This is a genomic window from Pedobacter sp. 01N310 (genome assembly GCF_056399805.1).
This window is the reverse complement of the sequence record NZ_JBFTSB010000016.1, coordinates 1-45,812: the sequence shown is the minus strand read 5'-3', so window position 1 is coordinate 45,812 and position 45,812 is coordinate 1. Positions and strand designations below refer to the sequence as shown.

Genomic DNA, 45,812 nt, shown 5'->3' with positions numbered 1-45,812 from the left:
ACTGATTTTAAGGATGTTCTCACTTGTTAAGAGAGGAGAAATGTATGTCGAGAATTATAGGAGAGCGTCATAAAAGCTAAGAAAAACTCCCAAAAAAAGAGTTTTTCTTAAAATAAATTTGCAATTGTGGTAAACCTAGAATACGACCGTAGCGGAGAGATCTATCAAGATCATTTTCTATAGATTTCTCCATTTCGCTGCACTTCAGTCGAAATGACGATCTTATGGTGGGGACACAGACACGGCACTATTTATTTTTTAATAATTGATAAATATCGTATTGAGACTCGACAGGAGCCCCACTACTTTTAACAGGAATATTGTTCATGTTTTCATCTATACAAACCGCCTGTACGTTATCTTGTTTTTGGATTTCGATAATATCTATCATTTCTTGCTTAATCTGCTCGTTATGAATCGGAAAGCAAACTTCAATTCTCCGATAAATATTACGGTTCATCCAATCGGCAGAGCCGAGGTATACATCGTTTTTGCCTAAATTGTGAAAAATAAAGATACGTCCGTGCTCTAAATAACGATCTACAATGCGGGTAACCTTAATATTTTCGCTCATTCCTGCTACACCTGGAATTAAGCGACAAATGCTCCGTACAATCAGTTCGATCTTTACCCCTGCCTGCGAAGCCTCGTAAAGTTTGTTGATCAATACTTTTTCTTCGAGATTATTCATTTTAATGGTAATACCCGATGGTTTACCTTGTTTGGCATGTTCAATTTCGCGATCTATCAAATCAAGAAAAACCTGCTGTAAATTAAACTGTGCGACCAATAAATGATTAAATTTAATCAGATCGGCAGAAGTAGGTTTAACCCTTTTGGCCAGAAAAATAAAAAGCAGCTCTACTTCGCGCAGCATTTCTTTATTGGCCGTCATTAATATATGATCGGTATAAAAAGCAGCCGTGCTTTCGTTAAAGTTTCCGGTAGAAAACAAACCAGAATAACGCATGCGGTCACCTGTCTGGCGTTTTACCAAGGCTACTTTGGCATGAACTTTTAAAGCAGTTACACTGTAAATAATATCAACGCCAACTTCCTTCATTTTCTTGGCCCATTTGATGTTGTTGGCCTCATCAAAACGGGCTTTAAGCTCTACCAAAACGGTTACTTTTTTACCATTTTTTGCAGCGCTGATTAAAGCGTTAACAATTTTCGAATCGCTGGCTACACGATAAAGCGTAACATAGATTTCCCGAACCTCAGCATCAATTGCCGCTTCGTTAAAAAAACGCAATACACTATCATAACTCTGGTAAGGCGTGTGTACAATGATGTCGTTTTTATAAATGGCCTCGGTTAAAGATCCATCTATGAGGTCGGTATTGCAGATTTTTGGCCAGTTTTGGTTGGATAATTTTGGCGAATTAACCGGAAAACCCATAAAATCTTTCAGGTTATGATATTGCCCGCCCTCTATCCTATTCGCCTTTTTAAGGTTAAAAAGCTTTTTGAGCAATTCGAAAACGTTGGCCGGTATGCCTGGCTGGTGAAGAAAACGTGTAGCCAAACCCGAATCGCGTTTGAGCAACTGCTTCTCCAATTGTTCGGATAAACTGCCCGAATATTCGTCTTTCAGGTCAATTTCGGCATCTCTGGTAATTTTGAAGCTATAACATCCGGTAACTTCAGCTTCAGGAAAAATACGGTCTAAATGAAAACGCACTATATCATCCAGAAAAACAATAAAGGTCTCGTCACCCGATTCTACCTTATAAAAACGGGGTAACTGGTTGGAAGGAATATTTAAAATAACAACTTCAGCATCTTCTTTCTTTTTTAGCGTAATCAGAAAGTACAGTTCATTATTTGAGGGAAAGAAGTTGGTATCCGCATTAATGTAAACAGGCTGCAGAAAGGCCATTACCTGACTCAAAAAATATCGGGTTGTATTTTTCTGAATTTCTGCAGGGAATGGTTGTCCATAAATTAAGTTTATCTTATTCTCTTTAAGCAAGGGAATAAGGTCTGATTTAAGCACCTTACCGTAACGCTGCTGCTGTTCCGAAATAAGCAAATTGGCCGTATTGAGCAAATTATCGTCAATCTGGATATCGTTGTCTTCCTTATTGCTCAATTTCTCTAAAGCGAGTAAGACCGGCATCCTTACGCGATAAAACTCGTCGAGGTTGGAAGAGAATATCGACAAAAACTTAATGCGTTCTAAAAGTGGAACGGTACTTCGCTCGGCTTCCATTAAAATACGCTCGTTAAACTTTAACCAGCTTAAATCTCTATTAAAAAAAGAGGTTTCTACTATCTGTTCCATTAAAGTTTACCGTAAGCTGCGTAAGCAATTACAAATGCAAATACTGCTGCAATTAAACCAAACATGAAAATATTGTAAGCCAGGCGGATCAGTTTATACTTTCTGCCCAAAACTACGCCTTGCGAGTATACGTCGGTGATTAAGGTACCATATAAAAAGTCTTTATCGTTCATCACTTTAATCATACCATCGGTATAACTGGGTAAGCTCATTTTATAAAAGTTACCAAAAAATAATAAGTTTACTTTTTTCTTATCCATATCTTCCTGCGTAAACTCTCCCTTGGGGATAGACGGGCGTGTTGATAAAATAGAAACCACCACACAGGTTAAACTCACTATTAACAAAATAAATGTGGGGATAATCAAGTTGCCATGGTCTTCCAATCGCCTAAGCAACAAACTCACGATCAAGGAAAGCATGATCGAATTTACGGTGATCAGGATATGCGCTTTATTATCGGCCATATCACTCAGGCGCTGGTTGTTGGCTGAGGTAATCCTAAACATCGTTTCGATCCCTTTATCGGGACGATCGTCTTTGTCTTTCTTTTTTTTATCCTTCTCTTTCACAATGACAGGGGCAAAGTTTAGGGGCTCTGCCAATTCGGCACTAATTTCCTCCTGCGATGTTAGTTTACTTTTCAGTTTGCTGATATTCTTCTGTTTCTGATCGCTCAACAACAGATTGGCATAATCGGTATGGTAATGATGTGATTCCATAAACTGGATATCTTTTTTACGCCAATCTAATTTACTGATATCTTTTTTATAGATCAGTTCATTTTCCTTGTGCATCAATTTCCCTTTTGCGCGGAAATCGGGCAAACCTAAATGGAACAGATCTGCATCGCAAATGATTTTATCAATTTCATTTTTAGGGTTCTGAGGAATTTTAGTGGCCAATATTGCGCTTTTAACATGGTCACGGATTTCTTGATTGACCTGATGTTTCGCTAAAAAATTATCAGCCAGTTCTGCTCCTTTTGCTTCGTGGTTTAGTGCATCTTCGAAATATCCCGTATCGTGAAAATAGGCCGCAACGGTTACAGAGAAAAAATCCTGTTCATTAAGCTGATAATGATTGGCAATTTGCTGCGCAGCATTTACCACTTCTTGTGTATGTTCCAGGTTATGATAAACCAGGCGAGGATCGTTATGGGTATGGAAGTAATCGCCAACGTGCTTTTCTACATCTTCCTGCAATTTTTTATAGTTCATGAGTGTATTCGGGGTTGCGGTAATTTAATATGACGATGGAAATGCATTTCTTGAAAATGTTTAAAGCTGAAAATTGTATTATTTTTTTATGATTATAAAATTACGCTAATTTTTTAAAAACAATGCTGATCTCCCCTTAACAATAATAATGCCTTGTTTATTTTACAATTAGATTTAGAAATGATTGAGTTTAGCACTATAATCTCCTGCGACTAGGTTATTTCTTGTTAAAAAAAGATTATAATCTGATATAAATAGGACATTCATTAGCTTCAGAAAATTCTAATTTGCACTTATTAGCTTGTAGTTGATAAGCAATAGTATTTTGAGTTGGCATTAATAACCTAAACCTGAATGATAGCAATTATGGTATTTATAATTGTTAATGCATTTTAACGCTTACAAGTTGGTTTGCTTATTCTAAAAACTGGCCTCGAATTTTACAAAACCAAATATAAAAGATACAAAACACTATACACTACCCAAAATTTCCCGAATAAATAATGAAAAGAAAAACTACTTTTTTTTTACTCTCAATGGCAATCGGCTTAAACAGCTTAGCGCAGAAAACGATAGAAATTGCTACAAAAAACAATGTACTGATCTTAGAAACAGATCGTGATAACACTTTATTATCGACATACCTGGGCAAAAAATTAGATAATGCGGGCGAATACCCAAGTATACAAGCATTAGATAAATACAAACCCGGCTCTGATGACCTTTTAAATAAACGCGAAGCTTACATTGCTTCCGGCTCGCTTAATTTATTAGAACCGGCATTAACCGTAACCCATGCTGATGGGAACAAATCTACTGTATTAACATTTTCGGATGTAAAAATCGAACAGCTGGATCAGAACAGAAAATTAACCAGTATTATTCTTAAAGATTTAAAATACAACTTTCAGGTTACTTTAAAATACCTGGCTTATTTTAATGAAAATGTAATTGAGCAATGGGCCGAAATTGAACATAGAGAAAAAGGCACGGTAGTATTAAACAAATATGCTTCGGCAAATCTTACCCTGAGTGGAAAAAAATTCTTCCTTAAAAACCAATATAGTGGTGCTACACGCGAAATGCGATCAGAAGAACAGCAATTGTTGCATGGCATAAAAACCATCGATTCGAAACTAGGAACCAGAACAAACCTCCTTCATTCTTCTTCGTTTATGGTTTCGATAGATCAGCCTGCGACTGAGGATACGGGCGAAGTAATTGCCGGATCATTAGCATGGACAGGAAACTTTAAGCTGGATTTTGAAACTTTCGACGAATATTACCTCCGCGTAACTGCCGGGATTAATAATTTTTCGTCGAACTATACTTTAAAGGCTGGCGAAAACTTCATTACACCCCGCTTTATTTATACTTATTCATCGGCAGGAAAAGGTTTAGCCAGTAGAAATTTGCATGACTGGGCCAGAAACTATCAAATATTAGATGGAAAGGGTGAAAGATCTACCATACTAAACAACTGGGAAACCACTTATTTCGATTTTAATGACGAAAAACTAAACGAATTAACAAAAGATACCAAAAAGTTAGGGGTTGATGTTTTTTTATTGGACGATGGCTGGTTTGGAAATAAATATCCACGCAATGGATCTACTTCTGGCCTGGGAGATTGGCAGTATAACAAGCAAAAGCTAAAAAATGGAATCAGTTCATTAGGCAAAGAGGCCACAGCAAGCGGTGTAAAATTTGGTATTTGGATAGAGCCCGAAATGGTGAATCCTAAAAGTGAGTTATACGAAAACCATCCCGATTGGATTATCAGACAGCCTGAAAGAAAAGAATATTACATGCGTAACCAGTTGGTGCTGGATCTAACCAACCCTAAGGTTCAGGATTTTATATATAAAACAGTAGATGATCTTTTTAAGGAAGTGCCAGAAATAGCCTTCATTAAATGGGATTGTAACTCCTTAATATACAATGCAAATTCTCCTACCTTAAAAAATCAGGATCATTTTTATCTTGAATATATCAGGGGATTAAACGGCGTATTGGAGCGGATTAGAAAAAAATACTCTAAAACACCAATGATGCTGTGTGCCGGAGGTGGTTCGAGAGTAGATTATGCCGCATTACAACATTTCACCGAATTTTGGCCTAGCGATAATACCAATCCCTACGACCGCATCTTTATTCAGTGGGAATATTCGTATTATTTCCCTTCTATTGCTGTAGATAACCACATTACCGATATGGGTAAACAGCCTATTAAATTTAAAACAGATGTGGCCATGATGGGAAAACTCGGTTATGATGTACGTGTAAATGAGTTAAGTAAAAATGATTTACTTTTTAGTCAGAATGCCGTTAAAACCTATAATGGCTTTAAAGATATTATCTGGCATGGTCAGCAATACCGCTTACAGGATCCTTACGAAAATAAAATAGCTTCAATTGCTTATGTAAACGAAGCAAAAGATCAGGCTATTGTTTTTAACTATCATGTGGCCACCCTTTTTACTAATGGTGTGATATTACCAATTAAACTTAAAGGATTAGACCCTGTTAAAAGATATAAAATTGAAGAAATTAATCTATACCCTGGTGCTAAATCGCCAATTGACAGTACTAAAGTTTACTCTGGCGACTTTTTAATGAAGGTAGGCTTTAATCCAGAAGCAAATGCTTACAGAACCAGCGTGGTTTTAAAGGTCCAGGCGATATAAACTGTTTAAAAACATAAGCTCTAGATATTAAGGGTGGCTTATCGCCTCCCTTTTTTTGATTAAAAATCGATTTCAACTCACATGCTGTCATGTTGAGCCTGTCGAAACACCTTCAAGAGTATTTAAACGGGTCCTTCGACAGGCTCAGGATGACAAATCTATATTTATGATACAACCTCTTTTTTAAAATTAAATACTTTTTGTTCTTGCTTATTTACCGCAAGAGATTCAGATTCAAATCAGTACTATTCTTTTTCTGATGAACTATTTTACTGCATAATCAAAAGCCTTAAACTTTTGAAAAACATTTGCTGCACAGCCCAGTAAACCTGCTTTATTGCCCAACTTAGCAGCAACTACCAATTCATTACCAGGTGCAATAGGCACTGCTAAAGTTTTAATTCTTCTTTCAATCTCGCGAACATAGAAGGCACCAGATTCGCTTATGCCTCCACCAATTACAATTTTTTGCGGACTAAATACATTTATAAAACTAATAATGCCAGTAGCTAGGTAATCGAAATGCGATTCCATAGCTTCAACGGCATATTCTTCTCTCGCAAGATATTTCTCTACCATATATTTACCATCAATCTCTTCTGGTGAATTAGGGTGGATAGACTGATAATGGTTAAGCAGGGCGGATACCGACGCATAAGCTTCTAAACAACCGCGACCTCCGCAGGCACAGGCAACCCCACGGTGTTGTACAACAATATGCCCTAACTCTGTACCTCTATTTCTAAATCCTCCGTAAAGCTTGTTATCAATCATCACAGCACCACCTATTCCAGTTCCTACGGTAAGGAAAACCACATCACTACAATCTTTGGCCGCACCGTAAGTCATCTCTCCTAGCCCCATTAAATTGGCATCATTATCCATTACAATATTATAACGTGTTACTTCTTGCAGGATTTCGCCTAAAGCCAATTGTTTAAAGCCAGGTAAATTATCAGCACCGGCAATAATCTTATTGTTGTAAATAATCCCCGGAAAACCTATGCCTACCCCCAGAATAGGGTTTTTAATTTTTTTAGCACAGGAATTGATCGCTTCTACAATGAGCGCAATAATTGCACCTTGTGTTTTCGCATTTTTTAGCGATACAATAATGGAATATAAAATTTCGCCATTTTGGTTTACTACTCCACATTTGAGTGAAGATCCACCCACATCAATTCCGATAGCATACGATTGTTCCATATTGAAATTATTTAAAGTAATCATATACCAAACCTAGTTTAAATCTCATTTGCATTGCTTTATTGGACATGTTTTTCAATAACATTTTATTATTCGAATCTAATATAGACTAAAAATGGAATTCGATAAACTCTACCCGTTAGATTTCAGTCCAAAACCTTTAAATATTGATTAAAAAGAGAAATAAACACTTAACAGTAATCATTTTTAGGCAACACAGCCATAAACGTAATGCTTTTAAGTGTGAGGAGTGCAGCTCGGCCCTTATGCAGTTTGGGGCACGCAGCTACTAAATTCTTCATCACTAAGCAGTTTTCTACCTACTGTATTACCTATTGCTTAAAAACAACCCAACAAGCTAGCTATATAGCAGTCTCCTTTTTTAGAAAAACTACAAATATCTTTTTCTCCAAACCTGCATCATATATACATTTATTTCCCATTGATCGGCAACTGGAAGGTTGGTAAACGGAATGGTTGGCATATAACTGGGCGGGCCAAATTCAGTTAACATGGTCAGGATTTTACCTTGTTGTTTTTTTATGGCAACAACCTTGTCCCACCAGGCAAAATGAGCTTCAACCGCTTGTTTCCATTCCGGCGCTCTCGGATCGCTTACCTGTGGTCCTTCTGCATGGCCAACCCTGGAGTGAACATGATCGGTACGTGAAATGGCAAGTGCCACGGTTTCTGGTTGGTCTTCGAGTAAACTTTCGCTCACATTACACCAATGAGAAATATCGAGGGTTAGCCTTAAATCAGGGTTTTGCTGTAAATATTGTAATGATGCCGGAGCTGAATAAAGCATACGAGACCGATGAGTTTCATGATAAATTGGAACTCCTGTTTCTTTGGCATACTGAACAGTAAAATCAATGAATTTTTTGTTGTCCTGGTATTGAAAAAAATCTTTTCCCGAGTGAACATTTATATACAATGGTTTTTGATATTGATGTTCAACAGCTTCGCTAAGTACTTTTTTAAAAGTTGCAAAGTGCGGTGCTGGAAGGGCTTCATCTCCACGGCAAAGAAAACCAACTTCTAATTGATATTTTTTTAACGCTTTAAATAACTCTTCTGCAATTTCTGGCGACCATAAGATTTCTATTCCATCATAACCCGAATCTTTTGCCTTTTTGCAAAAATCAGTTACCGAGCCATTAAAGCCCCAATAAGGCGCCATGACTTTTAAGGCGAAACCATTTGTCCATTTTTCAGATCCTAAAGAAGGTGCACTAAATGTTTCCATTGGTTTTAAAAATAAAGCTGATGTGAGTGCCATGCTACCGCCTATAAAATTGCGTCGGTTATATTTCATTTGATATATATTACGGATTCAAGTTACACATTTTTAGTTTTTAAAGAATTTAGTTCATATTAAAAGGTGATTTCATTAATAACCAATCAATCAGCAAGCATAACCATTATGGAACAAAAAAGCCCTTCAGAATACGCTGAAGGGCTGTGTTAATAACAGGATGTTTTTCCAATGATTTCTACCATAGCTCGCTTAATTACGAACTTAAAACATCTATTATCGAATCCGGTAAACGACCTGATGTGCCTCCCACTGTGCGGGTACTTCGAGTTTGTTCGCCAATTTATTAAGTATTCCCGCAGGTACAATAGCTGTTCTATTTTTATTCTGAAGATGCAAATGTTGGTAAGGCACTTCGATATAGACAATACTTATTTTTGCCTTGTAAATACTAAACAGATCAATTAACTGCGTGCGCATCTGGCTCGTAGTATTAGTAGCATTCCAAACAAATGCCTGCTGTTTACGCAAATAAACCCTGGCTTGCTCTTTTGCTTCTTGTATTACCCTCCCATTACCTGCTTTATCCGTTGGAGATATTCCCTTTTCCTTACGGATACCGTCTAAAGAGATTATCGGCCAATCTGCGTAATGTGTTTTAATATAGGTGTCTTTTCCGGCACCAGGCAAACCGCTCATTAAAATAACTTCCGTTACTGGTTCATCAAATGGGATGTAATCTAAATAAGCATCTTCATGTTGCATAAAATACATTTGCGCAGCATTTGATTTAAACCGATAGGAGTTTCCCCAGCATTCGTTTTCCTTACAAAATTCTTCGAAGCAAGCTATACGATATAACATCTCTTCTTGATCATCACAGATACGTCCAAGCATATCTACTTTTGCCAATAAACATAACCATTGCAGATTAACTTCCATGCTTGCTTTAACTAAAACTTTCACAGGATCAGTTTTTTCAAATAACCAAATTGGCAAACCATGGTGCCTTACCAGCCCTACAATTTGTTCACGAATGGCAAAAGGCGCTGGTTCATCCTGATATAGTAATTGCCTTGCAAATTGAGCTCCTTTACGCGCATGTCCTTTTGAGGTAATGCTTCCATCTGTTTCAAAAACAGTTGTACTGTACTTTTCAACATCGTGCAATAAAGAAGCTGCCCATAAAATTTCCTGATCCTGTTCAGATAATGATTTAAAAGCAGGTTCATTTTGTAAAGCGGTTAGCACCATTTGCGTATGTATGGCCACATTACCTTCTGCATGATAGCGTGAATCTTGTTGAACGCCTGCCATGCGTTTTACCCAATCAAAGCGAATTTCAAGATCCGCCCACTGTTTATTTTCACTTAAGGCCCACATGCTTACCTCCTTCATTTAGCAGTGATGCACGTTTCCAGCTTCTGGTCCAATGCTCGTCAGTTTTAACATGCCCCTTGCGTACGTATTTGAACACGTTTTGGGCAAAATCATCAACGGTATACCCATCGGCATTCCTGCTAACAATTCCCTCCATAGTAACCTGGGTTTTATCGTAAACATCATAGGTATCAAATTTACCTGTCCCCTTTACCAACTCGAGTATTTCTTTTTCGAACTGTTGTTGATTTTCCGGTTTTTGTTCTATTTTAATTACAGGAACAGTTGGCAGATCTAACATATTTGCATAAAACTGCGTTTCTTCCCAACTTAACCAATGGTCGAATTCGCGGATACCGAATACATAAAAATGATGTTCGAGCTTGCGATATTCAATAGAATGAATAGCATATAAGTTCTCTACGAAGATTTCTAAGTCTCCTAAATCATGTTTCGCAAGTTGCCAAAAACGTCTAAGACTTTCTGTCCATGGTGATGTAGTTGGAGCCGCGTGCGAGCGAGCAAACACGCCGTGTTTAGACAGGCAATTATTCTCGCCATCGAGTTTTTCGGTGTGTATAAGTGTAGGAATTTTTTGTAAATATTCCCAATAGTCGTGCTGTATCCTGTCATCGCTAGTTGTTCCCGGCGAAAACGGGTAGTGATAAGTACGACCATATTTTTTTGAAATAGCCATATTGTAATAAGTAAAGTAAAAAATAAATAGTAATTACTCCCTCCCCAGGTGGGAAAGGTCATTCAACATTTATATGCAAATGATATTACATGACACAAGACTTAAATAGTTCGTTTGGCAACAAAAGTAATAAAACTAATTTAGTTTCTTTTAACTAAAGAAATGTTATTTAAGAAGTTAACAAAAAAAATCCATTTTTCTTTAGCGAAAAATGGATTTATGTTCTTCCAATATTTAAACTGATGAACTAGAGGAATAAAGAAGTTTAGAAGTCTTAAAACAATTTAAATCCGACAGATAGATTAAACAAACCGCTTTTTTCATTCAGGCCTTTATTAATTTTTGTAAGGCCACTGCTGTATCTGGCATCAATACTGATGTTGCCAATATCTACCCCGGCATTGATCACTCCACCGAAAGTAAGCTTTTTATAATCAAAGCCAACCGGCCCTTTTGCTTCGTTAAGGGTATAATTAACATCGGGCCCCACAGAAACCCTGAAATTTAAGGCTTCGGTATCAATCAGTTTGTAGCCCACCATAAGGGGCAAATTAAGTTGGTTAAATTTTGGGGTATAAGTGCTAGCTGCATAAACATATGAACTCTTAAAGCTAACATAGTTCAATTCTGGTTGAAAATATAATGATTTACCAACCCGGGCAAATACTCCAAAATTATAACCCACCTTTCCTTTTTTATCTGTTATGGCATTTAAACTTGTTGGCAATGTTCCATAGTTTACACCAGCTTTTACACCAAATACAACATCAGCATCTTGTGCTTTTGCCACTCCTGCTGTAATAACGATAACAGCAACTAATAAATAAAACTTGTTGATTTTCATACTTTTTTGTTTTTAAATAATTGAATATTTATTGTGTTTTGAAAGTATGACAACAACGTTTGTATTTACCCCTATGCCCAATGTCATTTATTTTTATGGAGAAAACAAATAACATTTGTCCTTCGACAGGATGCAGCTGAAAACTATAATACAAAATGAATAAATTTTCAGCCGGCATTTTTTGTTTTTTCATAGGCCTTTATGTTTTCAACGGCATTCAAGCTAGCTATGCTGGTCTTTTTGATGCCAAAAAGAAAGAGCCCTTCGGCGGCGGCGAGCTGAGGCAAGCCCTTGGTGTATCGAAAAGAAACAATTATACGTCACTCATATTGATTTTTATAAGATAAATTATCCCTCAGGATGACAATGTTTTTTCGTTTTCGACCATAGAAAGGTCTTCGACAAGCTCAGACTGACAACGGCATAGTACTTAACTTAATCACATTGCCCTACGCCATTAAAAAAATAAAATAAACTTACGATGAAAAAAGCTAGATGTAGTTAGGCTCTTTTAAATTTAACTGAGCTTCCTGGTTTTACCCAAACTGCTTTCTTCACAATGGTTTTTCCCTTATCATCTAAAAATTTAGGCTGCCAGAGAATTTTCTTTTGGCCATTATTGGTTAGCGTTGTAGCAATATTACCATCATGTTTTACTGTAATGGAAGTCATTAATACAGGTAAATCTTTTAATTCGGAACTTGTTGTTTTTTTACCACGGTACAATGTTGTGATCTGATCAAACCGTGCATCGGCTTCTATTCCCATTAATCCTTCTGTAAAACCTTTAATAACACCGAAAGAAACTTCAGGGTACTCCCTCCTGGCTGTTGCAGGATCGGTTAAGTGCAACAAATAACCGTAGGCTTTTTCTGATTGCCCGTTCTGGTACATAATTAAGGGAAAATACGACAGGTTTTCTACATTCCAGTTTTTCGATAATAGATGTTGAATGGTTTTTTCTTTGCGTTCACCAGCTTTTAAGGCATCGAACCAAAGTAAAAAAGTTTCCCCTTCATCCATACCGAATTTATGGTCGTTCGAATAAAAAGTATGGTATTGCGAAGCGCTGTCGTTCCACCACAAAGCATCGATACTTTTCTGATAAGCTTCAGCCTTTTCTTTAAACTGTTTTGCTTTATTGTGCTGCCCTTTTAGGTCGAGCATTGCTGCATACGACATTAAACCCCTATAGATTGCACCAACAAGGTCTACCCCCATTTTAATATTGGGTACCCCCTCCGAATAAGAAGGTAAACCACGGCACCGATGAAAAGAATCATTATTATTGAAAGGCACAGGAGCATTTGGATGCGTTGGCCTTTTCAGCAAAGAATCGGCCTGCAACACCCAACGGTTAATATATTCGGTTACTGATTTTTCGTGAAAGTTTTTAAAACCTGAGCCGTTGATATATTCAAGGTCGCCTGTCCATAAATATAATTTCCAACTGGCATTAAGCACATCAAAATTTGCATTCAGGTTATACCAAAATGCTGTATCATTGCGATAATCTTCTTTAGCGGGTTTACCTAAATGGTTAATTTCCCAATAAGAACACCAGTCTTTAGATTCGGATATATTGTTAACAAATAGCCTGAACATATTTTTATTTTCCTTATTCAAGCCTAATATCTCGCCACCAATGCTCTGGTGGGCTACATCGCGCATACAGAATGCCGATCTTGGCGGTAAAGCAGATTCGTACCAAGGGCCAACCGGATCAGAAGTCTTGCCTTTATAACTTAATGCCATTTCTTTGGCCCTAACAAATGCGGTTTGCAAAGCGGCATCGGTTGATTTGAAAGTTACTCCGCCCTGGGCATAAACGCCGCAGCATAGGCAAATAAAAATGTTTACAAAAAGGATTCTTTTCATTTGTTTAATATAAGTTAATTTCTACAGTCTGTTTTCCGTCCCAGTTGATTTCTTGTTTTTTGCCACTTTCCTGTTCTACCAAAATTTTGATCTTTCCTCCAATCTTGAAAACAGTAATATCAAAATCGCTATTAAATGCTCTTATGTGTTTAAGCGACATTTGTTTCCAGCCTGCAGGAAGATAAGGGCACAACCGGAATGATTTAAAACCAGTAGGTTGTATCCCAAACAATCCTTCGGTTATGGCACGACAATATAATCCACTCTCAGCCGAAAGATGGCGCTGATCTCCTTCTGGCCAGGCTTCAACAGCATAAGGCACATGTTCGCCCAGCAAACGTTTGGCAGTATAGTATTTCAGGTATTTCATGGTGGTATCGGTCATACCTGCATTGAACAAGCCACGCACAGCGTACAAAAGCGAACGGTCCCAGAATACTTTTGATCCTGATTCGCTCAACATCCCGTCCTTTGTCCACAGGTAATCAGACAAAAGCGCCTTGGCAGTCTGCTCTTTTCTACCGTAAATCCCCATTACCAGTGGCATTCCTATCCATGATCTAAGCTTATCATTTCCCTCGTAGTAACGGTAAGTATCGAATCCCTGTACCTTTGCCCCAAAATATTTCTCTATTGCTATTTTTAGTACAGATGCTTCTTTAAGCAAATTTGTTGAAGTTATTTTATCACCAAGACTTGCTGACAGATCTGCAGCACTGATCAATGCGCCGTAAACTAGCGTATTGGTTGATAGGTTAATTTTACCAGCCGGAAACCTTCCTTCCAGCTCATCCGAATCGGAAGCAATTACCCCGTCTGCACTTTTTTTCCTTCTTGAAAATTCCAGGCACCATGTTATCAGTGGCCACAATTGTCGGGCCTCGGCTGTATCTGCATAAGCCAGTGCAAACCTCGATGCACCATAAGCAATCATAGCCATATCACCGCGATCGCCTGCTCCATTCCATTTATCAGTTCCTTCTGCTATAATCGAACTAGGAATCGGTTTGTATTCGGGATTCATGTATTTGGCAAACAGGCGGAAACTATTTTTAGCACTTTCATTCCCTGCAGTATTGCCCAAAAAAGGGAAAAACGGGTCCATGTATTCTGCCTGGTCATTTGCCCATATTGCAGCGTAATAAGATCCACCACCGGGACCATGCATTAAACCATTTTTCGTATCAAAAATACTTTCAGAAGCCCTGATTTTAGCAAAAGCAAACATCTGATTCAGGGTATCATTTGGCGTTTTCAGTACCAGTTGCTGCGTAATTTCGCTTACAAAATTCCTTCGTTTTAACGATTCGTATACTGAAGAAAAAGTATAAGGCTGGTCGGCGGTTTTCCGTGCCGAATAAACAATTGCATAGGTTTGCTCTTCCCCTGCTTTTAAAATAAACTTACCGGTCCCAAATATCTTTGTATTGAGCAGGTAAGTACCATAAACGCCTTTACTGCGTGCGGTACTATCTGTTTGATCAAACTCCGGAACAACAATTTCGACTGGTTTCAATCCATTATTTTTAAATACCGTGTGTTCAATAAATGCTGGTTTATCGGTTGATGGGAGTAGCTCGCGTATTATGTTCACATTTCCTATTTCAGACCTGATCTTTACCGAGCCATTGATAGAAAAAGCCATAGGTTGTTCATTCAAAGCTATTCCGTCGATCATAACCGGAGGTATTAGCTGATCAAAATCTTTAATCAGGCTTCCACGGGTATCGTTTGGAATAATCCGCAGCATCGGGAATACGAGTTTTCTTTTTAAAACCAGATTATTTTTATCGTTTACACCATAGGTAATTATTGCGGAAATTTGTTTCCCGCTCATTTCTATCTGATCGGTATGTTTGGTGTTTTTTTTAACAGTCCATTCGATGCCCCCGTTCTTTTGCAGGTGCCAACGTAAATCCTGAGCGTTTACATCAAAACAATGCAACAAAATTAAGATGAACGGTATACATTTTATTGGGAAAGATTTCATATCAAAAAGAAAAAAATGAAGAGGCTTGTTCATAAATACGATTTTTCTTCAAATCTGTCACGTTGAGCCTGTCGAAACGCCTTATAATCTTTCGACAAAGTCCTTCGACAAGCTCAGGATGACAAATTTTACATTTATGAGACAACCTTCATTAAAAATAGCATTTTAATTAATAATTTGGGTTTTGCACAATGGCAGGGTTCTTTTGTATTTCGCTTCTCGGGATTGGGTAAAAATAAAAACTTGGTACCCAGGTACGCTCCTGAACGGTCATTAATGCATAGGTAAAAGTACCGTTTGCCTGTTTGGTAATCGTTACACCTTTTGCATCTTCTGAACCTGTTTCTGCTATTCCCCATCTCCTGATATCAAAATAACGGTGTCCTTCAAAGCAAAGTTCTATCCTGCGTTCATGTCTTATCTGATCCATTAGTAACGCTCCAGACCCACTTACGGCTGGCATACCCGCTTTTTCAGTTCTTATTTTATTCAGGTAATTTAGGGCCTCTCCGTCTTCTCCAAGTGCAGCACAGGCTTCGGCATAATTCAAATAGATTTCCGATAACCTGAAAACCACCCACTGGCTGGCATCGTAATCCTGAACGTTCCAATCGAAAGCCTCATTTACCATTTTTTTCACGCAATATCTCGTTTTTGACGCATTCCACGGAGAATAAGGACTTTGGGGAGAGTCATCACCACCTTCAAAAAAGCTGGTTAAACGTCCTTTAAACTGCTGATTATTAGCCAAAATTGTCGCATAAAATCTTGGTTCTCTGTTCAGATACGGATCTTTTGCCTGTACAGGATTGCTCCAGCTAAATTTTGTACCATCGGCCATTTCAAAATCATCAACCATTTGTTGAACAACATTGTAAGCGCTATAACCATTATAACCATTTGGGCTCAAATCTCTGCTCACGGTATTATAACGATCTGCTCTTACCAAGCCGCTGTATACTCTCGAAAAAATAATTTCTGAATTAAAAAAATCGAGATAAGTTTTGTTATAGGTGCCATTGGCCGCATTGCCGTATAAAGCGTATTTAGGTGTAGCAAAATCAATTACAGCCTTGGCTGCCAGTTTTGCATCTTCCCAAAGCTTCTTATCGTTGCTTTTATTAAAGTAAGGGCTCGCAGCATACAGTAAAAGTCTCGATTTTAAGGCCAAAGCTGCTCCTGCAGTAGCGCGGCCTTTATCATTAGCACCTGTATAAACTGTTGGCAGGGTTTTCAAAGCCTCCGTTATCTCGGCAAGTATAAAATCCTTAGTTTCGGTCCATGTGGCTCTTTTCTCGTTAAAGCTTTTGTCGTTCACATCGTAAACCTTAACAATAAGCGGTACGCCACCAAACCTTTTTAGCAGTTCGAAATAAGCCAAAGCGCGTAAAAAGTGTACCTCACCTTTCATCGTTTTAACCGCATCGCCTCCTGCTGTTACCTGATCAATATTTGTGAAGAATATATTACTGTAGCGGATAGAAGCATACATTTTGTTCCAATGGTTCAGCGATTCTGAACTTTGGTTATCAGGCGTGGCCTCACCCCGTACATACAGGTTTTCATTTGTCCAGTTAAAGTTTCCATAAAGCTCATCGGTTTGCGCGCCCCAGCCTAGTCCACCGTCCTGGTAAGCGAGCACCGTTTGATCGTAAATACTGTTTACAAAAACCTGAACCAGTTTTGGATCGGTCCATACATCCTTTTCTGAGTAAGCGTTTAAAGGCTGCAGCTCGAGCGCCTTTTTACATCCTCCGATTAGCAGCAGTGTACAGATGAGTAAAACTGTGCTGTTTATTTTTAAATTATTGATGTTCAATTTCATGATATACTTTTTTAGAAGGTAATGTTTGCGCCAACATTGATCACACGCTGTTGTGGATAATACTGCCCTGAATTACTTGGGGTTTCTGGATCGAACGATGGCCCGAAGCGATCGATAGAAAATAAGTTTGTTCCGCTGATATAAAGTCTTACATTTTGCATTTTTATCTTTTCAATCAATGTTTTTGAAAAGGTATAACCCAGCTCCATGTTCTTTAACCTTACAAAAGCCGCATTCCGCAACCAAAGATCCGATTCAAGGGTATTTACGCCGAATGTTCTGCCTGTTGGGCCGCTAAAATTTCTTGGATATTTATTATCGCCTGGGTTTTGCCATCTTTCTTCAAAAAATTCCTGAACCATATTTAAACCCGCTGGCGCCAGGTAAGATTTGGCCCTTGCCTGTCCCTGAAAGAAAACCGTAAAATCTATGTTTTTCCAGCTTGCGCCAAAAGAAGTACCAAACATAATCTCTGGTGTACGGGTAAGTGGTGTTCTCACTTTATCCAAATCATTAATTGCACCATCATTGTTTATATCTTTATATCTGATATCGCCTACCCCCGTACCTGCCGGATGCGGCGTATTGTTAATTTCCTGTTGATTTTGATAAATACCATCACTCTGGTACAGGAACCACGAATCAATCGGGATGTTGGTTTTGCGTTGATAATCCGGAATATTCGCGGCTTCATCCATAAAGATGACCTTATTCCTTGCGAAAGTGATATTACCCCTAACGTTGTATTTAAAAGAATCACCAATGGTGTTGTGGTATAAAACCTCCATTTCTATTCCACGGTTTAATACTTTCCCGAGGTTTTCACTCGGCAGCGTTAAACCTGTGTATCCTGGAACAGATTCACTTCTGGTGATTAGAATATTAGAGCGCAGCGATCTGAATACATCGATATTAACACCTAACTTTCCTTTAAAAAACTGTGTTTCTAAACCAATATCGGTAGTATTGGCCAGCTCCCAAGTAATGTTCGGATTTGGGGTTGGCCCTAATACCAGCGAAGAAACCTGCGAAGCGCCAGAACCCAAAGAATAGCCATAGCCGCTACCAAGCAAATAGGTTTGCAAATAGTTAAAGGCAGAAACGGCATCATTACCAGTCTTACCCCATGATGCCCTCAATTTCAGCTCGTTGATCACATCCGATTTGAAGAAATCTTCCTGCGAAATACGCCACCCTCCTGATACTCCTGGGAAAAAACCATAACGTTTTCCTTGTGGAAAATTCTGAGAGCCATCGTAACGCATGGTATAATCTAACAGGTACTTACCTTTATAATTGTAAGAAAACCGGCTGATGTAATTCACTCGTGCGGCCTTTGCAGCACTCGAATTGTTCTGTTGACCGATAAGGCTTCCTGCAAAAAGCTGATCTAAACTATTGCTGAGAAAATTTGACCTGTTGGCATTAATGATATCAGTATTGCCTTTAAAGCTTTCGAAAGCAACAAAAGCATCAAAAGTATGATCGCTGATTGTTTTTGAATAACCTAGTTTTAAATTTAATAAACCTTGATTAATATCGCCGCGTTGCTCAAATAGCGATGGCGTAATCGAAGAAACCACCTGGGTGTATCCCTTTGTTGCAGGATTATAGCGGTATGCCGGAGGTGGTGTTTTGGTAAACGATTTTGTTTTCGATATGGTCTTGTCAAACGCATAATATCCATCCACGAAAAGTCCCTTGGTCACCTTATCCAGCTTCCAGCTAAAAGATGCCTTAGTTTGCAAATAATCAGTGGTGAATTTTTGGTATCCGGCCTCTCCAGAAGTAATGTAAACCATACTGTTATCCGGACCGCCTCCAATACCCACACCAACAAGATCATTGTTATATATTGGGGTAAGGTAAGGATAGGCTAGCCACAACTCTCTAAAAATTCCACCAGCATCATAGCCACGTTTGGCTGCATTGCGGAATTCGTTGCGATAACTCACATCTACACCCATTTTAAAATTATCGGTCACATTCACATCTACATTTGCCCTCGCCTGGTCTTGTGTATAATAAGCGGCATCGCGTTTATAGATACCATCTTGTTTCTGGTGCTGACCTGAAAAGAAATAACTCACTTTATCCGTTCCGCCGCTAAGCGAAAGAATGTGGTTTTGTTGTAATGCACGTTTTTTCATTACCGCATCCCACCAGTTGCTGCTTGGATACGCGAGCGGGTCAGATCCGCTACGGAATTTTTCAATATCCTCTGCTTTCCAAGTTAATTGCTGACCAACTAAAGCATCGTATTCATTCGTAGCCCGTGCATATTGGTAGGCGCTCAGCATTTCTGGTACACGCGTAGGCTGTGTTGTAGCCCAGTTGGTACCAATCGAAAATACTGGCCGACCAGATTTACCTCTTTTTGTGGTAATGAGGATAACGCCATTTGCCGATCGTGCACCATAAATTGCAGCACTTGCATCTTTGATCACCGTAAAAGATTCGATATCAGCTGGATTCAACCTGGCAAAGCCGCCTGATCTGTCTGGAATCCCATCAATTACGACCAGGGCACCCGTGCTCCCTAAAGTACTTTTACCGCGAACAAACACATCAGCATTATCATTACCCGGCTCACCACTTCTGGTATTTACAATAAGGCCCGGAACCTGACCAGCAATAGAATTGGTAAGGTTGGTTGAAGGAGATTTTGCCAGTTCAGCTCCACTGATTGTGGCAACTGCACCCGTTAAATTTGCCCGCTTCTTCGTACCATAACCTACCACTACTACATCATTTAAGCCTGAGCCTGATGTTTCTGCCAGCTGTACATCAATGTTGGTTTTATCACCTATAGCAATTTCCTGATCGGTATAACCCACATAACTAAATATTAAAATGGCATTAGCCGGAACGCTTAGTTTAAATCTTCCATCAGGATCTGTTTTTGTGCCTTTTTGGGTTCCCTTTACCCTAACCGAAGCGCCTGGCAATCCTAGTCCATTGTCTGTTACCCTGCCCGAAATCATTTGCTGGGCAAACGAGGGGACACAAACAGCAAAAAAGAGCAGTAATAAAATAAGCTTTTTCCAGAGCAGATCGGGATAGCCTAACTTTTGAAAAGTAAGTTTTAAGTTCATATTTGGTTTATTTTGGTTGAAAATAAAAAGATAATCTAGTTAATCTAGTCTATTCTGTTCTATTATTATGTAAATATAAATGATCTTTTATTAGAATTGCAAAACTTATTTTTGGCTTTTGTAAAAAAAACGCGCTCAGTATTAGGTTACCTCTTAACAAAAACAGGCAATTTTGTGCCTTTATTGTTACATAACCTATCTTTACAGTTCAACATGAGACAAAAATGAGATATGGAATATTTTTTCGATTGTTGATTAACTGAATTTTATTACCTTGTAAATTAAAAGGCAAAGCAGAATTACAAACCTATAGACTAGTGTAGCCCAATCTACTTTATGATAACTATTTTCGAAAAAATACAGGAACTCGAAGAAATACCCTCTTATTCAAAACATGAGCAGTTTGTTCAGGGTTTTATTAATGCCATTGATGAAAGGATTATTTCTAAGGGTGAAGCGCTCCCCTCTATCAATGTTTTGATTAAAGAGCTTGGTTTTGCCCGCGAAACGGTAATGAAAGGTTATCGCGAGTTGATTAGCCGCGGTATAGTGGAATCGAAAAAGCGTTTAGGGTATTTTGTGGCTAACGACGATACCGAACAAACCTTAAAGGTAGCGCTACTGATGTACCTGATTGATTCTTTCCAGGAGCAGTTTTACCGTAATTTCAGGAATGAACTTGGGCCAAATGTGCACATCGATGTTTTCTTTCATCACGGCAATATTACCATGTTCGAAACCATGCTGGATATGATTAAAGGTAAATATGGTGTTTATGTAATTTCGCCAATTCCACATCCTAAAACCAAACACCTGTTAGATAGCTTACCGAGCAACAAACTGATCATGTTCGACCGTTACGAAGCCTTAAAAGGTGAATTTAATTATGTTACTCAGGAATTTGAGCAATCTACCTACCAAGTTTTAGCCGAACTTGCCGATACCATAAAAAAGTTCGATGAAATGATTTTCTTTCATGTTCCTGGTTCGTTAGATCCAGTCGAAATTATCAGGGCCTTTAAAAAGTTTACGAAAGATTTCGCTGTAAATACCAGGATAATAAATGAATATGAGCCTGGAAGTGTAGAAAAAGGCAAGGTTTACTTTACACTGAACAATTCCGAAATCTGGAAAATATTGAAAGATTGCGAAGCAAAGCAGCTACAGGTGGGAAAAGATATCGGCATCCTTTCGCATAACGATGAGGTGGTAAAAGAACTTATAGGCGGGGGCATTACAACTTATTCGGCCGATTTTTCGTTAATGGGCAAAAAAGTTGCGCATGCGGTGCTGAAAAAAGAAAAAATACAGGAAATCATTCCAACAGTACTCATCAGAAGAAATTCGTTATAAGCTAAAGCACATGAATACTACGGCGCTCGTTACTTTTATAGTGGTAACCTTTCTTGTTGCATTGATTTCCTGGATCAAAACCCGAAAGCATAAAATCACGACTTCAGCCGGGCTTTTTCTGGCCAATCGTACCTTAAGTTTTACTGCTGTGGGAAGTGCATTATTCTTCACCAACATCAGTGCCGCCGAATTTGTAGGCAGCAGCGAATCGGTATACATCAACAATATGACGGTAATGGCCTGGGGCGTAAGTTCTGTATTTGCCATGTTATTGGTTTCAGAATTTGTGATCCCGGTTTATTTGAAGGGCGCCATGTCTACCACCCCCGATTTTCTGGAAAGCCGGTACGATCCGCAAACCAAAAAACTCGTCTCCTTCCTTTTTCTGATCAGCTACCTCGTTAACCTCTTGCCTATTGTATTGTATAGTGGTGCAGTTGCGCTAAATGGCCTGTTTCATTTTTCTGATATCTGGAACATCAGTTATGGCAGCAGCATCTGGATTTTGGTTTGGTGCATCGGGCTTGTGGGCAGTTTATATTCTATATTGGGCGGCTTAAAAGCCATCGTTATTTCTGATCTTGTATTGGGTGCCTGTATGTTTACCGGTGCATTGTTACTTGCTTATTTTGGGGTGAGGCATGTAGGAAATGGAGATCTGCAACAGGGTATGCATACTATTCTTACCTCAAAAACCGAACACTTTAATTCAATAGGAAAAACAGGTGATGCCATTCCGTTTTCGACCATTTTTACCGGTATGATTTTAATGAACCTCTTTTATTGGGGTACGGAACAGGTAATTGTGCAACAGGCATTGGCTTCTTCTGATCTTAAAACCAGCCAGAAGGGAATTGCTCTGGCCTGTGCGGGCAAACTTCTTGGGCCCTTATTATTTATGCTGCCGGGAATTATTGCTGTTCATATGTACAGCAACATGCAAAACACGACTGAAGTTTTTTCGAGGGTGGTAAGCGATGTATCGCCCCCTGTACTCAGCGGTTTTATTGCTGCCGTTATTTTTGGCGCTGCTATTACCTCATTTTCTCCAGGGCTGAACAGCGCTAGTACATTGTTTATCCTCAACATTTACAAACCAGCCAAAGAAAAGAAAGGTATTGTGGTTACCGAGGCCAAGATGTTAAAAAGCTCGAAAAGATTTGAAATGTTTGCTTCTTTATTGGCCATGTTCATTGCGCCCTTATTTATATTTTCTAATGATAGCTTTTATACCTTCATGCAAAAGATAAATGCAGCATTCAGTATCCCCATCTTTACCATTATGTTTGTTGGCTTTGCAACCAAAAAAGTTCCGCCAATTGCGGCAAAAATAGGCTTGGGATTTTGCTTTGTAGCCTACATACTTACGCAAATGGTATTTGATACCGGCATCCACTTCCTGCATGTACTGGCTATTCTTTTTGTTGTTACCACCGCCATTATGCTCATTATTGGAAGATTATACCCATTGGAAACTGCCTATGTAGCCCAGAACAAACAGGTTGTTGATTTAAAGCCCTGGAAAAACCGTTATTGGGTTAATGGACTCTTATTGTTGATTATGGTTTTATTGTTTTTATTGTTCTCCCCTACATTCCTCGTTAATTGATGATTTAAGCCCTCGCATATTTTCGTTTGTATTCCATAGGCGATAGCCCCGTAATGCGTTTAAAGATTTTCCTGAATGCTTTCAAATCATTATAGCCTGTATCTTCCATAATAAACGGCAGATCTTTATGGTTCATTTCGATGGCTTTTTTTGCTGATTCTATTCGTACCCTTTGCAGATATTCGAAGGGTGTATTATTGGTAGCGGCCTTAAACCGACGGATAAAATTACGTTTTCCCATATTAACCAGACTGGATACCTCGTCCATCGTGATTTCATTCTGGTAGTTTTCTTCAATATACTGCTGGGCTTTCAAAATGTCTTTATCATCATGCTGATGCTGGCCTGTAAATACCTTAAAATGCGCCTGGCTGGTTCTATCCATTTCAATGGCAAACATTTTACTGATCCACAGCGCAGCTTCGCGGCCGCAAAATTTCTCGATCAGGTAGAGGATCAATTTAAGAGAAGAGAATGCTCCGCCACTGGTATAAACCCCGTCCTGGTCGGTGGTTACCAAATCGTTTTTCATTCTTATTTTAGGGTAACGTTTCTGCATATCGGCTGCTACAGCCCAGTGTGAGGTTACTTCTTTACCATCAAGCAAACCCGCTTCTGCCAAAAAGTAGCTACCCACGCATAAACTGGCCACTTCTGTCCGACTGGCGTACATTTCTTTGATCCATTTAACAGCCGCTTGGTTTCGGCCCAACACGCCCTCGTTACCAACACTAAATGACGGAATAATAATCAGATCAGCTTGTTGAATTTCCTCATAATTTAACTGCTCGATGTTGATGTTGTTAAAGTGAAAGGGAATTTCGTGATCTTTCTCTGCAACCAAACTTAGCGCAAATACAGGCTTTTTACCAGCACGCTCCATATAACGGTTGGCACCACTCAATAAATCTATTACTCCGGTAACCGATGAAGGGACAGCCTCGTCGAAAATATAAAGGCAAACTTTTAACATGCTTAAATCATTATTTTAATGCTAACTAAATTAAGTATTTTATTTGTCACTTTCACGCCCTTAAGTTGTCATTTATGCCACCTAAATGATGTCGATAATCTACAGAGATTTGTAACAGATAAAACAACAGAAACAATGGGCAAATTAAGTGTATTCAATTTTATCAGTCTGGATGGCTACTATAAAGATGCCAACAATGGTATCGACTGGCATCAGCACGGCCAGGAAGAGGGTGAGTTTAGCGCAAAAAATCTGGAGCATGATAACATCCTGCTCTTCGGCCGGATTACTTACGAAATGATGGCATCGTGGTGGCCATCTCAAAATGCCATTGAGGCAATGCCCGAGGTAGCCAAGGGTATGAACCAGGCTGAAAAGATTGTGTGTAGCAATACCTTGCAGCATACCAACTGGCAAAATACACGGATAACGAGCGGAAATATATTGACTCAAATAGCCGAGCTGAAGAAAACATCTCCAAAAGATATTACCATTTTAGGCAGCGGCAATCTGAGCACACAACTGGCCGAAGCAGGTCTGATTAATACCTATCAAATAATGATCGATCCGGTAGCCATTGGCAAGGGAGCTTCTATTTTTAGTGGTATGCAAAGACAATTAAATTTGAAATTAACTGATACCCGAAGCTTTAAAAGTGGTACCGTATTATTGAGTTATGAGGCAATATAATTAAGAATCAATATCTAAATACTATAATTATGAAAACAAAAATCTGGGCCAATTTAGGCGTTAAAAATGTAGAGAAAAGCAGAGCCTTTTACACCAAACTAGGTTTCGAAAAAAATGCAGGGCACGAGAGCGATGAACTGGCCAGCTTTTTATTTGGCGAGGATAATTTTGTGATACACTTTTTTAAGGAAGATAGTTTAAAAAAGGGCATGAAAGGCGAATTAGCCGATTTGAGCAAGGGCAATGAAGTTATATTTACCATTTCGGCCGAAACAAAGGAAGAAGTAGATGACTGGGCCGTAAAAGTAAAAGATGCCGGCGGTTCTGTATTCTCGCCACCAGAAGAATTTCAAGGCATGTACGGCTGTGCTTTTGCCGACCCAGATGGGCATAAGTTTAACATATTAAAATGGAAATAAGTATACAAGCGGTCTGCGATAATACAGGCCGCTTTTTTTTAGTTAATCTGCCGTTTTTTCTCTTCTATGGCCAGAAGTAATTGATCATAAGGTTTATTAAATTTCTCAATGCCTTCCTTTTCTAATTGATTAGCTAAGCTGTTTAAATCTATTCCGATCTCTTTAAGCTGTTCCAGAACCTGCTTTGCTTTATCTAAATCTTGCTCTAAACGGTTTTCAGGCTGGCCATGATCACGATAGGCTTCCAGTGTTTCTGTTGGAACGGTATTGATCGTATCCTTCCCAATCAATGCTTCCACATATTTGACATCTGGAAATGAAGGATCTTTCGTTGCTGTACTTGCCCATAAAAGCCGTTGTGGTTTTGCGCCCATAGCCTGAAGTTTCTGAAAGCGTTCTCCAGCGAAAATACGTTTATAAATCTGGTAGGCTTTTTTGGCACAGGCAATGGCAACCTCACCTTTCATTTGCGTTAGGCCTTTGGTCTCCAATATAGGATCAGCGAGTACATCTATCCTGCTGAGAAAAAAGCTGGCTACAGAGGCAATATGATCAATGGGCTGGCCTGCTGCTACGCGGTCTTCCAAACCAGAAAGATAAGCTTCTGCCACCTGCTCATACCTGTCTAACGCAAAAAGCAGTGTAATATTAATGTTTAATCCTTCACTAATAGCTCTGCGGATTGCGGGCAGGCCTTCAACTGTTGCTGGTATTTTGATCATAACATTTTCCCTATCTACTCTTCTCCACAATTCTACCGCCTGCTTAATCGTTCCATTGGTATCGTGGGCCAGGCGGGGCGAAACTTCAAGACTAACATATCCATCTTCGCCCCTGTCAAACAAAGGCTTAAACAGGTCTGCTGCATTTTGGATATCGCTAATGGCTAACCAATAGAAGATTGCTTCGTTATCTGGGTAATTATAGGCGAGCGTTTTAATCTGCTCATCGTAGTCTGAACTGCTGCTGATTGCTTTTTCGAAAATGGCGGGATTAGAAGTCATCCCCTGAAGACCATCTTGCTCAATCAGTTTTGCTAAACCACCTGAAGTGATGAGTTTACGGTCTAGAAAATCCAGCCAGATACTTTGGCCAAACTCACGCAGTTGTTTTATATTATTCGTTTCCATGGCGCTGTTTTTATTTTTAAACGATTACATTTTTTTAGATAACCGTTTTATTCCTTTCAAATAATTTAAGGCCTGAGATGAGGTATTACGCCTATATAAAGACCATATATTCTGAAAGCGCAATTGGATAACCAAAATATTCTGGTTAGGCGGAGACGTATGATTTTAATAAAACAAAATAGAAAACCGAACTGTTTTAAAAATCAATTGAAAACATATTTAAATAAATTAATTTCGCCAAAAATGAGAATACATAGGTTTTAAGAAAATTAAATAAAAATCTCAGTCATCATGGAAAAGAAAGTTAAGAAACCGCGCAATAGCGATATCGATAAGGCATTGGCCAAGGTAGCCAGCGTAAGTTTAAAAAACCCAAAGACGCAGGAGCCGCTTGCTGAAAAAGATGAGCTAAAAGAGGCAGAAGAAAGCTTACGAAAAAGGTTAGGTAAAAAATAGCTTCTCACTTTGAACAGCTTATAAAGCTACATCATTGCTATACATTACATTATGAGCTATGCAGTTATCAATGTGTTTCTTTAAACAATAACAATGGAATATGCGTATGATAGGCCAGTCTTTTAGTGAGACTTTGGTGAAACAGGCTTTCAAAAAAACTGTGATGCTTCGGAACGGCAATTATCAGTTGTAATCTGTTTTCGGCTGCGAACAAAGCAATACCATCTGCTATATGATGATGCCGAATTCGATGATAGGTTGTATTTTCTGTCCCAAAGTGGGCTCTTAGACTATTTTCTTCGATATTGAGTTCAGTGCTGTGTTCATCATCTCTTTCTACATTTAAGACAAATAACCTTGGCTGAATTGTACCTGCAAAGCTTTTAATTGCACCAATAGGTAAAGCACTTGTTGTTTCTTTTAAATCACAGGCCAAAAGAATCCTTTCAATTTTATGAAATCTTGCTCCTTCTGGAACAATTAATAAAGGTACTTTTATTGCTTTGGCTACATTAATGGTATTGCTACCTATTAAGGCCTGTTCTAATCTGCTTTTACCGGTCATCCCCATTACAACCAGTTCAACCGCATGCTCATCATCAAAATCATTAACTATTGTAGCTAACGAACGCTTGTCTACAAAAATCTCAACAAGTGCCTGAGAAACCTCGGCACTGAACTGTTCTTTAAGTAATGCCAGCTTTCTTGCATGTTCCTGCTCTTCATGCGCTGCCTGTATTGCGCTTTCCAGTGGAATATCTGCTGCTGCAGGAATATAATCAGAATAACATAAGATAATGCGTGAGGCATTGATTTGTCCGGCCAATCCTAGCGCATAATCAGCGGCATCTGATGCGGCTGCTGAGAAGTCGGTTAACACAAGTATAGTTTTCATCTCCGAATCTATATTTGCTGCCGCTTTCATATCTATATTGGTTTGTTCTGTCGTTTTCATAAAATTTTTGTTTAAGGTTTACAATAAATGTATTTTATCACGTAGCGTTCCAAATAACCTGTCCCATAACATATTTTAAATATTTAGATGGAACGTAGACATGTATAGTAAAGCGTATAAATTATCCAAGGCCTTGTTGGCTTTACTAATCGTCTTTAAACAGTAATAAAGGTAAATGGGTAGTATAAGTGAGCTTCTTCGTGATGCTGGAGTGAAATATACTTTCAAAAAAACCATATACTTTTGGAACGGTAACGATCAGATCGGCTTGATATTTTTCTGCAAACATCACAATGCCATGTGCGGTATTTTCATCATCTATATAGTGATATTCGGGTTCTTCTCTGTCCCAAAGCTGATGCAGTGCCGTCATTTCTTTAATTCTATCGGGATTGAAATGCGTCTCATCCTGATCCACATTTAAGATGAGTAATTTTGCGCCTAGGGCATGGACAAAGGTTTTTATAGCATAAATCGGGGTGGATTCTGAAACATTTTTAAGGTCGCAGGCGAAAACAATTTGTTTGATAGGCTTAAAAGTAATTTGTGGAGGAATCATAAGCAATGGCACCTTACAATGTTTCGCTAAGCTAAGTGCATTGCTACCCACTAAAATTCGTTCCAGATTACTTTTTCCTGTAGTACTGGTTATAACCAACCCAATATTGAGCTTAGCACTTATCTCATTTATAGCAACAATTAATGCCCGCTCATCGTTATAGACTTCTATCCTGGTATGTGTTGATATTAGCGCTTCCAGATCTTTCTGAAGGTTTTTAGTCTTTTCTAAGCACACTTCAGGCTGCTCATCATACTGCCATGGCATGGCAGCATAAGATGTAGTGGGTATATCAAGCGCAGCATATGAATGATATAATACTAGATTATCGATTCTTAGCTGATGGGATAAAGCCGCCGCATACTCTGCTGCATTAATCGAAGCCTTTGAAAAATCTGTTGTTACCAGGATATTTTTAATCTGATAAATTTCCTTAATCTTAAGATCGATGGCGTGGCCAAGGCCTCTTAACTCCTGATCAGACAAATCATTTGTACCACGTTCTGTTACTTCCCAATCTCCGTTTACCAATTGTGTTAATATAAGCGGTTCAGTCTCCTGCCCTGCCAATTCAACTTTGAACTGGCCATGCCTGCGGTTTGGGCTAACCTTTGCATTCAGATCCAAACTATCTGTTCTGAATTTGACAGAAAATTCTTTCATGATCCTATCTCTTTGTTAGTGATCGAAAATCATTTAAGGGAGCCGGTCAGATGTTTATACCAGTACAACAAGAATATTCCAAATTTGTTTAAAGAATATGAATTTCATTATTATCGTATTACTTGACCATAAAAAAGCCCTCCAGATAACTGAAGGGCAACATTTGCAAGAGGTAGATTCTAATCGAATTTTTTTACTTCATCTTACTTCTTAAACGATCTTCCTTTGATTTAGTCCAGTAAGCACAATCGAGTTGCAAAAACACAGAAGTATAAGGAATTACTTCATTTGTTTTGATGACCAGCACTTTAAACAATTTCGATTCACTATCTAATTTCTTAAAAACAGAATCATGGAGCATCGTTTGTACAGGTAGGTTGCCCAGTGTATTTTCAATGCCAGTTCTAAATTGCGTAACCCCGCTTCTAAAAACAGGCTTAATCATTTGGCAAAATCGCTTAATATCAGGTAAGCGTACAAAAAAGAGGTTGTATCATAAATATAGATTTGTCATCCTGAGCCTGTCGAAGGGCCTGTTAAATACTCTTTGAGGTGTCTCGACAAGCTCAACATGACAGCATTTGAGGTGAAATCGTCTTTATGATACAACCTCTTAAGCCATGAGGTTAGCTGGAGTTATGTATTTCAAAAATATAATTCCTTTAATTAAGCATCTGGTATTTCTGGTTCGACCAGCTTAGCTAACTTTTCGAGCGATTCCTGCCAACCCAGGTAGCACATCTCTACAGGGATAGCTGAAGGAATTCCTTCCTGAGTAATTTTAATTTCGGTACCCACTAAGGTCTTTTTCAACCAAACTGAGGTAATCATTTCACCAGGCAGGTTTGGATCATCAAACTGATCGGTATACTTTAAAAACTCGTTTGGTGTTACTTCAAGGTATTTTCCGCCGAATGAATGACCATTGGAGGTAGAAAAATTATGAAACGACATTTTAAAAGAGCCTCCTAATGCTACTGTCATTTCGTGAACAGTACAAAGAAAGCCGTATGGAGGTAACCATGAAGCAATTGCCAAAGGTTCAGTAAATGCACGATATACTTTTTCTGGCGATGCTTTTAAAACTCTGTGCAATGAAACGGTGTTGTTCGACATAAAATCATTTTTTTAATTTCCTACTCTTAAGGCTTTTCGGTTTCGCCCGTTTTTGGAATGGTAGCTGCTCCATTAATTTGTCTTTTTTCAATATTAATTCCTGACTATACAAAGATGGCATGTAAATTCGAGTTTGCCAGTGGTGATATGCGACAATGTTGAAGGGGCTTTACGGCCTAACTTATCCTACAGCACGCTATATGGTCACTTAAAAACTTAGCCGTTTATTCCAGGTGAACTAACCATTTTTTTGATGTAATAAACAAAAGTTTCACTTCACCGAATTATTGTTATTAAAATCAGGTACGATAGTTAACTTTGCATACTACTCCCCTATTACAAATGACAAAATGGATTACCCGTGAACATCCAAAAATTGACCGGATTGCCTGCCCTTGGCTAATCAGGCGTTTTATCGATCCCGATGCAGAAATTATTTATGTACCCTCAGATCAGGTGATGATTAAAGCCAGGGAATTAGGGGCCATACCATTCGACATGCCAGATGTAGAATATACGCATTACAATGATCAATGCACTTTTGATTATTTCATCAAAAAACACCAGTTGAAAGATTCTGCTCTCGACCGCATTGCGGCTATCGTTCGCGGTGCAGATACTGATCGCCATGACTTCGCACCACAGGCAGCAGGGCTAGAAGCTGTATTTTCAGGCTTGGCTTACCACAGTTCAGATGATCAGGAGTTACTGGCTTTAGGTATGCAGATTTATGATGGCCTGTATAGTTGGGCAAAACACCTTTATCACAAAACACATACACAGGCCGGACCAGTTGAACAAATGTTACTCGACATATACACTAGGTACCTTCGGGAAAATAAAGGAAAGAAAGCACCGGCCTGGACGAATGAATTACGGGAAATGATACAGGATCAGATGGATACGAATATGTCTTTAAGTCTCCAGCAGGCTTCAGATGAATTGGAAATTAATCCAGCCTATTTATCCCGCGAGTTTTCCAAGTATTTTGATAATCTGTCTTTTGGAGATTATATACGGAAGATGAGGATTGAAAAGGCTATGCTATTGATAGAAACAACAACATATTCATTAACCGAGATTGCCTATCTTACCGGATTTTCAGACCAGAGTCACTTTAATAGAATCTTTAAGAAACAAGCCGGAGAAAACCCGTCGTTTTACAGAAAAAAACACCAAAAAGGTAAAACGGATACAAATAGTTAAATCCGTACAATTATAGTGCCTTACGAATAAGCAATATTGTAATAAAATACAATTTGCTGATGAAAGAACAAACAGATAAAGCCAAACCGCTATACTCATTAGCCGAAATTACAACGTATTTCCTAAAATTGGGTACTTGGGGCTTTGGCGGTCCCGTTGCGCTGGTAGGCTATATGCAGCGTGATCTGGTTGAGCAGAAAGGCTGGCTGAGCGAGGAAGAATATAAAGAAGGGCTAGCGCTTGCGCAACTGGCGCCCGGGCCTCTTGCCGCGCAGTTGGGTATCTATATCGGTTTTGTACACTATGGCTTAATTGGCGCTACTTTAACAGGTTTAGCCTTTGTACTGCCATCCTTCATCATGGTGGTTTTGCTTGGTATGGCCTACCAGCAATATGGTGGGCTGGCATGGATGCAAGCAGTATTTTATGGTGTAGGCGCCGCCGTAATCGGTATCATTACCATGAGTGCTTATAAACTTACCATTAAATCAATCAGCAAACTGGAACTTGCTGCCATCAAATCCAAATGGCTTTTATGGGTGTTCTATATCATTGGAATCGTGATCACCGTGGTTACCGAAAAAGAGCAAATCTTACTTTTTCTAGCTTGCGGCATCCTGTATATGCTCATTAAGGCCCCACCACAATGGATTAAAAAGCCTTCAACTCTCCACGCAGGAATATTGTTCAGTACTGGTTTTTGGCACTATGAAAGCAAGACCTTACAAGATATTGGCTGGTTTTTCGTTAAGGCAGGAACATTTGTATTTGGTAGCGGACTGGCCATTGTACCTTTCCTGCATGGTGGCGTAGTAAAGGAATTTGGTTGGTTAACGGAGGCTCAGTTCGTAGACTCGGTGGCAGTTGCCATGATCACGCCTGGGCCCGTAGTAATTACAGTAGGATTTATCGGTTATCTTGTCGCAGGGTTTCCAGGGGCCTGTGTTGCGGCGTTAGCTACTTTTCTGCCCTGCTACATTTTCACAGTAGCTTTAGCACCCTCTTTCAAAAAGGTTGCAAAAAATAATAGCGTTAAAACATTCGTTGAAGGAATTACTGCCGCTGTGATTGGTGCACTCGTTGGTTCAGTAATTGTGATCGGTATGCGTTCTATAAAAGACATTCCAACAGCATTGATCGCAGTAGCAGCTATACTTTCACTTATCTACATCAAAAAATTACAAGAACCCTACATCATTGGTGTAGCGGCTGCGATAGGACTACTCATTAAATTCTTCTAACTTCTCATTATGTATAAAATTTCTACAAAACCGCCAATTAAGCACAGTATATTTCTACTTGTTTTCACTACGTTACTAAATTTATCAACAAAAGCGCAACAAACGGGTCAAAACCAGGCTTATCCAAAGATAACCGGTTATTTCAGCTTGCTTCACCCCATCGGTTCCTGGGATAAAAATGGATTTCATGATAACTTTTCGGATGTATACACGCTTGCATTTCCATTTGGAATAAACATTTTAAAGAGTGATAAATTCGGGGTCAGTTTCGAGATTGCCCCGAGTATCCGTACCGAACATAATATTTCTAAGGTAAGTTCAGTATTATTTCATCCGGGGGCAATGTTCAGGTTCAAACATGGCTTTACTTTTATAGGTCGTGCAGCATTTGAAACCAATGGCCGTTATGGCTTTACACCGGTTTTGAACCAGGTTGTAAAAAAAGGAAAAGATGTGAGCCTGTATCTTGCATTGCCTTTCCCTGTGAGATTCGGCAACAATTTACCAGCATCACTATCCACGGGTTTACAGGTGGGTGTTAGTTTTTAAATAAGTGACGGTACAAATGGTATTGGATGTTAAGTGAAGGCTTAAAGCAAGCCGCTTTGTAGTAGTAAAACATAAATGTTCAGAAAAATATTGTAACTATTTGATTACATAGAATTTGTTTATATATTAGATTCATCTGATCATTAAATATTAACCTAAACTAACTTAAACATGAAAAACACCAAATTTTTATCACTAACCATGGTATGCGCTTTATTTTTCTGCATATCTTCTTGTAAGAAAAACAAAACTTCTGAAGAAACTGACAACAAAGCCGAAATATCAGCAAGTACTTTACAACAAATAAAAAGCTTAGGATTTAGCGTCGAAAATGCACGTAAAGTTGATAACGGTTACCTGGTTGAAGGCGACATTCTGCTAACAGATGCCAACTTAAATGAAAAGTCTTTAAGTCCTAATTTAAATATTGCTGAAACCGAGCAGTACCGCACAACCAATCTTGTTAAAGCACTGCCACGCGTGATTACAATTTCTGTTACAAATTTACCACAGGTGTACAGTGATGCTGTTGACCTGATGATTTCAAGGTACAATTCGTTGGGCCTGCGCATGACTTTTCAAAGGGCAAGTACAGGTACTACAGGTAACATTGATGTATTTGGATTTAACGAAGGGCCAAGTGGTGGTTACATCACTTTAGGTTCATCTGGTTTTCCTACTTCAAGCGGCGAACCATTTAATCAGGTTAAAATGAATACGAATGTTAATGCCTACGGAACTAATCCTAATTTATTATATGTAGCCTCAGTTTTGCAACATGAAGTTGGACATTGTATAGGATTCCGTCATACAGACTATATGAACAGAGCATATAGCTGTGGAGGAAGACGTTCTAACGAAGGAACAGCAGGAGTTGGCGCGATACAAATCCCAGGCACACCATCAAAAGCAGATGCAGAATCATTTATGCTGGCTTGCTCTAACGGGGGCGATCGTACATTTAATGCAAATGATGTAATTGCAATGAATTACCTTTATAAATAAACCAAATACAGATCAAATAAAAAAGTATAGATCAGATAAAAAAAGAGGGAGCTGAAAAGTCTTCCTCTTTTTTTTGAACTGAAAAGGCTGGAAAATGTATTTTTTTTATGCTTTAACGAAAGAGCCTTAAAAAAAACCACAAATATAGCACAAACAACAAAGAACAATATAATTCAGAAAAAAAATCACCATTTTTCAATCAATAACATGTGGCCCACTTCATCTTTACATCATCGTGTTAAATTCAATCCTTATTCTGAACCTATCAATTGAAAATCCTTAACATTATTTTCAATTATCCTTACAATTCTTAATAATTTCTTAATTCTAATTGACAAAATCCCTAATCGGGTTAAGGCATCTTTGTGGGAAATTCACAGGGCAAGAACAATCGTTTGTTTCTGTGAATGATCCAAACAATCATAACCAATCATTCATGAAACAAAACTACAAAAAGACCTACTTGTCTTTAATTGGCAAATGGCAATATCTTGTTGCAATCCTCCTTTTCTTTTCATTAAATGCCCATGCTCAAGGCGGCAAAACAATAACGGGTAAAGTTGTTGATGAAACCAACCAGCCATTACCAGGCGTAACAGTTAAAATAAAAGGCAGCAATTTAGGAACATCAACTGATACTAATGGCGTTTATACCATTCAGGCAAAACCATCTGATGTACTAACATTTTCTTTACTTGGAAGTTTAACCAAAGAATTTCCGGTTAATAACCAGGCTAAAATAAATGTAATCCTTGTTTCGGATAATCAAACCCTGAAAGATGTTGTGGTTATTGGCTATGGTACCGCTAACAAAAAAGATTTAACAGGTGCGGTAACTTCTGTAAAATCAGAAGAATTTAATCAAGGTGTTTTGGTTAACCCAGCACAACTTTTACAAGGTAAAGTTGCAGGTCTGAATGTTACTAAAAGTGGCGATCCGAATGCTAAACCTTCTACTATTTTACGTGGTCCGTCCACTTTACGAGAAGGTGCTGCACAAGAGCCATTTTACGTTATCGACGGTGTTCCTGGCGCTTCAATTGATTTATTGGCTCCGGCCGACATAGAAAATATCGACATTTTAAAAGATGCATCTTCAACTGCCATTTATGGTTCAAGAGCCGCAAACGGTGTAATCATTGTAACCACAAAACGTTCTAAAAGCGGCCAATCTCGCCTAAATTATAGCGGTTATGCTGCCGTAGAGAAAGTTTCTAAAAAATATGATATGCTTTCAGCTCCTGAGTTGAGACAATACCTTTCAGATAATAAGCAAACTTTAAATGCTGTAGATGATGATGGTTCGGACACAAACTGGCAATCACTTTTGGAAAGAACAGGTTATTCTCAAAATCATAATCTTTCTTACGGTGGCGCTGGTCAAACATCAGATTATGGTGCAAGTGTGAATTACCTAGATAATAAAGGGATTCTTAAAAATACATCGCTAAAAAGAACAATTGTTCGTGCTTTCCTTAACGAGAAGTTTTTTAATGATAGGCTTAAACTGGGTTTAACCATAACTAATAGCAATTCGAAAAGTTCTGATGTATATCAATCACAAGCACTTCCAAATATGCTTTTCTATTTGCCAACAGTAAATCCTTTTAATACTGATGGCAGCTATAAAGAGAACTACAACCGCACCGGGAGTGGAACCAGAAATCCATTATCAATTGTTGATAATAACGTAATCGATAACTTAAACAATAAAACGTTGATTAATGGTATGGCTCAGGTAAATATCATTGATGGACTAAAGTTTACAGCCAGCGTTTCTTCTCAAAGAGACCAAAATAACTACAGTACTTATTTAAACAGTCAATCGGGATTAGCCAGAGGCGTAAACGGACAAGCGCAAAAAATTGATGTCCTAAACAAAAGCCAGGTTTTAGAGGGTTATTTCAACTATGATAAAACTTTTGGAAAACATAGTTTAAAATTGCTTGGAGGTTATTCATGGCAAGAAGATAGAACGAATGACGGTTTTGGCGTAACTACACAAAATTTTTCAAATGATAATTTAGGCTATAACAACCTGTTTTTGTCTAATCCAAGTTTGCTCTCTCAAATAGCCTTTAATAATGCGCCAATATCTACTTTAAGATTAATTTCATATTATGGCAGGGTTCAGTACAACTATAATGAGAAATATTTATTTCAGGCATCTTTAAGAGATGATGGCTCTTCCGCATTCGGAAAAAATAATCGTTGGGGTCTATTCCCGGCTGTTTCTGCAGGCTGGAGAATTATTGGCGAAGATTTCATGCAGTCGGTTCCGGTGATTAGTGATCTAAAACTTCGTGCTGGTTATGGCGTATCTGGTAACAGTTTAGGTTTCGACGCCTTCTCTTCATTATTAATTTATGGAACACTTTCTGGAAGTAATAAATTTTTAAACAACGGTTCTATCAGTAATGCGATTGGTCCGGTTAGAAACCCGAATCCAGATTTAAAATGGGAAAGTACAGCAACAACCAATATAGGTTTAGATTTTGGTTTATTTAAAAACAGGATTACGGGTTCGTTAGATTTTTACGTGAAACAAACATCAGATTTGATTTACGACCGTTACGAAGTATCTACAACACAGTTTTTCTTACCAACCATTACAGCCAACGTTGGTAAAATCAAAAATACAGGGGTAGAATTTTCATTAAATGCTACAGTTTTCCAAACAGATAGTTTCAGATGGACAACCTCGCCAAATATTGCGCACAATAAAAACGTAGTGGAAACTTTATCTGATGAATTCTATAAAATTCCATTCATTCAAACAGCTCAGCTTGGTGGCAAAGGTCAGTCGGGCAATTTCAGTCAGTTAGTTCAGCCAGGTTATGCATTGGGCACTTTTAACCTTTGGAATTATGCAGGTAAAAATGCTGCAGGTGTAAGTACATACATCAATGCTGCTGGTCAAACTATTGCCACACAGCCTTTAACCACTGATGCAAAAATTGCTGGCAACGCCCAGCCTAAATTAATTTACGGATGGGTAAATAGTTTCAGCTATAAAAACTGGGATTTTAACTTTTTAGTTAGAGGCGTTTTGGGTAATAAGATTTTGAATGCTACAAAGGCATCTTTAAATAATCCTGCCGATGCAAAACTCCAAAACATCCCAACCTTTACCCTGGGCGAATCTTTCAATGATATTAATGCATATCTGATTTCAGACCGTTTCCTTGAAAGTGGCTCATACTTGCGTTTGGATAACGCTACGCTTGGCTATACGCTAAAACCTAAAACACCAACCATCAAAGCCATTAGATTATATGTTACCGCAAATAATCTTTTTGTAATCACTAAATACAGTGGTTTAGACCCAGAAATCAACATTGGTGGATTAACGCCTGGAATTGATAACAATAATTATTATCCAAAAACAAGAACCTTCAGTTTCGGTGCAAGTGCATCATTCTAAAAAAAATAAAGATGAAAAAGATTATAATCCTATTTAATATCCTTGCTTGCCTGATGGTATTGGAATCATGCAGTAAGCTCGATGTCGATGTTGAATCGCAATACGTTAAAGATAATTTTCCTTTTACCAATTCAGATTACGCGGCACTTTATGGCACTATGTATTCTAATCTTTCTTCTCAATATGGCGTTCCATATTGGAGAATGCAAGAGCTTTCTACAGATGCCGCAATTATTCCTGCACGCGATGGAAACTTTGATGATGGTGGCCAGTACCGTCAGCTTCATTACCATACCTGGACGATTGATCACCCGAATGTGAGAGATATCTGGCAGTGGGGGTTTGGCGGAATCAATAACTGCAACCGTTTAATCAACCTGACTAGTGAATCTTCAGTTTCGGCTACGCAAAAAAGCAGCAGTTTAGCTGAAGTAAAAGCAATGAGGGCCTTGTATTATTACTTTATGATGGATTTATATGGTAATGTGCCGATTATCGATACTTTTCCAGTGAATACGCTGCCTGGAAACCAAACCAGGGATAAAGTATTTGAATTTATTGAGAAAGAACTTTTAGCCGTTATTCCGCAATTACCAATAAAAGATAATAACAACCGAGTATTGGTTTATGGCCGACCAACCCAGGCAATGGCTTATGCTTTATTAGAAAAAATGTACCTTAATGCTGAGGTATATACTGGCAAACCGAGATATGCAGATGCTGTAATTATGGCTGATAATATTCTGAAAAACACCAACTACGTTTTAGATAACAAATATTCAGATATTTTTGATGTAAACAACGGTCCTCAGATTAATGAAACCATATTCGCTATTCCTTACGATCAGCAGATTCCGGGTAACCAGATTACAAGATTTGGTTTTTACCCTGCATTAGCAGCAGCTTATGGGATTAACGTAGGTTTTAGTATTGCTATGAGCACTACTCCCGAATATTATAATCGTTTTAATTTAAACAATGATATCCGTAACAGTTTCTGGTTAATTGGCAAACAATATGCGCCAGATGCTAATCGTAAGTCTGATTTAACTAAACCTGTTTTTGTGGCAGGAACAACTACACAAATAGAAATTACGCCAGATTTAATCTTGAAACCAGGCAAGCCAATGGATTTGGGTAATACCGTTGCAGATCAGGCTAAAGGTGTTCGATCGGTGAAGTACTGGCCAGATGCAAACGCAATTCAGGCGACACGTTTAAATGGCAACGATATGCCCCTACTCCGTTTGGCAGATGTAATGCTCATGAAAGCAGAAGCAATATTAAGAGGAGCAACTGCTACTACTGTTAATGGCGAGCTGCAAACTCCATTGGTGCTTTTAAATAAAATAAGAAGCCGTGCAGGTGCTGAACTGGCAAGTTCTGCAACATTAACGAACTTATTAGATGAAAGAGCCCGTGAATTTAGCTGGGAAGCATGGAGAAGAAATGACTTAATCCGTTTCGGACAATTTGAAACTGAATATCCGTTACCAAACGATGTACTTTTCATGAATAAGGATATAACCAGAAGAATTTATCCTATTCCAGCAAACGAGTTAAAGCTTAATACAAACCTTAAACAAAACCCTGGGTATTAACAATTAAAAAGGTGTATGAGAATCATCAGTTGCATTAGCCTATTGCTGGTATTACCAGCAATAGCGTTTATTACCGTTAAAGAAGATCCAACCATCAATCAGATTCAGGTAATTGGTTCGCACAACAGTTATAAGCAAGCCATCGATCCGGCATTATTTACCATGTTCAAGAAAACGGATTCGGTATCTGCGAGTAAGATTGATTATGAACACATTTCTATGCCCGAACAATTAAATATGGGATTAAGAAACCTGGAGATCGATGTTTATGCTGATTCTGCTGGTGGTCGTTATGCGCATCCAAAAGGTTTAGATTGGGCGAAAGATCAACCTACTTTTGATGCTTCCGGAGAAATGAAAAAACCTGGTTTTAAGGTTTTACACATCCCCGAACTCGATTTTAGAAGTTCTACACCAACTTTTGTCGAAGCTTTAAAAGTGTTACGTACCTGGTCGGAAGCACATGCAGATCATACCCCGGTTTTTATTACGCTTGAGGCTAAAGATGATTCGATAAAAAGACCTGGATTTACATCACCAGAATTATTTACGCCAAAGGTTTTTGATGAATTGGATAAAGTAATTTTAGAGAATTTAGGTAAAGAACATATCATTCTTCCTGATGAAGTAAGAGGTAAATATAGTTCGCTTGAAGACGCTGTACTTCATCAGAATTGGCCAAAGTTGAGCCAGGCGAAAGGCAAATTTATTTTTGTACTGGATGCAACCGGAAAAAAAAGAGCGACATATATCCTAAATCATCCATCACTAAAAGGTAGAGTAATGTTTGCAAATTCAGATCCCGGCACACCTGAAGCCGCTTTTATGATTAGAAATAACCCTAAAGACAAACAGATTTCTGAAATGGTAAAAAAAGGCTACATCATTAGAACACGGGCCGATAACGATACGCAACAGGCTCGTAAAAACGATAAGGGTGATTTCAATGAAGCTTGTAATTCTGGCGCACAGGTTATCACAACAGATTATTATTTAAAAAGTACACATTTTAATTCCGATTACGCTATCAGCTTTGCTGGTGGCAAATACTACAGAGCTAATCCCTTATTTAAAAGTAAATAGAATATGAATAGAAGGTCATTATTAAAAGGTGGATTGTTAGCCGGTTTAACTATTCCATTTACAGGTGTAAGTGATGTTATCGCTAAACCTATTGGCGGTTCAAAGAAAGCTAAAAACATCATTATGATGGTAAGTGATGGCATGAGTATAGGAACGCTGAATATGGCTGATTTATATTCGAACAGAATATTGGGGGTTAGTAGTAAATGGTTAGGCTTGTACCGCGAAAACAAGGCTTTTAGAGCATTAATGGATACGGCTTCCGCAAGTTCTATGGTTACCGATTCTGCAGCTGCAAGTTCATCCTGGGGTGGTGGTATGCGGGTTCGAAACGGTTCGCTTAATGTAGGAATGAAAGGCGAAAAACCACAACCTATCCTTCAGAAATTTAAAGAAAAAGGTAAAAAGGTAGGTTGTGTAACTACTGTTCCCATAACGCATGCAACACCTGCCGGTTTTTGCATAAACATAGATAACCGTGGGGGGCAGGATATTATTGCGGAACTATACCTGGGCTTAAAGTTTGATGTGATGATGGGTGGTGGACATAAGTATTTTGGAGAAAAACGTGCCGGAGGAAACCTGATTCCGAAATATTTAACCCAAGGTTATAAGATAGCTGAAAATAGAGATGAAATGCTGGCTTTGAATAAGTATAAGCCAGTTTTAGGTTTATTTGCCGAAGATGGATTGCCTTATGAAGTAGACAGAAAGCACGATAAAAATCTAATGAAATCGACACCATCGTTAGCAGAAATGACGATGAAAGCTATCGATTTGATGAAAGATAATAAAGACGGGTTTGCTTTGCAGGTAGAAGGTGGAAAAGTAGATTGGGCGGCACATTCAAATGATGTAAGTGGATTAATATTTGACCAGCTTGCTTTTGATGAAGCGGTTGGTAAGGTCATTGAATTTGCAGAAAAAGATGGAGAAACGCTGGTTATCATAACCACTGATCACGGGAATTCAAATCCTGGTTTATTTTATGCTGACGAAGCTGATAAAAAATTCGATAGTTTACAGAATTTTAAGCATAGCAACACCTGGTTGTTGGCGCAATTGAACCAATCCTTTAGTGAACAGAAAATTATCGATCTGATTAAAGAGAATCAAGGTTTTGAAATAAAACCAGATGAAGTTAAATCACTTTTAAATCATTTCAAAGACATTTCTCCCAACCAGTTATACAACGAGTCAAATCTTCCGTTTTACGAATACGGAAAAATATTGGGCAAATATACCGATGTGCAATGGGCTGGTATGAACCATACCGGAGATTATGTTGAGCTTACCATGTTTGGCCCAGGTTCAGAAAACTTAAAGCCTTTCATTAAAAATTGTGAATTGCATAATTTCATGTTAAAGGCGGCCGAAATGCCAGAGTCATTTTTAGTTAAGGCATAAATAATTTCAAACAGCAATGCAGGTAATTTTTTAAAAAAATGAAAAATGAAAGTAAAGTGTAAAACAAGAATTCCGATTATATGTATCGCTATACTTTTGAATGTAAGTATTGTCAAAGCTCAACAAAATACAGCTAAACCTGTTTTACTTTCAAAAGGATTTTGGCTAAAAGGCGACTTACATGTGCATTCACGGCATAGCACAGAATCATCGAATAATTCGATTGAAAAGATCATTAATTTTTCTAAATCTGTTAAAATGGATTATGTGTGTATTACAGATCACGATAATCATGTAGATGGTGATGTGGAACACCATACCTGGGCAGATCCAGAATTTAAATCAGACTCGCTTCTATTGCTATATGGTGCAGAATGGACGACAACCAGAGGTCATGGAAACGTATTTTCTGATAAACCCTATCATCATAAACGCTTATTTGATGTTCGAGATGAACGTGATGTTAATATTGGTAAAGTGAAGAAGTCTCTTAATATTCACTTATCAGCAAACCATCCAAGCGGAAAAGACAATTTTGGTTTTTCTTATGATCTGGTTCAATCGATTGAAGTTTGGAATTCGTCAGTTTGGCCAAAAAATGCCAATGCAATTATGATTTGGGATGATATGCTTTCATCCGGAAGGATGATGACAGGAAGAGGAGGAAGTGATGCACATCACGGAGTACCTACAGGGGCTGAAAAACCAGGTGCAAACACCTACCAAGCTGAATATAATTATGTTGGTACGCCAACCACCTGGGTTTTTGCAAAAGAGAAAAATTTAACTGCAGTTGTAGATGCACTAACTCATGGAAAGGTTTCGGTGAGTTCAAATCCTTTTGCACCAAGAGTAGAATTTTATGCAGATGAAGATGAAGATGGGAAATTTGAAATGATGATGGGCGACAATGCCATCTCGAAAGGTAAACCTGTAAAATTTTTGGTTCAATTAATTGATAATACTTTGCCTGATGCAGATTACACCATTACCATCATTAAAAATGGGAAGAAATTGAATACTTACCACGCTAAAGGCGAAATACCAATGGTTCAATTTGAAGATACACCAGAAACAAAAGGGAGAAGCTATTATCGGGTAACTGTTGAAGGCGTAAATACACCTTATCCGCAAGTGCCAAAATCTATGGCTTTAAGTGAAAATATGGTTGCTTTATCAAATCCGATTTATTTTAACTTCGACCCAAAATTTTAGTTTTTTTTTAAAAAAATTATTAAAAAGTCAATCTAAAATCTGTCAAAAGCAGGGATGCATTAAACGTTAAACATGCAATTATATTAAGTCAATTGAAGAATCTGCTAATAAAAACATAAGGATTCTTCAAGATACAACCATCAATCTTTCAACACAATAAAAGCTGTCTGACCAAGTCTAACCTTGCATTATAATATACCTGCCCTGCCAATCATAAATTTAATGCAATTTTGATTATGCTATTAAATCGGGAGTCAGACTATCAAAAAAACTGATAACTTTAATATATTAGTGTTCAATCAAATTAATGTGATGAAAAGACTATGTATCCTCCTTATTACCCCCATTTTTCCCTTTTTACTTATAGCACAACAGATACCCTGTAACTGCCTGCAGAATTTAAATGAGGCAATTGTTAAAACTGAGCTCAACTATGCCGGATTTCCGCAAAAAGTATATGCTAAGACAAAACCGTCCTATGAAAATCTGGTAACCAGTCTCCGTGCAAAGGCAAAAAATGAAAGCAATCCTAAAAGCTGCTATTATCTTATTAAAGATTATGTTCGTTTTTTTGCAGACAAACATTTTTCATTGACATACCTCAACAAAGAGGATTACGAAAAAGAGACCATAACTCTGGACGAATCTTATTTTAAAACACTGAAACCGGGTACTGGCACTGAAGGCATTTGGATAAACGCGGACAGTTCAATTAGGTTGGGCATAAAAAAATTTCCGGGCAATGAATACAAAGCCATTGTACTTAGTGCAAAAGATAGCATGCTCCATAAGGGGCTTGTCTATTTTACAGTAAAACCACATCAAAAAGGCTATCTGCTAAATCAGTACAATGTATTTAACAGTGTAGATTTCTATGCCCAGCAAAGAGGCAACCTGTTGCAGCTGTGGAATTTTTCACTTTTTGGAAGGGTTTTTCCCAATGAAATGACTGCCAAAGAAAAAAAGGAGTTAGGTACATGGAAAAACAGCAACAATGGACTCGATTATTATCAATTGGACACGGAAACCAGCTATATCAAAATCCCGACTTTCTTTAATAACGACAGTAAAATCGAGAAATTAGTTGCAGCCCATGATAAAGCCATCAGAAATAGTAAGTACCTGATCATAGATCTGCGTGGAAACGGAGGGGCAACTCCGGTTGGAGCTTTCTCCTACCCTACGTGATGACCAACCCCATCAAACAGGACAGCCCCCTACTTCGCATTTCCCAGGACAATGTCCGGCTCAAAAGATCAGAGCTTGAGTATTTCGTCAAAAATCCAGTACCTGTAGATCTAAAAAAATACTATCCTGATCAATATGTAGCTAACCTCAAAAAAATCGACGAAGAACTCCCATCTGCCGAGGATACGTTTTATCAGATCCCTGGATTGACAATCCCTCTTGATTCTGTTCTTGGCAGTCCTGCTAAAGTTGCACTAATTACCGATGAACTTTGCGGTAGCTCTACAGAATACTTTTTTCATTTAATGAAACAAAGCAAAAAGACAACACGATACGGTAGGAATAGTGTAGGCATGATGGATTACGAAGGGCCAACATCACAAACGCCGCTTCCGTGCAAAATGCTGATACTTATGATGCCAGTATCAAAATCGAGCTGGGCCGATAAAAAGCCTATTGATGCAACCGGATTCAGTCCTGATGTTAAGCCTTAACATACCAGCCGATCAGTGGGTTGAATACATTATCAAAGACCTCAAAAGGAAAAACTGAATTAAGATGAACAACCCTTTTTCACAATTTCCTTTAAGGAGGTTTTAAGCTTTGCGATTTTTTTCGCAAGTAACCCCGTCTTTCCTGAAGTCGTGTGATTAATTTTAAATACGGCATCGATGAAAAAATCATTTCAACCGGATACCTCTTTTAAAATTCTGTTTTTTAGATACTTGATTTAAAAAGAGGCTATCTCAAAAAAGAGTAGCCTCTTTGCCTGGGTGTTACCGTTATTACATACTGTACGCCAGTGATAAGACAGGTTAAGCCTACCCGTTATACCCCGGGTCGAACTCTACAATCCATTCAATACCATATTTATCCCTAAACATTCCGGCATAGGTACCCCATGGACTATCACCAATTGGTCCTTCCACTTCTCCACCTGTCGATAATCCGTTAAATATTTTATCTGCTTCTTCACGGCTTTCGGCATTCACGTATATTTTAGACCGGTTTTCATTTTCGCTTACCCGTCCTAAAAATCCGGGAACATCGTTGGCTATTAACACGTTGTTTTTGCCAAGCGGCAAGCCGATGTACATTATTTTATTTGCCTCCTCTTCGGCTACCTGAAAATCGGGGCCTGATAAGTCTTTAAAACGGGTGATTTTAGTAAACTCGCCGCCAAAAACTGATTTGTAAAAAATGAAGGCTTCTTCGGCATTGCCATTGAAGTTGATCCAGGGATTAATTGCTCTCATGATTTTTTATTTTTAGGTTTTGTTTCTAAACAAATTGCATAGGACTACACATCCTTTTAAGGTCTGTCATTCTAAATTGGGTATATAAGCCTCGAAGGATCAGAAATCAGCTTCATATAACCAGACATTATCGTATCTAAACCCATTTGTAGTGTTATATTTTTACAACTAAAATAATTAATTGAATTTCAGATATTATGGATCAATACCAAAAGTTGTGGAGTAGTCATTTTTAAGCATACAATTGAGTTAGCCTGTATAGGAAAAACTTTACGCATTTCACGCCACGAAATTGGGATCTAAACGCTTTAATCTTTGCATTGAATGATTCGGCAGAAGCATTGGTC

At 38.4% G+C, this 45,812-nt stretch carries 36 protein-coding genes; 18 read left to right on the top strand and 18 right to left on the bottom strand.

What is annotated here, in order from left to right:
- Positions 1-247: 247 nt before the first annotated feature.
- Complete coding sequence (ppk1, locus tag AC1DNH_RS20775; RefSeq protein WP_477625621.1) at positions 248-2,287, bottom strand: polyphosphate kinase 1; 2,040 nt, start codon at positions 2,285-2,287, stop codon at positions 248-250.
- Complete coding sequence (locus AC1DNH_RS20770; RefSeq protein ID WP_477608612.1) at positions 2,287-3,507, bottom strand: Pycsar system effector family protein; 1,221 nt, start codon at positions 3,505-3,507, stop codon at positions 2,287-2,289. Before AC1DNH_RS20770 ends, ppk1 begins: the two co-directional genes overlap by 1 nt.
- A gap of 503 nt (positions 3,508-4,010) precedes the next feature.
- On the opposite strand from AC1DNH_RS20770, the gene AC1DNH_RS20765 reads away from it, so the two are divergent.
- The gene (locus AC1DNH_RS20765; RefSeq protein ID WP_477625620.1) at positions 4,011-6,194 is read left to right on the top strand and encodes an alpha-galactosidase; all 2,184 of its coding nucleotides are present in this window, start codon (positions 4,011-4,013) and stop codon (positions 6,192-6,194) included.
- Positions 6,195-6,458: 264 nt separating this feature from the next.
- Here AC1DNH_RS20765 and AC1DNH_RS20760 read toward each other — a convergent pair whose 3' ends face one another.
- The 5 genes from AC1DNH_RS20760 to AC1DNH_RS20740 all read right to left on the bottom strand — a co-directional run bounded on the left by AC1DNH_RS20760 (position 6,459) and on the right by AC1DNH_RS20740 (position 11,579).
- A complete protein-coding gene (locus AC1DNH_RS20760) occupies positions 6,459-7,424 on the bottom strand; it encodes an ROK family protein (RefSeq protein WP_477608608.1) in 966 nt (321 codons plus the stop codon).
- 367 nt (positions 7,425-7,791) lie between these two features.
- Positions 7,792-8,649 (bottom strand): sugar phosphate isomerase/epimerase family protein, encoded by an 858-nt coding sequence (locus AC1DNH_RS20755; protein ID WP_477584213.1) that lies wholly within the window; start codon positions 8,647-8,649, stop codon positions 7,792-7,794.
- Positions 8,650-8,934: 285 nt separating this feature from the next.
- Complete coding sequence (locus AC1DNH_RS20750; RefSeq protein ID WP_477625619.1) at positions 8,935-9,975, bottom strand: AAA family ATPase; 1,041 nt, start codon at positions 9,973-9,975, stop codon at positions 8,935-8,937.
- A 49-nt stretch (positions 9,976-10,024) separates the two neighbouring features.
- Positions 10,025-10,735 carry an RNA ligase family protein gene (locus AC1DNH_RS20745; RefSeq protein ID WP_477584217.1) on the bottom strand — a complete coding sequence of 237 codons (711 nt, stop codon included), beginning with the start codon at positions 10,733-10,735 and terminating at the stop codon, positions 10,025-10,027.
- Positions 10,736-11,009: 274 nt separating this feature from the next.
- On the bottom strand, positions 11,010-11,579 hold the full coding sequence (locus tag AC1DNH_RS20740) for a porin family protein (protein ID WP_477584219.1): 570 nt from the start codon (positions 11,577-11,579) through the stop codon (positions 11,010-11,012).
- Positions 11,580-11,734: 155 nt separating this feature from the next.
- Between AC1DNH_RS20740 and AC1DNH_RS20735 the strand changes: the two genes are divergently transcribed.
- Complete coding sequence (locus tag AC1DNH_RS20735) at positions 11,735-11,926, top strand: hypothetical protein (protein WP_477609047.1); 192 nt, start codon at positions 11,735-11,737, stop codon at positions 11,924-11,926.
- A gap of 154 nt (positions 11,927-12,080) precedes the next feature.
- On the opposite strand, the gene AC1DNH_RS20730 is transcribed toward AC1DNH_RS20735, so the two are convergent.
- The 4 genes from AC1DNH_RS20730 to AC1DNH_RS20715 all read right to left on the bottom strand — a co-directional run bounded on the left by AC1DNH_RS20730 (position 12,081) and on the right by AC1DNH_RS20715 (position 20,367).
- A complete protein-coding gene (locus AC1DNH_RS20730) occupies positions 12,081-13,457 on the bottom strand; it encodes a trehalase family glycosidase (RefSeq protein ID WP_477584711.1) in 1,377 nt (458 codons plus the stop codon).
- Positions 13,458-13,461: 4 nt separating this feature from the next.
- A complete protein-coding gene (locus AC1DNH_RS20725; protein ID WP_477609045.1) occupies positions 13,462-15,480 on the bottom strand; it encodes a glucosidase family protein in 2,019 nt (672 codons plus the stop codon).
- A 136-nt stretch (positions 15,481-15,616) separates the two neighbouring features.
- Complete coding sequence (locus AC1DNH_RS20720) at positions 15,617-17,272, bottom strand: RagB/SusD family nutrient uptake outer membrane protein (RefSeq protein ID WP_477584709.1); 1,656 nt, start codon at positions 17,270-17,272, stop codon at positions 15,617-15,619.
- Between the two features lie 11 nt (positions 17,273-17,283).
- The gene (locus AC1DNH_RS20715) at positions 17,284-20,367 is read right to left on the bottom strand and encodes a SusC/RagA family TonB-linked outer membrane protein (RefSeq protein ID WP_477609043.1); all 3,084 of its coding nucleotides are present in this window, start codon (positions 20,365-20,367) and stop codon (positions 17,284-17,286) included.
- A gap of 336 nt (positions 20,368-20,703) precedes the next feature.
- Between AC1DNH_RS20715 and AC1DNH_RS20710 the strand changes: the two genes are divergently transcribed.
- Positions 20,704-21,720, top strand: a complete 1,017-nt coding sequence (locus AC1DNH_RS20710) for a GntR family transcriptional regulator (RefSeq protein WP_477581315.1) — start codon at positions 20,704-20,706, stop codon at positions 21,718-21,720.
- Between the two features lie 10 nt (positions 21,721-21,730).
- Positions 21,731-23,329: a solute:sodium symporter family transporter gene (locus AC1DNH_RS20705; protein WP_477581313.1), complete on the top strand. Its 1,599-nt coding sequence runs from the start codon at positions 21,731-21,733 to the stop codon at positions 23,327-23,329.
- A gap of 4 nt (positions 23,330-23,333) precedes the next feature.
- Here the strand turns inward: AC1DNH_RS20705 and AC1DNH_RS20700 are convergent, their stop codons facing one another.
- Positions 23,334-24,302 carry a GlxA family transcriptional regulator gene (locus tag AC1DNH_RS20700; protein WP_477581311.1) on the bottom strand — a complete coding sequence of 323 codons (969 nt, stop codon included), beginning with the start codon at positions 24,300-24,302 and terminating at the stop codon, positions 23,334-23,336.
- 135 nt (positions 24,303-24,437) lie between these two features.
- Here AC1DNH_RS20700 and AC1DNH_RS20695 point away from each other — a divergent pair, with 135 nt between their 5' ends.
- Positions 24,438-24,992, top strand: a complete 555-nt coding sequence (locus tag AC1DNH_RS20695) for a dihydrofolate reductase family protein (protein ID WP_477581309.1) — start codon at positions 24,438-24,440, stop codon at positions 24,990-24,992.
- A gap of 29 nt (positions 24,993-25,021) precedes the next feature.
- On the top strand, positions 25,022-25,411 hold the full coding sequence (locus AC1DNH_RS20690) for a VOC family protein (protein ID WP_477581307.1): 390 nt from the start codon (positions 25,022-25,024) through the stop codon (positions 25,409-25,411).
- 38 nt (positions 25,412-25,449) lie between these two features.
- Here the strand turns inward: AC1DNH_RS20690 and tal are convergent, their stop codons facing one another.
- Positions 25,450-26,541, bottom strand: a complete 1,092-nt coding sequence (tal, locus tag AC1DNH_RS20685; protein WP_477581305.1) for a transaldolase — start codon at positions 26,539-26,541, stop codon at positions 25,450-25,452.
- A gap of 291 nt (positions 26,542-26,832) precedes the next feature.
- Between tal and AC1DNH_RS20680 the strand changes: the two genes are divergently transcribed.
- Positions 26,833-26,997: a hypothetical protein gene (locus tag AC1DNH_RS20680; RefSeq protein WP_477581303.1), complete on the top strand. Its 165-nt coding sequence runs from the start codon at positions 26,833-26,835 to the stop codon at positions 26,995-26,997.
- A 67-nt stretch (positions 26,998-27,064) separates the two neighbouring features.
- Here AC1DNH_RS20680 and AC1DNH_RS20675 read toward each other — a convergent pair whose 3' ends face one another.
- The 4 genes from AC1DNH_RS20675 to AC1DNH_RS20660 all read right to left on the bottom strand — a co-directional run bounded on the left by AC1DNH_RS20675 (position 27,065) and on the right by AC1DNH_RS20660 (position 30,290).
- The gene (locus AC1DNH_RS20675; RefSeq protein WP_477625618.1) at positions 27,065-27,952 is read right to left on the bottom strand and encodes a universal stress protein; all 888 of its coding nucleotides are present in this window, start codon (positions 27,950-27,952) and stop codon (positions 27,065-27,067) included.
- A gap of 145 nt (positions 27,953-28,097) precedes the next feature.
- Positions 28,098-29,174, bottom strand: a complete 1,077-nt coding sequence (locus AC1DNH_RS20670) for a universal stress protein (protein WP_477584697.1) — start codon at positions 29,172-29,174, stop codon at positions 28,098-28,100.
- Between the two features lie 193 nt (positions 29,175-29,367).
- Positions 29,368-29,619, bottom strand: coding sequence for a hypothetical protein (locus AC1DNH_RS20665; RefSeq protein ID WP_477610972.1), 252 nt, complete (start codon positions 29,617-29,619; stop codon positions 29,368-29,370).
- A gap of 221 nt (positions 29,620-29,840) precedes the next feature.
- Entirely contained in the window at positions 29,841-30,290 is a 450-nt protein-coding gene (locus AC1DNH_RS20660; protein WP_029276549.1) for an SRPBCC family protein, read from the bottom strand.
- 342 nt (positions 30,291-30,632) lie between these two features.
- On the opposite strand from AC1DNH_RS20660, the gene AC1DNH_RS20655 reads away from it, so the two are divergent.
- From AC1DNH_RS20655 to AC1DNH_RS20605, 11 genes are all read left to right on the top strand, one after another.
- Complete coding sequence (locus AC1DNH_RS20655) at positions 30,633-31,496, top strand: chromate resistance protein ChrB domain-containing protein (protein ID WP_477625617.1); 864 nt, start codon at positions 30,633-30,635, stop codon at positions 31,494-31,496.
- Positions 31,497-31,555: 59 nt separating this feature from the next.
- Positions 31,556-32,737: a chromate transporter gene (locus AC1DNH_RS20650; protein WP_477610241.1), complete on the top strand. Its 1,182-nt coding sequence runs from the start codon at positions 31,556-31,558 to the stop codon at positions 32,735-32,737.
- 9 nt (positions 32,738-32,746) lie between these two features.
- On the top strand, positions 32,747-33,286 hold the full coding sequence (locus tag AC1DNH_RS20645) for a hypothetical protein (RefSeq protein ID WP_477585756.1): 540 nt from the start codon (positions 32,747-32,749) through the stop codon (positions 33,284-33,286).
- Between the two features lie 171 nt (positions 33,287-33,457).
- Positions 33,458-34,291 carry a M57 family metalloprotease gene (locus tag AC1DNH_RS20640; protein ID WP_477610240.1) on the top strand — a complete coding sequence of 278 codons (834 nt, stop codon included), beginning with the start codon at positions 33,458-33,460 and terminating at the stop codon, positions 34,289-34,291.
- A gap of 436 nt (positions 34,292-34,727) precedes the next feature.
- Entirely contained in the window at positions 34,728-37,715 is a 2,988-nt protein-coding gene (locus AC1DNH_RS20635) for a SusC/RagA family TonB-linked outer membrane protein (protein WP_477625616.1), read from the top strand.
- 11 nt (positions 37,716-37,726) lie between these two features.
- Positions 37,727-39,316, top strand: a complete 1,590-nt coding sequence (locus tag AC1DNH_RS20630; RefSeq protein ID WP_477611142.1) for a RagB/SusD family nutrient uptake outer membrane protein — start codon at positions 37,727-37,729, stop codon at positions 39,314-39,316.
- Positions 39,317-39,331: 15 nt separating this feature from the next.
- Positions 39,332-40,399: a phosphatidylinositol-specific phospholipase C1-like protein gene (locus AC1DNH_RS20625; RefSeq protein WP_477625615.1), complete on the top strand. Its 1,068-nt coding sequence runs from the start codon at positions 39,332-39,334 to the stop codon at positions 40,397-40,399.
- Between the two features lie 3 nt (positions 40,400-40,402).
- Positions 40,403-41,806: an alkaline phosphatase gene (locus tag AC1DNH_RS20620; RefSeq protein ID WP_477610142.1), complete on the top strand. Its 1,404-nt coding sequence runs from the start codon at positions 40,403-40,405 to the stop codon at positions 41,804-41,806.
- 45 nt (positions 41,807-41,851) lie between these two features.
- Entirely contained in the window at positions 41,852-43,021 is a 1,170-nt protein-coding gene (locus AC1DNH_RS20615; RefSeq protein ID WP_477610144.1) for a CehA/McbA family metallohydrolase, read from the top strand.
- 312 nt (positions 43,022-43,333) lie between these two features.
- Entirely contained in the window at positions 43,334-44,209 is an 876-nt protein-coding gene (locus AC1DNH_RS20610) for a hypothetical protein (RefSeq protein WP_477585061.1), read from the top strand.
- On the top strand, positions 44,209-44,703 hold the full coding sequence (locus AC1DNH_RS20605) for a S41 family peptidase (protein WP_477585060.1): 495 nt from the start codon (positions 44,209-44,211) through the stop codon (positions 44,701-44,703). The genes AC1DNH_RS20610 and AC1DNH_RS20605 overlap by 1 nt, the downstream gene beginning before the upstream one ends.
- Before the next feature lie 327 nt (positions 44,704-45,030).
- On the opposite strand, the gene AC1DNH_RS20600 is transcribed toward AC1DNH_RS20605, so the two are convergent.
- Positions 45,031-45,465, bottom strand: a complete 435-nt coding sequence (locus AC1DNH_RS20600) for a VOC family protein (protein WP_477585059.1) — start codon at positions 45,463-45,465, stop codon at positions 45,031-45,033.
- Positions 45,466-45,812 lie beyond the last annotated feature (347 nt).

What these genes read in the sequence shown, in the direction of transcription:
- AC1DNH_RS20600 (WP_477585059.1), bottom strand. Translation starts at nt 45,465, where the DNA reads ATGAGAGCAATTAATCCCTGGATCAACTTCAATGGCAATGCCGAAGAA.
- AC1DNH_RS20680 (WP_477581303.1), top strand. Translation starts at nt 26,833, where the DNA reads ATGGAAAAGAAAGTTAAGAAACCGCGCAATAGCGATATCGATAAGGCA.
- AC1DNH_RS20765 (WP_477625620.1), top strand. Translation starts at nt 4,011, where the DNA reads ATGAAAAGAAAAACTACTTTTTTTTTACTCTCAATGGCAATCGGCTTA.
- AC1DNH_RS20700 (WP_477581311.1), bottom strand. Translation starts at nt 24,302, where the DNA reads ATGTTAAAAGTTTGCCTTTATATTTTCGACGAGGCTGTCCCTTCATCG.
- ppk1 (WP_477625621.1), bottom strand. Translation starts at nt 2,287, where the DNA reads ATGGAACAGATAGTAGAAACCTCTTTTTTTAATAGAGATTTAAGCTGG.
- AC1DNH_RS20605 (WP_477585060.1), top strand. Translation starts at nt 44,209, where the DNA reads ATGACCAACCCCATCAAACAGGACAGCCCCCTACTTCGCATTTCCCAG.
- AC1DNH_RS20610 (WP_477585061.1), top strand. Translation starts at nt 43,334, where the DNA reads ATGAAAAGACTATGTATCCTCCTTATTACCCCCATTTTTCCCTTTTTA.
- AC1DNH_RS20635 (WP_477625616.1), top strand. Translation starts at nt 34,728, where the DNA reads ATGAAACAAAACTACAAAAAGACCTACTTGTCTTTAATTGGCAAATGG.
- AC1DNH_RS20665 (WP_477610972.1), bottom strand. Translation starts at nt 29,619, where the DNA reads ATGATTAAGCCTGTTTTTAGAAGCGGGGTTACGCAATTTAGAACTGGC.
- AC1DNH_RS20655 (WP_477625617.1), top strand. Translation starts at nt 30,633, where the DNA reads ATGACAAAATGGATTACCCGTGAACATCCAAAAATTGACCGGATTGCC.
- AC1DNH_RS20625 (WP_477625615.1), top strand. Translation starts at nt 39,332, where the DNA reads ATGAGAATCATCAGTTGCATTAGCCTATTGCTGGTATTACCAGCAATA.
- AC1DNH_RS20650 (WP_477610241.1), top strand. Translation starts at nt 31,556, where the DNA reads ATGAAAGAACAAACAGATAAAGCCAAACCGCTATACTCATTAGCCGAA.
- AC1DNH_RS20735 (WP_477609047.1), top strand. Translation starts at nt 11,735, where the DNA reads ATGAATAAATTTTCAGCCGGCATTTTTTGTTTTTTCATAGGCCTTTAT.
- AC1DNH_RS20660 (WP_029276549.1), bottom strand. Translation starts at nt 30,290, where the DNA reads ATGTCGAACAACACCGTTTCATTGCACAGAGTTTTAAAAGCATCGCCA.
- AC1DNH_RS20715 (WP_477609043.1), bottom strand. Translation starts at nt 20,367, where the DNA reads ATGAACTTAAAACTTACTTTTCAAAAGTTAGGCTATCCCGATCTGCTC.
- AC1DNH_RS20725 (WP_477609045.1), bottom strand. Translation starts at nt 15,480, where the DNA reads ATGAACAAGCCTCTTCATTTTTTTCTTTTTGATATGAAATCTTTCCCA.
- AC1DNH_RS20745 (WP_477584217.1), bottom strand. Translation starts at nt 10,735, where the DNA reads ATGGCTATTTCAAAAAAATATGGTCGTACTTATCACTACCCGTTTTCG.
- AC1DNH_RS20615 (WP_477610144.1), top strand. Translation starts at nt 41,852, where the DNA reads ATGAAAGTAAAGTGTAAAACAAGAATTCCGATTATATGTATCGCTATA.
- AC1DNH_RS20645 (WP_477585756.1), top strand. Translation starts at nt 32,747, where the DNA reads ATGTATAAAATTTCTACAAAACCGCCAATTAAGCACAGTATATTTCTA.
- AC1DNH_RS20755 (WP_477584213.1), bottom strand. Translation starts at nt 8,649, where the DNA reads ATGGAAACATTTAGTGCACCTTCTTTAGGATCTGAAAAATGGACAAAT.
- AC1DNH_RS20770 (WP_477608612.1), bottom strand. Translation starts at nt 3,507, where the DNA reads ATGAACTATAAAAAATTGCAGGAAGATGTAGAAAAGCACGTTGGCGAT.
- AC1DNH_RS20670 (WP_477584697.1), bottom strand. Translation starts at nt 29,174, where the DNA reads ATGAAAGAATTTTCTGTCAAATTCAGAACAGATAGTTTGGATCTGAAT.
- AC1DNH_RS20695 (WP_477581309.1), top strand. Translation starts at nt 24,438, where the DNA reads ATGGGCAAATTAAGTGTATTCAATTTTATCAGTCTGGATGGCTACTAT.
- AC1DNH_RS20640 (WP_477610240.1), top strand. Translation starts at nt 33,458, where the DNA reads ATGAAAAACACCAAATTTTTATCACTAACCATGGTATGCGCTTTATTT.
- AC1DNH_RS20740 (WP_477584219.1), bottom strand. Translation starts at nt 11,579, where the DNA reads ATGAAAATCAACAAGTTTTATTTATTAGTTGCTGTTATCGTTATTACA.
- AC1DNH_RS20710 (WP_477581315.1), top strand. Translation starts at nt 20,704, where the DNA reads ATGATAACTATTTTCGAAAAAATACAGGAACTCGAAGAAATACCCTCT.
- AC1DNH_RS20760 (WP_477608608.1), bottom strand. Translation starts at nt 7,424, where the DNA reads ATGATTACTTTAAATAATTTCAATATGGAACAATCGTATGCTATCGGA.
- AC1DNH_RS20720 (WP_477584709.1), bottom strand. Translation starts at nt 17,272, where the DNA reads ATGAAATTGAACATCAATAATTTAAAAATAAACAGCACAGTTTTACTC.
- tal (WP_477581305.1), bottom strand. Translation starts at nt 26,541, where the DNA reads ATGGAAACGAATAATATAAAACAACTGCGTGAGTTTGGCCAAAGTATC.
- AC1DNH_RS20705 (WP_477581313.1), top strand. Translation starts at nt 21,731, where the DNA reads ATGAATACTACGGCGCTCGTTACTTTTATAGTGGTAACCTTTCTTGTT.
- AC1DNH_RS20675 (WP_477625618.1), bottom strand. Translation starts at nt 27,952, where the DNA reads ATGAAAACGACAGAACAAACCAATATAGATATGAAAGCGGCAGCAAAT.
- AC1DNH_RS20750 (WP_477625619.1), bottom strand. Translation starts at nt 9,975, where the DNA reads ATGGCAGGCGTTCAACAAGATTCACGCTATCATGCAGAAGGTAATGTG.
- AC1DNH_RS20730 (WP_477584711.1), bottom strand. Translation starts at nt 13,457, where the DNA reads ATGAAAAGAATCCTTTTTGTAAACATTTTTATTTGCCTATGCTGCGGC.
- AC1DNH_RS20630 (WP_477611142.1), top strand. Translation starts at nt 37,727, where the DNA reads ATGAAAAAGATTATAATCCTATTTAATATCCTTGCTTGCCTGATGGTA.
- AC1DNH_RS20620 (WP_477610142.1), top strand. Translation starts at nt 40,403, where the DNA reads ATGAATAGAAGGTCATTATTAAAAGGTGGATTGTTAGCCGGTTTAACT.
- AC1DNH_RS20690 (WP_477581307.1), top strand. Translation starts at nt 25,022, where the DNA reads ATGAAAACAAAAATCTGGGCCAATTTAGGCGTTAAAAATGTAGAGAAA.